Raw genomic sequence first — 43,426 nt, 5'->3', positions numbered from 1 at the left:
GTTCCGGCGGCAGCGCCGGGACGTTCGGCCACGCCGGCGCCGGCGGGGACGGCGGCGCCGGCGGCATGGGCGGCAGCGGTGGTGACGGTGTGCCGGCCGGCTTCAACAACCCCGCCGGCAAAGGCGGCGCCGGCGGCGTCGGCGGCGATGCCGGAGCCGGCGGGAACGCTGGCGCCCACGGCTACAACGGCAGCGGCGGACAGGGCGGCGACGGCGGACAGGGTGGCACGGGCGGGGCCGGCGCGCCCAGCGACGGAACCGGCCCCGGCAAGGGCGCCGGCATGGGTGGCCACGGCGGTAACGGCGGGGGCGGCGGGTGCGGGCGGAGCTGCCGGCACCGGCGGGTCCGGTGGCGCCGCCGGCGTCTATGGCGACGGCGGCACCGGCGGAACCGGTGGCAACGGCGGCAATGGACTCAGCGCCGCGGCCGGCACCGGCGGCAACGGGACGGGCGCCGGCTCCGGCGGCGAAGGGGGCACCGGCGGCAACACCGGTGCCGGCGGCCGCAACGGCAACGGCGGCAACGGCGGGGTCGGTGGCACCGGTGGCGACGGGGGCAGCGGCACGCCCGACACGGGAGCAGGCGGTGGTAGCGGCGGTGCCGGTGGCAAGGGCGGTCTCGGTGGCTTCAGCGGTGCGGCCGGTACTGGGGGCACCGGCGGCACCCCGGGCACGGGTGGGGCCGGCGGCGCCGGCGGCGTCGGCGGCGCCGGCGCGGACGGCGCCGCCGAGACCGGGCGCACGGGCGGTAACGGCGGCCAGGGTGGCGGCGGCGGCATCGGCGGCAGGGGTGCTTCCGGCGGCAGCAACGGCAACGGCGGTGTGGGTGGCGCCGGCGGCGCAGGAGGCAACGGCGGCAGCGGGACACCAGACACCGGCAGCGGCGGCGGCGCAGGGGGCATGGGCGGCACCGGGGGGACCGGCGGCATCGGCGGCTGGCCGGGCGAATTCGGTGACGCCGCGATGGGCGTCGCCGGCACCGGTGGCGCCGGGGGCGCCGGCGGTAACGGCGGCGTTGGCGCTAATGCCATCGCCGGGTCCGGCAACAGTGGCGGCTACGGCGGCTACGGCGGTTATGGCGGTTACGGCGGTTACGGCGGCAACGGCTTCTATAGCCCTGGCGGCACTGGCGGCGAGGGCGGTGCGGGAGGTGCGGCCGGCCTCGGCGGGCTCGCCGGCAACGGCGTCGACCGGAACTACTCCGGAGATGGCGGCACTGGCGGCACTGGCGGTAGCGGCGGGTACGGCGGCGCCGGGCGCGTCAACCAGGAAGGCTATGCAGGCGGGGCTGGCGGCAAGGGAGGCACCGGCGGCGACTCGGTGGGCGGAGCCGCCGGCAACGGTGGCACCGGTGGCGACGGCGGCGGTGGCGGTTATGCCGGCTACGGCGCCGGTCAAGCGGGTGCTGTCGGCGGGATGGGCGGCACTGGCGGTACCGGTGGCACCCCGGGTTCCGGCGCAACCACCGGAGTGGGCGGTAACGGCGGCAACGGAGGCATGGGCGGACCGGGTGGCCAAGGGGACTACGGCACGAATGCTGTCGGCTACGCCGGCGGGATGGGCGGCACAGGTGGCACCGGCGGGGACCCGGGTACCGGGGGCGTCGGCGGCAACGGCGGCACCGGTGGATACGGCGGCCCCGGCGGCTACGGTGACGACGGTGACACCGCCGAGGGGTACGCCGGCGGCGTCGGCGGCAGCGGCGGTAACGGAGGCGCGCCCGGGCCCGGCGGCAACGGCGGTGCCGGCGGCGGTGGCGGCTACGGCGGCACGGGCGGTGACGGCTACTCGGGGGCAGAAGACCAGACGGGATACGCCGGCGGCGCCGGCGGCACCGGCGGCGCTGGTGGCGTAGGAGCCTCGGTCGGCGCCGGGGCAGCCAACGGCGACGGCGGGCTCGGCGGCCCGGGTGGCCAGGGCGGCGAGGGCGGCTATGGCGGCTATGACGGCACCACCTACGCCGGTGAGGCCGGCGGACAGGGCGGCACCGGCGGCACCGGCGGCACCGGCGGTCTCGCCGGCTCCGGCACCGGCACCGCGGGCACCGTCGGCGGGGGCGGCGTCGGCGGGATCGGCGGCAAGGGCGGCACCGGCGGGGCCGGTTACTACAACGCCGACGCCGGCCCGGGCGGCCAGGGCGGTACCGGCGGCACCGGCGGCGCCGGCGCCAGCGGCGTCACACCCGGCCAGGCCGGCGCCAACGGCGGGGTCGGCGGCACCGGTGGAACCGGCGGCAGCGGCGGGACGCCCCCGGGCTCCGGCGCGGCCGGTGACGGCGGCGACGGCGGTGACGGCGGCCAGGGCGGCGCCGGCGGTGACGGCAACGGCGCCCCCGGCGGCCAAGGCGGCGCCGGCGGCAGCGGCGGTCAGGGCACCGCACCGGGCGGCGTCGACGGCGGACCCGGCGGCCCGGGTGCCGACGGCCTAAACCTTTGACGCAGCCCGCCGCAGGGCGGCCTCGGCCGCAGGGCCGGGGATCCACAACACCGGTAGCAGACCGCCGGCGCACACCAGGATCAGCACCCCGACACTCGGGGTGAGACCGAAGTCGTCGTTGACCGCCAGCGTCGTCGAAACCCCAAGCGCGCCGCCGAAATTGCGCATCAAAACCAGTAGCGAGGTGGTGGCGCCCAGGTTGGGGGGGCCGGCACTGACCTGCGACAACAGCAGCGCCGGCAGCACGCCGAGGGAGGCCGCCGCACCGACCAGCGCCGCGGCCCCGAACAGCGACGGCAGCGATACCGAGGTCAGCAACAGCATTCCCGCTGCGGCCCCGGCCACCAGCGCCGCCACGACCACCGCGCGGGTACCTACCCGCAAGGCCAGCACGGCACTGACCGAGCCGACCGTCATCCACATGACCGTCAGCGGCACGGCCACCAGTCCTGAGTTCATGCCGTGCGCCGCCGCGTGGGCCAGCTCCGGCAGATAGGTCAGGTACGAATACTGCACGAACCCGATGGCCAGTGCGGCCAGGGTGCAGCCCAACACCACACGGTTGACCAACACCGCAGCCGGGATCAAGGTGTGCGTGCGGGTCCTCGTCCGGCGCAAAAAAAGTCCGACCAACACCACACCCGTCAGCATCACCCAACACGAAAACCGCTCCACCGCAAGCAATACGGAAAACAGACCGACCGTCAGCACTGCACTGCCCCGGTAGTCGAACGGCGGCAAATCGATCACCGGCGCGGGTCTTGAGAGCAACTGTCCCCGCAATGCCCAGGCCGCCGCCGCGCAGAATGGCAGCACGAGTGCAAACGCCCATCGCCAGGACACGCCCATCACGGCCCCGCCGATGACTGGACCGCACGCGGCCGCCATGCCGTAGGCGACGTTGTATTGCCCCTGCAGGCGTGCGCGCTCGGAAGGCGTGCAACGGCCCGCGATGATCGCCTCACCCAACGGGACCAGTCCCCCGGCGCCCATTCCCTGCACCACTCGTCCAGCCACCAAACCGGCGAAACCCGTTGCGAGGCAGGACAACAAAGTACCAAGCGTGAAGAGTCCCAGTGCCGCCCACATGGGGTCCCGCTCGCCTCTCAGATCCAGCCATCGACCCCAGATCGGAATGGTGAGCGTCGAGGCGAGCAAGTAGCCCGACACCAGCCAAGCCACCTGCGGGCCGCCGCCGAACTCATCGCCGATTGACTTCAACAGCGGCACTACGACTGTCGAATCCAGAACGGACACCACCCCGGTCATGATCATCCCCGCGAGCAGGCCGCGGCTGACGGGAAGGCCGGCTCGGGTCATTTCGGCAGTATGGTGCGCAGAGGGTCTTCCGCAGAACCCCATCCGGTGAAAATCATGCGATTCAACGCAATCGGGTCCCACTAACGGTGGACAACGCCATCCACCGCCCTTGTGGCCGTTCCGCCGACATACATAGACCCGCGGTGCTGGCACTGTTCCTACTACCTAATCGACGACGAGGGATGTCAAGACATGCCAGAAATCGCAATCGCGGCCCCAAGACGCATCGGCACTGGGCCAGAGTCGCTCGCTGGGCGCATCGTGACGCTTCTGGACGGCGCCCGGAAAAACCCCGATGGTCTGCGCTTCGACGAATCCTATTTGCACGCAACGATTTGTGAGATCATCTCGGCGCGCGCACCGCTGCGGCTGGTCTTGCCCACCTTCCATGGCAAGTGTCCGAGCCGCCGCCTGACGATCGGCGACCTGCCCGACCAGGGCGAGTATCTGGCCATCCAAACCCTGGCCGAATTGCACTTGAGAATCGCCGACATCTATCCCGCTACCGAGTTGCACCTGCTCAGCGAGGGCCATTTCCACAGTGACGTGCAGCTGCTGGGCAGCGATCAAGCCGTCGACAATTACGTCGCGCGGATCTGCGACATGATCCGACCCCACTCCGGGCTGGTACTGCAGGACTCCGACGATCTGATGCCCGGGCGTTCCCATGACGAGCAGCGCCGGATCCTGCTCGCCGAACACAGCCCGGACGAGAACGAAATGCGTTGTCTGATGCGCGCCGACGAACAGCTGCTGGGCCTGTACACGGCATATACCAAGCTGCATCTGAAGCTGCTCAGCGAGTGCCGCGACGAAACGGTCTCCGGTCGCCAACAGCGGGCGCAAGCCAAGCACCGAGCGCTGCTGCAGTTGCGCAAGTACCTCGGATTCGGCCGCCTGCTTGCCAAAACATACGGCCCGGTGCCCTACGTCAAGATGTCGGCACTGTACAAGTCACCGGACCAGATCGATCAGCTCGGTGTCAACGTGATCAAAGGCAACCATCAGCGCGGCACCACATCGTTCTTCGCTGTCATGCTGCAGCGCAACGGGTTTCCCCGGATGATGCCCGCCGCGGAGGCAGCGCGCGCGGGCTGCCGGCTCGTCGACACTCACGCGTTCCCCTACTTTCAGGAAGTGCAGGCCCCATGCGTTGGGACAGCATCATTTTCGACTTCGACGGAGTAGTCGCGGTCAACAGTCAGGCGGTCGCTTTCGATGTGCTTGCCGACGCAATCGCGAACTTCGGCGTAACTCTCTCCCGCCATGACATGTTCGAGCGGTATCTGGGTTGGCGGGGCGAACAGATCCTCGACCACGTCGAAAGGGCATACGGCATCCACATCGAGCGGTCCGTGCTCGATCCGGTGCGCGCCAAGATTCACCGCCGGTTGCTTCGTGACGTGCGCAAGGATCCCACCCTTACCGCGCTACTGCGGCTGCGGGTGCAAAGGTTCATCTGTTCGGTGAACAAGACCCACTTCATCGAGAACCTGCTAGGCGCCCTGGAGATTGCAGAATACTTTCCGCGCACAACGATTTTCGGAGAACAGACAGACTGCCGCTTCAAACCGCACCCCGACATCTACCTGGCCTGTCTGCGCGAGCACGGCCTCGACCCGCTGCGGACCTGCGCGGTTGAAGACAGCGTCGCCGGCGTGCGAGCCGCTCGGGCCGCCGGTCTGCACGTGTACGGATTGGTCAACGGACTTCCGGCACACCTACGATCCGACTACGCCGTCCAGCTCGTCAGGGCCGGGGCTGACCGGGTGATCGACGACTTCCAGGAGGTCGCGCAATGAACACTCCTGTTCCGGCCCTTGACCTGTCCGGCACTCGAGCAGTGGTCGTCGGCGGCAACAGCGGGATCGGACTGGCCACCGCGGGGGCGCTGCTGAGTCAGGGCTGCCTGGTCCGCATCACCGGCCGCGACCCCGCCACGATGGACAACGCGCTGGCGTCATTGACCCCCTGGTCGGACGCGGTGACCGGGCAATGCTTTGACATCAACGATCGGGTGCGGTCCCAGGAGTTCCTGGATGCGATCCGAAATGAATGGGGCACCATGGATCTCCTGGTGAACTGCGCCGGTATCAGCCGGCGCGCGGCGCCGCAGGAGCTCATCGACGACCATTGGGACGAGGTGGTCGCGACCAACCTGTCGAGCCAGTTCAAGTTCGTCCGCGATGCCTATCCACTGCTGCGCGGCCATCAGCGCGCCGCCCGAGTGGTGCTGATCGGCAGTATGACCTCGATTTTCGGCACTGCGATCGGTGCCGCCTACGCGGCCAGCAAGGGCGGTGTGGTGCAACTGGCGCGCAGCCTGGCAGCGGCGTGGGCGGGCGACAACATCCTGGTCAACGCGGTGCTGCCCGGATGGGTCCGCACCCCACTGACCGACGCCGGGCGGCTCAGCCACCCTGACTACTACAGCCGGATCGACGAGCGGATCCCGCTGGGACGCTGGGCCGAACCCGGTGATATCGCCGATGTGATCTTGTTTCTGTGCAGCGATCTGAGCCGCTACATCACCGGTTCGGCCCTGACCGTAGACGGAGGTCTCAGTGGCGTTTTCTGAGCCGGCCAACCGGACCATCGCCTTCACCTCGCTGCTGTCGTCCGCCGACTATGTCCGCGAGAGGTTCGCCCGCCGCGGAGTCACCCTGCTGGATGTCGTCGACCAGCAATTAAATTGTCCGGCAGATGATGTCGACCCCCGGGGAATTCTGCGCCGCACCGTCGAAACGCGAGATGGCGCGATCGGCTACGACGCCGGAGACTTGATCCCGGCCGCGCAGGCCCTGGCCGCCGCGCAGCCGGCCTTCGTGTTTTACGGATTCGAGTACGACCTGGCCTCGGCCGATCGACTGGCCGCGCTGGTGTGCCCTGATTTCGCCAACGATCCGGCGACCTCCCTGGCCCGCGAACGCAAAGACGAGACCGACCGCCTGCTGCGCAGGCATGGATATCCCGTGCCCCGGGAAATGTCGTTCCGGTTGCACGAGCCGTTGCCGGAGCGGGCGCTGGAGGCGATCGGTGACTCGATGATCATGAAACCGGTGCGGTATGCGGGAAGACACGCCATCGTGTCGCGGGAGGACGTGGACGCCTGGCTGCACCAGGCCCGAGTGGCCGATCCCGACCCGGACGCTGTTTACACGGCGCAGGAGTTGCTGATCGATTGGGACGCCGCGGGTATGCAGCAGACCTACAGCATCGACGGCTTCGCGATCGTGGGCGAGTACTACTTCGTCAGCCTGCAGCGCTGGCACAAGGTGGTTCGAAGCGACGGCATGCGCTACTGCTGGGCCGACCAACTCGACGTCGGAGCTCCCGAGCATGCGTCGTTGCTGGCGCACACCCGTGAGGTGCTGAGGGTTCTCGGCCACCAGAACGGGTTCTTCCATCCGGAGTTCACCGAATCGCCCAGCGGGCTGGTGCTGATCGACCTCAATCCCCGGTTGGCGGGGGCCGGCGGAATGGTCGACCGGATGGTCGGCATCGCGCAGGGAGTCGGCGTGATCGACACGTTCATCGATGTCGCATTCGGCAAGCCGATGATGGTGCCCGAGCCCCGCCGGCAGGTGCGTCTCCTGGCCATCTACGGGCTCGACTCCGGTGATGTACCCACCGTCGCGAGCCTGTCCAGCGTCCGCGAGATCTTCGGTTCGAAGATGATGGGCTGTCACTTCATCCTCTTCGCCCACGACGACCTCGCGCAGGTCAGGGCTGACAGCGACTTGTGCTATCAAAGGTTCGTGGCTCCGCGATACGGGACGAAAACCGGCGGCCCTAGCGCACCACGGCCATAGCGAACCCGTCCCACCCCTTGCCGCCGACCGTCTGCAGCACCGCGGTGTCCAGACGCGGGTGCTCACCCATCAGCTGCAGCGTTCCGCGGGTTGCGGCGACCCTCACATCGTCGGCCTCGGTCAGCACCTTGCCGCCGCGGATGACGTTGTCGACCACGATGGTGGTGCCGGGACGGCCCAGCCGGACCGCCCACTCCAGGTAAGCGGCGTTGTTCTCCTTGTCGGCATCGATGAACACCAGGTCGAACGGGCCGCCGGTCACCGTCGGCAACGTGTCCAGCGCGGCCCCGACCACCACCTCGACCCGGTCGCCCAATCCGGCCCGGTCCAGGTTGGCGCGAGCGAGTTCGGCACGTCGCGGGTCGAACTCCAGCGTCACCACCCGCCCCTGCGGACCGGCCCCGCGCGCCAGCCAGATGGTGCTGTAGCCGCCCAGCGTGCCGAGCTCGAGGATGCGACGCGCCTGCATGGCCGACGCCAGCAGGCACAGGAACTTGCCCTGCTGCGCCGACACCGCGATTCGTGGCAAGCCGGCCTTGTCACTAGCCGCGACGGCCGCGGACAATGCCGGATCAGGGCCGATGAGCGTGCTGTCCAAGAAGGCGTCGACGGCCTGCGGGTTCGCTTCTGCGGGCATAAACCACGCTAACTCCTGACCCGGCCGGCACCCCGGAACACCCGGCCGGGTTGTTTACCCGTACCCCCGAGGGGTATAGAATGTAGGGTGAACACCGCCCCCCTACTCAGATGAAGGTGATACCAAATGGCAACTCACGAGGCTGGAACTCTGCTGACCTGCGGCCACGAAGGCTGCGGCTGTCGCGTCCGCATCGAGGTCCCCTGCCACTGCGAGGGCGGCGAACCGTACCGCTGCACCTGTGGGGACGACCTCGTCCCCGTTCAATAAGTCGATAGAGCCAGCAGGCCGGTCGTGCGGCCGGACGCGCCGCTCAGCGCCCGAACGTACGGCCGGCCAGCTCCACTTCAGCCGCCAGCGCCAGGGTGACCGCCGAAGCGCCGACGGCCACCGTGTGCCTGCCCTGCGCGATGTGCCAGGTCCCGTCGGCGTAGCGCGCCAGCAAGCGCGGATCCGCCTCGACACGCACGCGGTGCGACTGCCCGGGTTCGAGGTCGACCCGCTGGAATCCGAGTAAGCGCAAGCGCGCCTCACCCGGCACCCCGGCGAGATAGACCTGGGGGACGTCGCTCCCGGCGCGCTCACCGGTGTTGACGACGGTCACCGCGGCGCGCACGGTGTCCCCACCGGTCACCTCGAGGTCGCGGTACTCGAAGCTGGTGTAGGACAGGCCGTGTCCGAACGCGAACAACGGGGCCTGCCCGGTTCGGGCGAACCAGCGGTACCCGACGTCGGCGCCTTCCGAATAGTCGATGGTTGTCGGCGATCCCAGCTGCGGGCGCGGCGTCTGGCCGAGATCGGCCGGAAAGCTGATCGGCAGCCGGCCCGATGGATTCGCCTGCCCGGTAAGGATTTCTGCGATCGCCCGGCCACCCTGCTGCCCGGGATACCACGCCTGCACGATCGCGGCCACCGCGTCACGCCACGGCATGGCCACCGGGTTTCCGGTCTGCAACACCACCACTGTGTTCGGGTTGGCCGCGGCGACCGCGGCGATCAACCCGTCCTGACCCCACGGCAGCGACAGATCGGCCGCGTCGAATCCTTCGCCTTCGGCCCGGGTGGCGTACACGATCGCGATGTCGGCCCGCCGTGCCACCGGCACCGCCTCGGCCGGGCTGATACCGGGGTCGAATTCGATGTGCGCCCCCGGCAACAACTTCCGCAGTTCCTCCAGCGGGCTCGACGGCTGCAGGTACAGATTGCGCATGCCCGCTTCCAGACCCGAGCCGCCGATCGGGATCACGTCGGCATAACCGCCCGGCGGAAGCACGGTGCTGGAACCGAATCCGGCCGGCACGCCGCGGTGCGCGTAGCCACCGATGACGGCGATACGCACGCCCCGCCCGGCCGGCAGCGGCAGCGCCCCGCGGTTCTGCAGCAGGACGATTCCCTGCCGTGCAATCTCGAGGGCAATGTCGTTGTGCGCGTTGAGGTCCGGCTCTGGCACCGGTCCCCACTGGTCGACGCCCACGGCGAACATCGACCGCAGAATCCGCCGCACCATGTCCGACAACCGCTGCTTGGGAAGCCGGCCGTCGGCATAGGCGGCCCGCAGTGGGGCGCCGAACGTTTCGTCCTGCCACAGCAGGGCGTCGATCTGGGCGCCGCACTCCTGATCGAGACCGGCCAGGGCGCACTCCCAGCTCGGCGTGCCACCCCAGTCCGACATCACCCAGCCGGGGAATTCCCAGGCACCCTTGAGCACGTCGTTGAGCAGGACGGTGTTCGCGGCGGCGTAGTCGCCGTTGACTTTGTTGTAGGCGGCCATCACCGCGCCGGGCCGGCCACGTTCTATCGCGAGCTCGAAGGCCAGCAAGTCGGATTCGCGGTGCGCGTCGGGGTCGATCAGGGCGTCCAGCCAGTGCCGATTGGTCTCGTTGCAGTTCAGCGAGAAGTGCTTGGTCGTGCAGATGACACCGTGCTGCTGGATTCCGGTGACCTGTTCGGCGGCCATGGTGGCGCTGAGCAGGGGATCCTCGGAGAAGTACTCGAAATTGCGGCCGTTACGCGGATCACGGGCCAGGTTCATCGCGCCCGCCAGCTGCACATTGAATCCGCGGCTACGTGCCTCGACCCCGATCACCGAGCCCGCGGCGCGGGCCAGCTCCGGATTGAAAGTGGCCGCCAGTGCGAGCCCGGCCGGCAGCGCGGTGGCAGTGTCGCCCGGCCGGAAACCGGGATTGGTCACGCCGAGTCCGGCGTCACTCATCCGCAGCGCCGGGACACCCAGTCGCGCGATCCCCGGCACGTACCCGGCGCTCATCGGGACCTCCGGCGGGATCCGCTCATCGCGCAGCCCCCACATGTCCCCGGCGCCCATCACGCCCACCAGCAGGGAGAAGCGCTCGTCGTCGGTCAGCTGTTCCTCGACCTCGCGCGCGCGGGCGTCCGGGTCTTTCAACGCACACCCTCTTTCGCGTACACGACACGCAGCACATGGCCGAGCTCGGGACCCATCACCAGCTCTGTCAGCGTGCACATCGTCGCCGCGAAGTCCGGCCCGTGCGGCGGCGGCACCCGGCACAGGTGATGCGCCATCTCATGCAGTATGACGAGTTCGCGCATCGCCCAGTCCGCGGTGCCAAGATCGGGCACGGCGATGGTGCCGGCCCCGTCGTGGTTCTCATAGTGCGCAGAGCCGGCTCCGCGCCGGGCCCGCACCCGCAGCTCCGGCACGTCCGGCCATTCGCGACGCACCGCCGGCAGCGCCAGCACATCGTCGACATAGCGCTGCACCGACGCCACCGACGCGAACCGTCCTTCCGGCGGCAGCGTCAGCTGGGCGCCGAAGAAGTCGATACCGCGCGAACCGTGCTCGGCGGCACGGTCGAACATGACCCGCACGAATTCCTCAGCCGCATAGACTTTGGCGCGTTGCGAATCGCGGGTCAACGGCCCAGCGCGGTTCGCGCCCCGGGCAGCTCCTGGCTGCTGCCCAGCCGCGCCCGCCGCCCCGCCCGATCACCCGCGCGTCGCGCCGCCGACGAGTACCCGGCGGAAGCCCGGTTGGCCCGCCAGGTGCCACGCGCCCGGGAAGCCTCGCGATAGTGGTCGCGCAACTCGACTTCCTTGTCCCGCAATGCGATAGCGGTGCCGGGAGCACGGCGACGGTCCTTGGACGCTTCCTGCTTGGCCTGCTCTCGGGCCTCCGCGAGGCGCTGACCGACGCGCGCCCCGAAAGCGAGCTGAAAGTTCAGGCGGGCGGTGATGGTGGGCGTCGGCCGGTGCTCGCCCGTGGCGAGATAGGCGTCGGAGGCCCGGACCATCTGCACCACCAGGCTGGCGTACAGGGCGTGCGTCGCGTCGATGTCTTCGGCGAACCCGTAGGCGTAGACAAAAGTCGAGTTCGAGGCGATGTCGCAGCGCACGTCGTTGGCCGCCGCGATCAGCACGAAGAGCTGCACATAGGTGCGCAGCCCGCGGGTACCCGCCTCGCCGATGGTGATGGTGCGCTGCGTAGGGGCCTGGGCCGCCGATCGGTTGGCGGAGTGCGAGCGCGCCACCGCAAGATCGATGGACGACGCCGTCGCCAACCGCTGCGCGGCGGTCATGAACGCCTCGGCCTCGTGCGGATTGTCGGTGCCTTCGGCCTGACGCAGCAGTGCCGCGATGCGAGACAGCATCTTGTCGTCGGTCATGCCGCCAAACTAGCGCAGCGCCATGACAATCCCGCTCCGCGATTCACAAGCGCAAATTGAGCCACGAGACCACGTCGTCGAGGACCTGATCCTGCTCGGGCTCGTTGAAGACCTCGTGGAACAGCCCGGCGTATTCCTTCAATTCGACGTCGGCGGAACCCACGCAGTCCACCAGACGGCGGCTGCCCTCGATCGGCACCAGCGAGTCACCGGTGCCGTGCACCACCAGCAACGGCGTCGTCAACGCCGGCGCCCGCTGCGGCATCGTCTCGCCCACCTGCAGCAGGGCCCGGCCCAGCCCGGCCGGCACCTTGCCGTGGTACACCAACGGGTCGGTGTTGTATGCGTCGACCACCTCCGGGTCGCGGGAGATCGCGTTGAAGTCGAGCGCCTCCACCGGCAGGCCCGGCGTCAGGACGCCCAGCACCTTGGCGGCCAGCGCCACCACCCGCGGCACCATGTCCTGCGCGGCGACAGCCGGCGCGGACAGCACCATCAGGTCGTAGTTGTCCGGGCGTTCCACACCGTAGGCGAACACGATGGCACCGCCCATACTGTGCCCGAGCACGATGCGCGTCAGGCCCGGGTTTTCCCGGGTAGCAACGCCCACCAGCGTGTCGAAGTCGGCGGTGAACTCCGAGACGTCGCGCACCATTACCCGCTTGCCGCCCGAGCGGCCGTGGCCACGGTGATCGAGTGCGTAGGTGATGAGTCCGGCCCGCCCCAGCCGCTGCGTCACGTGGTCGTAGCGGCGGGCGTGCTCGCCGAAACCGTGGGCGAGGATGACCACCGCGCGGGGCGGGACGTCCGGGGTCCACACGTCGTAGACGATGGGGACGCCACCAACGCCATCGAAGTTTCTTTCAGTGCGGGTGGTAGTCATCACCGGCAGCTTACGGCCTGTACGGCCACTCCTCGCGGCGTGTTGTCACACGCTCTGCGTAGTCTCGAACAGGTGAGTGTGCTCACCGAAAATTCCCCCTCGAATGCCGGCGGAGATTTCTCCGCCCACGCCGAGCCGTACCGGCGTGAACTGCTCGCCCACTGTTACCGGATGACCGGGTCGCTGCACGATGCCGAGGACCTGGTGCAGGAGACGCTGTTGCGGGCGTGGAAGTCCTATGACCGGTTTGAGGGCAAGTCCTCGGTCCGCACCTGGTTGCACCGGATCGCCACCAACACCTGCCTCACCGCCCTGGAAGGCCGGGGGCGACGGCCGTTGCCGACCGGCCTGGGCAACGCCCGTTCGGATCCGACGGCCGAACTCATCGAGCGCGCGGAGGTCCCCTGGCTGGAGCCGCTGCCCGACGCGCAGGATCCCGCCGACCCCGCGGTGATCGCGGAGTCGCGGGAGTCCGTGCGGTTGGCGTTCATCGCCGCGCTCCAGCACCTGTCGCCGCGCCAACGGGCGGTGTTGCTGCTGCGCGATGTGTTGCAGTGGAAGGCGGCCGAGGTTGCCGAGGCGATCGGGACCACCACCGTGGCCGTCAACAGCCTGCTGCAGCGCGCCCGTACCCAACTGGAGGCCGTCTCGCCCAGCGCCGATGACCGGCTCGCCGCGCCCGATTCGTCCGAGACGCAGGACCTGCTGGCCCGCTACGTCGCCGCGTTCGAGAGCTATGACATCGACCGGTTGGTGGATCTGTTCACCGCTGAAGCGATTTGGGAGATGCCGCCCTACACCGGCTGGTACCAGGGGGCGAAGGACATCATCACGCTCATCCACACGCAGTGCCCGGCCGAGCATCCCGGTGACATGCGGATGATCCCGATCATGGCCAACGGCCAACCCGGTGCGGCCATGTATATGCGCGCGGGTGACCGCCATGTCCCCTTCCAGCTGCACGTCCTGGACGTCCGGCCGGACGGGGTGTCCCGGGTGGTCGCATTCCTCGACGGATCGCTGTTCGCCAGATTCGGTCTGCCGGACGCGCTGTGAGCGTCGCACCCACCGTCACGCCGGTGCCCGGCCGGCCGTCGATCCTGTTGGGCGCGTTCGACATCGCCGGCGTGGGTTACGGCGCGAAGGAATTCTTCGTCTCCGGCAGCGCCTCGTCCTACACCGCGGAGCAGCCGCTGGATCCCGACGGCCGGTGGCGCGTAAGGGCTTCGCGCACAGCCGATTACACGACGCGGGTGGTGGTACTCACCCCCAGCGACCCAGCCGATTTCAACGGCACGGTGCTCGTCGAGTGGCTCAACGTCAGCGGCGGAATCGACGCTCCGGCGGTGTGGCTGATGGCGCACCGCGAGGTGATCCGGGCGGGTTATGCCTATGTCATGGTGTCCGCCCAGAAGGTGGGTGTCGACGGCGGCGTCAGCATGCTCCGGCTCGACATGTCGCTGAAGAGCCAGCACCCCAAACGCTATGCCGGCCTGAGCCATCCGGGTGACACGTTCGCCTATGACATGTTCTCGCAGGTGGGCGGGCTGGTCCGCGAGACGGGTGACCTCCTGGGCGAGCTGCGCCCCGAGCACGTTATCGCGGTGGGCGAGTCGCAGTCGGCGATGTTTCTCACCAGCTACGTCAACGCGGTGGACCCGCTGGCGCGGACCTACGACGGGTTCCTCGTGCACTCCCGGTTCGGGCCCGCCGCGCCACTGGACGACGGCTCGATCTTCGACGATCTGCAGTCCAGCACTGCCCAAGCCGTGAAGTTCCGCCCGGACCTGCGTGTCCCGCTGATGACGATCATCACCGAGACCGACCTCTACGGCACGGGACGGCAGGGGTACTACGCCGCCCGGCAACCCGACCACGACCTGCTGCGGGTGTGGGAGATCGCCGGCGCCGCGCACGCCGACAACTACACGATCCAGGTGGCCCCCATCGATTCCGGGTCGGCGTCGATCGAAGACCTGGCCGCGGCCTACCAGCCCACCGACAACCTGATGGGCCGGCAACTCGACCACTTCATCAACTTCGGGCCACAGCACCATTACGTGGTGCAGGCGTCGCTGGCGGCGCTGACCGCCTGGGTCCGCACCGGAACGCCGCCACCGAGCGGCCCGCCGCTGCAGGTCGCAGAATCCCCGCACCCGCAGCCGGTCGTGGACGGCAACGGCATAGCAGCGGGCGGGATACGTTCCCCGTGGGTGGATGTCCCGATCGCCCGCACCTCCGGCATCGCCGCTGGCGACAGCGTTATGTCGTCGATCTTCGGCTCCGGTGAGCCTTTCGACGATGCCACTTTGCGGCGCCTGTACCCGGGCGGGGCAGAGGACTACCTGAGCAGATTCACCGCGGCACTGGACAGCGCGATCGCTTCCGGGTTCATTCTGGCGGCCGACCGCGACGAGATTGTGCGGCTGGCCGGCGCCATCTATCCGGGGGCTTGAAGCCGTGCCTGCCACCGCGGATGTCCGGCGAGCGGCCGATCGTGGCGTCACGACCACACCCTGGTTACAGTCCCGGCACTCCTTCTCCTTCGGAGACCATTACCAGCCGGACAACACGCATTTCGGGTTGTTGCTGGTGAACAACGACGACATCGTCGCGCCGCGAACGGGTTTCGACACCCACCCGCACCGGGACGTGGAGATCGTCACCTGGGTGCTGGAAGGTGAACTGACACATCAGGATTCCGCCGGCAACCACGGCACCATCTACCCCGGGCTGGCCCAGCGCATGTCGGCTGGGAGCGGGATCCTGCATTCGGAGAAGAACGACTCGCTCACGCAGCCAGTGCATTTCGTGCAGATGTGGGTGATACCGGACGAGACGGCCATCACACCGAGTTACCAACAGGTCGAGATCGGCAATCAGCTCGACAACGTCGGCTTGATCACTGTCGCGTCGGGAATTCCGGGACGCGACGCCGCCCTGGTCCTGCACAACCGCGCCGCGGCGCTGCATGTCGCACGACTGCCCGCCGGCGGCTCCGTCGACCTGCCTTCCGCGCCCTACCTGCACGTATTCGTGGCACGCGGCGACGTCACCGTAGCGGAACACGGCGATCTGACCCAAGGAGATGCGGTCCGGCTCACGGACGCAGACGGCAGCCGGCTCACCGCGCAGCAGCCTTCCGAAGTGCTGGTCTGGGAGATGCACGCGAAGCTGGGCGGCTGACCGACACATTAGAGTGGGCTCGACAGACAGGAGCCCCCATGTCTCAGAAACATGCCAAGCACGCGGCGCCCAAACCGAACCGGAACACCAGGCAGCTTCGCAAGGTGCGGTTCTGGGCGGCGCCGATCCTGATCACCCTGGCCCTGATGTCGGCATTGTCCGCGCTGTACCTGGGCGGCATCCTGAACCCCACCACGAATCTGCGGCATTTCCCGATCGCGGTGGTCAACCAGGATGCCGGGCCCTACGGCAAGCAGATCAGCGACGGCGTGGTGGCCGGCCTGGACAAAGAGAAGTTCGACGTCCGGGTCGTGTCGGCGGCCGAGGCCAAGCAACTGCTGGACCGGGCCCAGGTGTACGGCGAAATGGTGATCCCGCCCGGCTTCTCGTCGAAACTGCGCGACCTCGGGGAAAGCGCGCTGACCGCCAACCGCGCCGAACGGCCCACGATCACCATCTCCACCAACCCGCGGGCGGGCACGCTGGGCTCAAGTATCGCCGGCCAGACCCTGAACCAGGCCGCATCGGTTGCGAACAACAAAGTGGGCGAACGACTTTCGGCCGACGTGGCGGCCCAGACCGGCGGCGCCCCGCTGGCCGGCGCGTCGGTGCTGGCGCTGACCAGCCCGATCGACATCAGATCGACCGTGTACAACCCGCTGCCCAACGGCACCGGAAATGGGTTGTCGGCCTTCTACTATGCGCTGCTGCTGCTGCTGGCCGGCTTCACCGGCAGCATCGTGGTGAGCACCCTGGTCGACTCGATGCTGGGTTACGTGCCAGCCGAATTCGGGCCGGTCTACCGTTTCGCCGAGCAGGTCAACATCTCCCGCTTCCGCACGTTATTGGTCAAGTGGGGTCTGATGGTGATCCTGGCGCTGGCGACGTCGGGCGTCTACATGGCGATAGCCCACGGGCTCGGGATGCCCATCACGCTGGGTTGGCAACTGTGGCTGTTCGGTGTGTTCGCGATCAGCGCGGTGGGGATCACCTCGAGTTCACTGATCGCGGTGCTGGGGTCGATGGGCCTGCTGTTCAGCATGCTGGTCTTCGTCATCCTGGGCTTGCCGTCCGCCGGTGCGACGGTGCCGCTGGAGGCGGTGCCGCCCTTCTTCCGCTGGCTTGCCGAATTCGAGCCGATGCACCAGGTATTCCTCGGAGTCCGGTCCCTGCTCTATCTCAACGGCCACGCGGACGCCGGACTGCGCCAGGCGCTCACGATGACCGCCATCGGCCTGGTGATCGGAGTGTTGGTGGGCGGCATCATCACCCGTGTGTACGACCGTAAGGGCTTCCACCGGGTCCCTGGTGCGATCGAGCATGCGATCGCGGCCGAACACCAGGCACATCACCAGCGCGAGATGGCCCGTGAGGCCGCCATCGAGCAGGCGACGGTGACCGAACCCGAGACCGAACCCGAGACCGAACCCGACGCCGACGCCGACGCCGCACCCGAACCGCAACCCGCCCCTGAAAGCGCAAGCGGCAAAACGTAATTCGAACGCGGCCGGCCCGTCATCGGCCTGTTACTTAAGTTGACAGTGTGACGGATGTGGCTAATCCTGGGAGAGTTGCTTCCCCGGAATTGGCCGAAAGGGCTTGCCGTGCCGACGCCAGCTGCCGTCTTGCGCAGACTCCTGGCAAGCTGTGCCGCCCTGGTCCTGTGTCTGACGTTGGCGAGCACCACCGGAGCCCCCGTCGCTCGCGCCGCCGACGCGCGGGAGCTGCTGGAGCAGGCCATCGCCGGCACCAAAGGCTCCTACCTGGTCTACAACTTCGGCGGCGGACACTCGATGCCGCTGCTCGACGGCGCCGGGCACTGGTATGAGATGAACAACGGCGGCCACCTGATGATCATCAAGCAGGCCGCCACCCGGCTGCAGCCGCACCTGTTGGTGGACACCCACCAGGGCGACCAGGCCCGGTGCGAAAACAACGCCGGCGCCCGCACCGGTGAAGGGTTGTGGCAGGCATCCGAGATCTACCCGCCGCTGCAGGCGTGGCAGCGCATGGGCCAGCCGACGATCGCGATCAACGCGAACTTCTTCGACGTCCGCGGCCAGAAGGGCGGCTCCTGGCGTGACACCGGGTGCAGCTCGCCGCTGGGCGCTTTCGTCGACAACACCCATGGCCAGGGCCGCGCCAACCAGGCGGTCACCGGAACCGTCGCCTACCCGGGTAAACAGGGGCTGTCCGGCGGCAACGAGTCCTGGACCTCGCTGACGACGATGATCCTGCCGGCCGGCGGTGCTCCATATGTGTTGCGGCCCAAGGGCCGGGAGGACTACGACCTGGCCACACCGGTAATCGCCGACCTGCTGAACAAGAATGCGAAGTTCGTCGCGGTGGCCGGCATCGGGTTGCTGTCGCCGGGCAACACCGGCCAGCTGCACGACGGTGGTCCGAGCGCGGCACGCACCGCCCTGGCCTACTCCAAGCAGAAGGACGAGATGTACATCTTCGAGGGTGGCAGCTACACCCCGGATAACATTCAGGACCTCTTCCGCGGCTTGGGCAGCGACACGGCCATCCTGCTCGACGGCGGCGGCTCGTCGGCTATCGTGCTGCGCCGCGACACCGGCGGCATGTGGGCCGGAGCCGGCGCTCCGAAGGGGTCCTGCGACACCAGACAGGTGCTGTGCGACTCCCACGAACGGGCGCTGCCCAGTTGGCTCGCCTTCAACTAGCCGGCCTACAGCTGCGGCGTCACATCCAGCGAGGTGATCGTGGTCATCCTCGTCACCAACCAGCGGTCACCCTCCCGCTTCATCGACATGCGGTACGACAGGTACTGCAGCGACGGGATGTTCTTCTTCAGTGGGGTGGTGGCCGTGGTGTTCGTGTAGACGATCACGGTGGCGTTGGGCCCGTCGAGCGATTCGACCGCGACGCCGGTGACCTCGGTGGAGTTGGTGATCTTCAGCTGCTTGTTGGGCCCGACGACCTTCTCCTCGACGAACTTGCGGTACTGCGCCCCGAAGTCGCCGGTGAGGTATCGGCCCGCGCGGTCGGCCAGGGTGTCCATGTTCTCGGGCGTGTAGCTCCACAACGTGGTGATCGCATTGGCCGCCGCACGCGCCACCTTCAGCTTGATCTCGACGGTGGCCCGCTCGGCCAGGTAGGGCTGCACCATCGCGGCCGCGAACGCCGAGGAGCCGATGAACAACGCCGCCACCAGTGCGACCACCACGGCCGCCAGCCGGCCGGGCCTGCGCTTCCTCTTCGGCTTGGGGGGCTTGGCGGGCTTGGTCTGCTTGACCGGCTCGGCCGCCTCTGCCTCGGCCGCCTCAGCCTCGGCCGCTTCACCCTCTTCCGGTGAATCACCCTCTGCCGCTTCGGTTTCCGCCACCGGCTCGGCGGTCTCGCCGGTCTCGGCGGTCGCGTCGGTTTCTGGGGTTACCGCGGTTTCGGCGGTTTCGGTCAGATCACCTGCTGCAGGTTGCTGATCTTCCACTGATTCCCTTCCTGCGTAGCGGTCGCCGACCAACGGTTGGTGTTCTCGAAGACCTGTTTTCCGTCCGGCGTCTTGGAGGTGACGTCGGTCGCGACCAGCACGGTCACGCTGCCGTCGTCGTTCCAGCGTTCCACGCCCGCTTCCAGCACCGTCCCGGTCGAACGCTCCGCGCGGGCGACCTGCAACAGGATCTCGTTGGCCTTGTCGGTGTACTGCTTGGCGAAGTCACCCGTCGCCTGCGCCAGCACCCGATCGATGTATTCGTTGGCGTGGAACGGGTCGATCGAGGTGAACCCCGTCATGAACCACTTGACGTAGTTGACCGCCTGCGCTTCGCGCTCCGCGGTCCGGTCCCGGGACTGATGGTCGACCAGCATGAAGGTGGACAACGCGATCGCCGCCACCATCACCACCGATGCGATCGAGGAAACCAGCGGCAGTGTCCACCTTCTCGGCGGAATGGACTGCGGGACCAGGAGCGAGTCCTCGCCGGGTTCGAACTTGCGGCGGGGGCTCATTTGCCTTCTCCCGCGGGTTTGGGCTTGGCCAGCACCGTCAGGTCGTCCACCAGCCAGCGACCGTCGCCGCTCCTGATGAACTTCACCCGGACGCTGGCAGTGATGTAGCGGACGTCCGGCCCCTCGCCGCGTCGCCCCTGCAGGAACAGCAGCATCGTCGCGCTGTTCGGGGTGGCGGCCAGGACAGAGTTGGTGGAGCCCCAGTACTCGTTGATGACGGGGTGGCCCTTCTGGACCACCTCCTGCTGAGCCGCCAGATCGTGGCGATATCTGTCGGTGGTCAGGTTCAGGGCGCGGGCGAAATCGTCGTGCAGATTCTTCGGGTCGTAGGTCAGCATCTGGGCGACGATCTTGGGTCCCTGCGTCGAAATCTCGGCACGGGTCCGGTCGGTGGCCTGGGCGCGGGCGTAGACGACGCCGTAGCCGATGCCGGCACCGGCCAGGCACAGGACCGCCGCGGCGACCAGCGCCGCCGCGGTCCACTTGCGCACCTGCTCGGCCCACTCGTGGGGTACGACACGCAGCACCTCGGTGCCCAGCAGCATATCGGCGAAGGTGCGGCGCTGGGCATCCCACAGCGGCCAGAACCACCCCACCAGCAGCGCCGCGGTGTCGAGCAGGTGCGCCAGGTCGCGCAGCAGCAGCCACCACGGGCTGACTTCTTTCCCGTCCCGTCGCGCCACGGCAATCCCGAACAGTGCGCGCCCCAGACTCCAGCCCGTGATCGTCGGCAACAACAGCCGGTTCACCAGCACCGCCAGCACCGCCAGGCCGCAGACGACCATGCACACCCACCACCACGCGCCGTACGGCGGCAGCGTGAAGGACACCAGCGCCATCGTGATCGCCACCGCCAGACCGGCGAGCACATCGACCGAAAACGCCCCCACCCGCACGCGCCAAGGCGCCAAGGCCTTTTCGGGCAGGTCCTGGGCGGCGGTCCGGGTCTTTTCGACCACCACCGTCACTTCGTCACCTGGTCGAGTTTGGAGATCTTGTAGGTGCCTTCCGTCGGCGCCATTCGAACCCGCAGGCGATACCCCGTCTCCTGGTTCTGCTGCTGGTCGTTGGAGACGCTGATGCGCAGGGCGATCAGTACGTCGACCGAGCCATCGGGATTGTTGCGTTCCACTGCCGCACGCATGTCGGAAACCTTGAGGTGCACATTCGCGGCCTGGTAGGCCTGCACCAACATGCTGCTGTAGAGCAGCGCCTGGGTGCGGTACTGGTCGGTGCCGCAGTCGACGATCTTCTGCTCACTGGCCGCCATGCTGCTGATGTCCGGTGCCTGCGTCGCGGCGACGCAATCTTTGGCGATGTTCAGTGCCGCGGCATCGTTGCGCTGCAACGCCGCGATGTCCTGGTGGGAACGCAGCGCGTAGTAGCCCCCGCCGGCGATGGCCCCGGACAGGATCAGCAGGACCGCCGCAGTTCCGGCCAGCCACCCGCGACCCACCCGGGACTTACCCCGGACGACGGCAGCTTCCTCGGCGTCTGCCGGGTCGGGAGCAGCAGTCGGCTCAGCTGCGGCCTCGGATTCTTGCGAATCCTCGTCCGTCGCCTCGGTGCTAGTCGGCTCAGCTGCGGCCTCGGATTCTTGCGAATCCTCGTCCTTCGCCTCGGTGCTAGTCGGGTCGGCTGCGGCCTCGGATTCTTGCGAATCCTCGTCCTTCGCCTCGGTACCCGCCGAATCGTGCTCGTTGATGGGGTTCAGCCGGCTGGAGCCAGCATCTCCTTCCATCCGTCGTCTCCTGTTTTCATCGAGTTTGCGACGGAGTATTTGACCCCGTCGGGCCCCACCAGCTCACCACTCTGCGGACTGTAGACCGCAGAGGGGGGCCCGCCCGGAGTGTAGACGCAGGGGTTGGGCTGTTGTCCGTTGCACTGCACCGCGCCGGTGCCGGGACGCGTCAGCGGGTCGCTGATCGGCGGTGGCGTGCCGCCCGGCGGGAGCCGGTCGGCCGGCGCCGGGTTCAGCCCGTTGTTGACCGACGGAGCCGGCACCACCAGTCCCGGCTTCACCGGCTGGTCACACCGCGCGGCCGGCGCCGGGCAGGTCAGCAGCTGGTTCGGGTCGCCATACCAGGGGTTGGTGCCCGCCGGCTCGTACGGCTTGGTGCTGCGGCATTCGCGCGGCGTGGCGGCCCGCTTGCCCGGCACGTCGACACAAGGGATGTTGCGCGACCCACGAACACTGTTCGACGGGGTGTCCATCGGGATCTTGCAGTAGGTCCCCACCGGCAACGGCTGCATGCTGGTGTCGGCGAACGACCGCCACTGCTCGGCCGGAATGAAGCCGGTGAGGCAGGGCGGCGGCTGGTTGATCGCCAGGGCCAGGTCCAGGGCGGCCATGTTCGGGAACGGCGCGGCCACGGTCTGTGCGATCGAGGCACCCTGGGGCAGGAACACCAGCACCTGCTCGAGACCCTTGTGGTAGCGCTTGAGCAGGTCGAACACGACCTCGAGGTTGGCCAGCGTCTGCGGCAACGAGTCCCGCACGTCGGTGAACACCTCGTTGACCTGGTCGGCCGTCGGAGCGGCCTGGGTGAGCACGCTGCGTAGGTGCTGGTCTTCCTGGGCGCTTTGGGCGGCCAACGTGTTCAGGTTGCGCGCCCAGCGCTCGATCGCGCTGCCCGAGTCGACCTGGCTCTGCAGGATCGGCCCCGAGTTCTGGATGATGTCGTTCACGTCGTTGATCTGGGTGTGGAAATCACCCACGATCGCCTGCGTGGCGTCCACCAGCCGTTGCAGGGCCGGTCCGAGGCCGCCGACCGCCAGCGCCGTCTCATCGAGCAGCTTGGGAATCTTCTCCTTGGGCAGCACCGCGAGGCCTCGGTTGGCGGTGTCCAGTGCCGGCCCGATTTCGCTGGGCACGGTGCCCTTGGTGATGGTCTGACCCGAGGCGAAGAACTTGCCCGGATTCCCGTTGGACACCAGGTCCAGATACTGCTCACCAACGGCCGACACGGAGTGCACGTTGGCGGTGGCGTCGACCGGGATCTTGTAGCGGCTGTCGATGCTCAACGTCGCCTTCGCGCCGAACGGGGTCGGTTCCACCTCGGTGACCTTGCCGATGGTGATCCCTCGGTAGGTGACGTTGGCCGTCGGGTACAGACCGCCGGAGGCGGGCAGGTTGGCGGTCAGCTCATAGCGCCCGATGCCGACCAGGGTCGGGATCTGCAGGTAGTAGATGCCCAGCACGGACAGCGCTACCACTGTCAGTGTCAGGAACATCCACAGCTGGCGCTTGATGAAGGGTGTCAGCATTGGCCTCGCTCCGCCCTTTCCACCAACGGCCCGCCCGGTGCGTCGTTCGGGTTCGACGTGTAGCGAACGTCGGGGATCATCGTCTCCGGGTCACGCCCGAACGACTGCTCCAGGGCCCGCAGGGCGCCGGAGAAACCGGTACCGGTCAGCACCGCGTTGTCCACCGCGCTGTAGGTCACATCGAGCGTGGCCGACACGTTCTGGTAGTCGCCGCGGAAGATCTTCGGCACCGCGTCGATGTCGAACGGCTGCGTCAGGATCAGCTTCAGCGCGCCGATCAGGTACGGCGAGCCGCGGCCGAGCTCCCGCAGCGGGCACTGCAGCGACTGCAGGTCGGTGTGCAGGTTGGCGCGGGCTTCCGACAGGTACTGGTCAGCGGCACCGCTGAGCCGGCCGACCGAGTCGACGGCGTTGATCAGCAGGTTCTTGGTGTCCGCGAAATGCTTGATCAGCGGCGGGAAGTCGGTGAGCACCCGCTCCAGCACGTCGTTGCGGTTGCCGACATAACTCAGCAGGCGGTTCGTGGAGTCGATGGCATGGGTGATGTCATCGCGCTGCTCGTTGAGCTGCCGGGTGAACGTGTCCAGCCGGTTCAGGAAGCCGCGAATCTGATCGCCGCGCCCGTGGAAGATCGCGTAGATCTCGTTCTGCAGCACTTCCAGGTTCGGGATGCCGCCGCCGCGCAGGATCAGCGAGACGACCGCCAGGGTTTGCTCGATATTCGGGTAGGCCGACGAGTTCTTCAGCGGGATGGTGTCGCCGTTGCGCAGCGGTTCCTTCGACGGGTTCTCCGGCGACAGCAGCTCCACGTGCTGCGACCCCAGCAAGCTGGTCTGGCCGATCTTCAGGATGGCGTTCTTGGGGAGCTTGGTGTCCTTCTTCAGCCCCAGCGTCAGGGTGGCGATCCAGTTTCGCAGCTCGATCTTGCGGATCGAACCCACCTCGACGTCGGCGACCATCACCTTGCTGTTGCCGTTGATCGCCAGCGTGTCCGGCACCTGCGCGTAGACGGTGTAGGCGTCGCTGCCGCTGCCCGGCGCTCCGGGAATCGCGACCTGCGAGATGCCTTTCCAGCCACAGGAACTCAGCATCAGGGTGGCCATCGACAGCACCAGCACATGCCAGGTGCCGCGGCGAACCCTGCGAAGCAGCCCTATCACTGACCCCCTCCTACCTCAGCTGGTAGCGGTGCGCCGACCGCTGCGGCCGGTCCGGGTGCCGCCGGTGTCGGGGCGACCGGTCCGGGGATCACGTTCGGACCCGGCGCCGGAGGCGGCACCGGTACCTGCGCCTGCAGGCCGATGGGCGGCAGCACCGGGTACTCGTCGTACGCGTTGGGCGGCCCGGGCGGTGTCTGCAGGGTGGACTGGACCGGCTGAATGTCGGGTCCACCCATCAGTTCGGCCAGCGACTCGGGGGTCATCAGGCCCGCCGTGATGGGACCGACCTGCTGGCCCTGCATGCCCGGTGCCACGATCCAGCCCGGCTGGGTGTTCTTGTGCGACGTCGGGGTGTCCGGCACCCAGATGCCGGGGACGGTGGTGTCCTTGTACCCAGGCGGAGGCTGCAACCGCGGTTCGGAGTACGCGACGTGCTTGGGCAGGATCTCGGCGGTGTTGAACGCGTTCAACCCGAACGGGAAGTAGTTGAACTTGATCGCGTCCAGCACCGGCGCCAGGTATTGCGCGCAGAGTTCGGCGGACTCCTGGTAACCCAGCCGGCTACCGGCCTGCACCGAGCTGCAGATGAACTGCATCGGGTTGGCGAAGCTGGTGATCTCCGGGACGGCGACCACCGAACCGTGGGCGGGGTGGTAGATCTGGTTCACGTTGGCGGCGGCCGTCGGTAGCACGTGCAGTGCGGTCTCCAAGCCGTTCAACGGCTCGGGCTGCAACAACGTGTTGGTCACCGTGGCCAGGTTGTTGACGTCGTGGGTCAGCACCTCACGGTTCTTGTCCAGGAACGGGCGAACCGTGGTGAGCAGGCTGTCGAGCTGTCGCAGCGCGCTGGCCAGCGCCTGGTCGGAGCTGGCGAGCCGGCCCGTGACGTCGGCGAGGTTCTGGTTGAGCGCGACGAACTGCTTGTCGTCCTGGTGCAGCGCGTTGACGAACAACGCCAGGCTCTTGACCACCGCGAAGAAGTCACCGCGGCCTTCGTTGAGCGCTGTGAGCGCCCGCGACAGGCTGTCGAGGGTGGTGTTGAGCTGCTTGCCCTTGCCCTCCAGGCCGTTGGCGAACGAGTTGATCACCTCACCGAACGGCCCGGTCGGCTGCGCCTCGGTCGGACCGAGCTTCGAGATGATGTTGGTGATGCTGTTACGCAGCTCGTCCCACTCGACCGGCACCTGAGTGCGCTCCATCGGGATGACCGCATTGTTGGCCAGCACCGGGCCGCCCTTGTAGGGCGGCTCGAGCTGAATGGCGCGCGATGCCACCAGGGTCGGGTTGAGGATCACCGCGGAGGCGTTGGCCGGAACCTTGTACTGGTTCTCGTAGTGGAAGGTGACCTTCATCTTGTCGCCGGCCGGCTCGATCTTGTCGATCAAGCCCACCTTCATGCCCATGATCTGGACCTTGTCCCCGGCGTAGAGCGCGTTGGCCGCCGAGAAGTACGCGGTGACGTAGTTGTTTGTCAGCTTCTTGTAGAGCTGCCAGCCGACCACGGCGGCGGCGAGAGCCACCACCACGATGACCACCCCGACGATGACGGTGGCCCGGGACATCCTCGGCAGCCGGATGTTGCGGACGTCAAAGATGGTGCTCAATTCTGGCTACCTCCCGCTGCGCCGCTACCGCCCGAACCGCCGGGGTTGATGAACGGTGCCGGTAACTGGTTCCCCGGCCCCGGCGGGGCCGGCGGACCCGGGGGGAGCCCCGGTGCGAATGTCGACGGCGGTGCCACCGGTCCCGCCGGTCCCAGGGGCTCGGTGCGAGCGCCCGGAGGAGCGTTGGGCGGCAACGGAACCGGCGTGCCCGGCGCGTTGGGCGCGGGCTCACCCGGCCGCCCGGCGATCGGGATGCCCGGCACGTCCTGCACCCCGTTCGGGTTGGGCGGTGACATCTGGACGTCCAGGGGTGCCGGGAAGCCCGGACCGCCGAACGGACCGATGTTGGTGCCGGCACACGGCAGCGGGTTGGCCGGACTCGGGATGCCGTCGGCCGCCGGGGTGTACGAGCACGGCGAGCCAGGGGGCACGGCCGGGCCCGGGTGCTCCGGGGTGCCTTCCAGGACCAGCGGTCCCGGCGGCGGTGCGCCGTTGGGGAACCGGGTGCCGTTCGGGTCCGGGAACCGGTAGGACGGCAGCCCGGCGCTACGCCAGAAGTCCTCAGGGCTCAGACCGCGCTTCTTGAACGCGGCGTCGATGAACGGCTGGATGATCTGACCGGGGACCAGGTTGTGGATGACCACCTTGAAGAACGGTCCGGAGGCGATCGACTCGTTCAGCGACGGCAGGAACCCACCGACCATCAGCAGGCCGTTGGCCAGGTCGTCCTTGCGTTCGACCAGCAGGTCACTGACGGTGCGCAACTGCTCAAGCACATGGTTGAGGTTCGGGTTGTCGTTGATGAAGCCCTGGACCTGCGTGGAGAAGGCGGCGACGTTGCTCAGCAGGGCGTCGATGGCGCGGCCGCGCTCGTTGAAGGCGGCCAGCAGCGTCTTGGCGTTGACCAGCAACCGGTCCACCTGCTGGCTGCGGTCACCGAGGACGCTCGCCACCTGGTTGGCCTGGGCCAGCAGGTGCTTGATCTCCTCGTCGCGCTTGCCGATCGTGTCGGAGAACTTGGCCACCCCGTCCAGTGCGGGACTGAGCTGCGGGTAGGTCTGGTCGATGGTCTCCGAGAGGACGTGCAGCGACTTCTTGACCGTGTCGATGTCCCAGCCGGTGGCCGCCTTGGTGACGTCGAGGAACGCGTCATAGATCTGGTACGGGGTGGTGCTCTGCCCCAGCGGCAGGGTGCCGTTCGGGCGCAGCGGCTGGTTGCCGCGGGCCTCGATCTCGAGGACCTTCTTACCCAGCAGGGTGTCGGTCCGGATGTTGAGCCGGCTTTCGGTGCCGATGCTCTGGGTGCCGATGGAGAACTTCATCAGGATGTGGTCGCCGTCGATGCTGATGGCCTCGACCTTGCCGACGTCCATGCCGGCGATACGGACCTTGTCCCCCTTGTTGATGCCACCGGTGTCGGTGAACTGCCCGTAGTAGCTGGGCTTGGCCATCAACATCGGCACACTGGTGAAGCTCTGGCCCACCCCGATGACCAGGAGCGTCACCAGGATGCCCATGAGCCCGATCTTGAGGCGGTTGGGCGGTTCCAGCGTTCTCATTGCGGCGCGCACCTTCCGGTCGGCTGGTGGAAGAGGCGAACGGTTCGGACCGGGCCACCGGCCTGCAGACCGTTGATCTTCAGGCTGATGTCGCAGGAGTAGAAGTTCACGAAGTCGCCGTAGGAGCCGATGGCGCGCCCGATCGAGTTCAGCGCGGTCGGCACCTTGTGCAGGAAGTCGTTGAGCTGCTCACGCTGGTCGATCAGCGGCTGCTGCACCGCATCGAGGTAGTTGATCGCCTTGTGCAGCAGCGCGCGGTCCTCGCTCAGCAGGTCGGCGACCGTGCCCGCGGCGTTGCTGATGTTCGCCGTGCCACCGGCCAACGAGTCCCCGTGGTCCTTCAACCCGGTGATCAGCACTTCGAGGTTGTTGACGGTCTGGTCGAAGTCCTTGCGGTGACGAACCGTGGTGTCCAGCACCTTGTTGAGGTTCGTGACGACCTCGCCGATCGCCCGATCCCGTTCGCCCAGCTGCGAGGTGACCTGCGCCGTCTGCTGCAGGATGTCGTTGATCGTGCCGCCCTGGCCCTGGAACACCGTGATCAGTGCCGAGGCGATGGTGTTGACCTTGTCCGGGTTCAACGCGCGGAAGATCGGCTTGAAGCCACCGATCAGCGCGTCGAGGTCCAGCGCCGGCGTGGTCCGCGCCAACGGGATGAACCCGCCCGGCTGCATGACCTTGTCCTGACCGTCGCCCTCACCGCGCTTGAGTTCCAGGTAGCGGTTGCCGATGAGGTCGAGGTAGCGGATCGACGCGGTGGTGGACTGATACAGCGGAATGTTGCGATCCACGTCGAAGTTCACGCGGACCCGCTTGCCGCCATCGATCAGTTCGAGGTCCTTCACCTTCCCGATCTCGACGCCAGAGGCGCGCACGAACTGCCCGGCCCGCAAGCCACTGACATTGGTGAACTCGGCGGAGTAGGAGTTGGTCCGGTCGAAGCGGATCTGACCGAACACGATGATGATCATGATGCTGAACATCAGCAGCACCACAGCGAAGGCGCTGAGCTTGACGAGAGTACCGGTGATTTTCATGGGTTGATCGTGTTATCCCCTACCTGACGGCCCCAGACGTACTCGAGCACGTAGGGCGACCCGACCTCCAAGTGGTTATAGGGCGCAAGGCTGTTCCCGGTATCCATCACCAGTTCCGGTGCGGGCCACAGCTGCCGGGTGATCTGCTGCCAGCAACCCGGGGCGCCACCCGGCCCACCGTGCGCGTTCACCCGTGGCAAATTCTCCGGGTAGGTGTACGGGTTCGGCGCGCCACCGACAATCTGGGCGCCGATCAATCCGACCTGAGAGAGCAGCAGCGGAACCAGTGCCACCGGGTTCAGCAACGCCCCAATTCCGGAGAGGATCTGGGAGTGGCTGTTCAGGGAGTAGCCGTTGCCGCCCAGGAACTGATAGGCCTTGGGCTCGATGTCGTGGTAGTTGTGCAGCGTGCAGTACAGCTCCGGGCTGTAGGTGTCGAGTAGCTGGGCGGTGGGCACCAGGTCGGCGGCACCACGGGCCAGGTACGGGCCGCCGCGCTCGAAGATGTCCGCCCCGGTGTTGCCGAATCCGGCGGCCGCCAGCAGCGCCTGGTCCAGGTCCTTCTGCTGGGCGTTGATCGACCGAGCCGTCGGCACCGAATTGTTCAGGAAGTCAATGAGATCCGGCGCCGCGTCGGCGTAGACGTCGCCGAGTGCGGCCAGCGCTTGGATGTCGCGGCGGGCCTGCGGCATCCGCGGGTTGACGTCGTCGAGGATCGCGTTGCCGTTGACGATCGCCTGTCCGAACCGGTCACCCAGCCCGGTCAGCGACTGCGCGGCGGCGCTCAGAGTCAGGTTCAGCTTGACCGGGTCGACCTTCTCCGAGATCGACGTCAGCGTCTGGAACAGCGTGTTGATCTCGGTCGTCACACCGGAGGCGTTGATCACGCTCTTGGGGCCGAGATGTCCGCGGGAGGTGATGTTCCCCTGGTCGTCCTTGGGCGTGGTCAGTGACACGTACTTGCCACCGAACACCGTCGTCGCCTTGATCTGGGCGTCGACGTTCTCCGGAACCACTCCGTTGGCCCCGAGGTACTGCGGATAGATCTCCAGGGTGAACTTCGCGGCCGGCCTGCCGTCGCGGCTGATCTCCTGGATCTTGCCGACCCGGCCGATCTGGACGCCGTTATAGGTGACCTTCGAGCCCGGGTCCATGACGAGCCCGGCCCGGTCGCTGTACATGGTCAGTTCTGTCTTCGGCGTGAAGTCTCCGCGGAACTGCAGGTAAACCACCGAAAACACCAGCAACAGGACAACGAAGGACGAGATGCCGATCAGCTTGTACGGCGGGTGCTTGACCTTGTTGACCTTCCCCGGACTCGTCATGGCGCTACACCGTCAATGCGAAGTTGGGGTTGACGCCGTAGAGCGCCAACGCGGCGGACAGGACGACGACCTGGACCGAGACCAGCGAGAACCGCATGGACCGGCCGACGGCCTCACCGACGCCGACGGGTCCGCCGCCGGCGTTGTAGCCGTAGTAGCAGTGGGTCACCATCACGATCGCGGCGATGATGATGGCCTCCAAGAACGACCAGAACACGTCGTCAGGGCGTAGGAACGTCCGGAAGTAGTGCTCGTAGGTACCGGTGGACTGCCCGTAAAGCGCCGTGGTGACGATCTGCGGCGACAGGAACGACATGATCATCGCCAGCGCGTAGAGCGGGATGATCACCACCAGCCCGGCCACGATTCGCGTCGAGGTCAGATACGACACCGACTTGATGCCCATCACCTCCAGGGCGTCGATCTCCTCGCTGATGCGCATGGCGCCCAGCTCCGCGGTCGCACCGGCGCCCACCGTCGCCGCCAGCGCGATGCCGGTGACCACCGGCCCGGCGATGCGCACGTTGATCAGCGCGGAGAAGAACCCGGTGAAGGCCTCGACCCCGATATTGCCCAGCGAGGCGAAACCCTGGATGGCCACCAGCGAGCTACCGGAGAGGGTCACGAAGCCGACGATCGCGGCGGTGCCGCCGACCACGGCCATGGCCCCGGTGCCCATCCCGATCTGCGCGATCAGTCGCAAGGTTTCCTTGCGGTAGTAGTGCAGGGCATGCGGGATCTGACCCAGGCTGGTCAGGAAGAACCACGCGAGCTGGCCGGTTTCGTCCAGTCCCCGGGTGACCGAGCCCGCGTACCTGTTGACGTTGGCCGTCGCCCGCGGGAACCGCGACCGAACTACCGCTGCTGTCGACATGTCAGTGCCCCGTCCCGAATCGAACGCCGATCGTGGTCAAGATGACGTTCACCGCATAGAGGGCGACCACGCACAACACCACCGTTTCGTTGACCGCCGTGCCCAGACCCTTGGATCCGCCGCGCACCGTCAGTCCGCGGTAGCAGCCCACCAGGCCGGCGATCAGCCCGAAGGTGGCCGCCTTGATCATGGCGATGATCACCTCGGGCAGCCCGGTGATGGTGGTCAGCGTCGCCAGGTACGCCCCACCGGAGACGTTCTGCAGGTACACCCCGAACAGGTAACCGCCGACCAGTCCCACCGTGATCACCAGGGCGTTGAGCAGTGTGGCCACCACCGTCGCGGCGATCACCCGGGGCACCACCAGGCGGTGGATGGGGTCGATACCCAAGACCTCCATCGCGTCGATCTCTTCGCGGATGGTCCGGGCGCCCAGGTCAGCGCAGATTGCGGTGGAGCCGGCGCCGGCCACGACCAGCACCGTGGTCAACGGCCCGAGTTGGGTGACCGCCCCGATCGCCGCACCCGCACCCGAGAGGTCGGCGGCACCGAACTGGGCCAGCAGCACGTTGAGCGTGAAGATCAGCAGCACCGTCAGCGGGATCGAGACCATGATCGTGGGTAGCAACGCCACCCGCATGATGAACCAGCACTGCAGGATCAGCTCGCGCCACTGGAACGGCCGCCGGAACAAAGCCCTGCCGGTCAGCACACACATCCGGAAGAACCCGCCGATCATCGTCAGCGGCGTCTCGAGTTGATCGCGCAGGTATCCGACCAGGTGTGGTCGGGTGGATGTCGTCACGATTGCCCCTTCACAATGGGGCCGCTCGCGTCGTGGCGCCGCGGCGAATGGTGTCGCACGCCTCCTCCTTGCCCCGACCCTACGTGTGTGACCAACGGCTCCCTACCCGCAGGTAGTAACGGAGACCACAGGAATGTACCCGATGGTCGCCCAGGTGTGTATAGCAACTCGACAATTGACATTCCGTCAGCACCCAGCAAACATGTCGACCCCGTCAGCTTTCCTCTCCGATGGCAGATCTTGTTGTCGCAGAACGATTTTCGGAGCCGGTGCCGACCCCGTAGCGCAAACGCAGTTCGGTCTTGAGCACCTTCCCGGCGGGGTTGCGCGGCAGGGCGTCCACGATCTCGAGCGCCTTGGGGTGCTTGTACCGCGCGAGCCGCTCGGTCAGGTACTCATCTAGCTCTTCGATCCGGAGGTGGCCTTCCGTTACAGCGGCCACCGCGATCGGCACCTCACCCCAGCGCTCGTCGGCCCGGCCGATCACCGCGACCTCGACGATGCGCTCGTGGCCGGCCAGGACGTTCTCGACCTCGGCGCAGTAGATGTTCTCCCCGCCGGAGATGATCATGTCCTTTTTGCGGTCGACGACCCAGACGTAGCCGTCGCCGTCCATCCGGACCAGATCGCCGGAATGGAACCAGCCGCCGGCGAAGGCCTCGGCGGTGGCGTCCGGATTGTTCCAGTAGCCGCTCATCAATGTGGGTGCGCGGTAGACGATTTCGCCCACCTCGCCGACGGGCACGTCGTTCATGTCGTCGTCGACGACGCGGGCGGCCACGGTCGGGATCACCCGGCCGACCGATCCCCGCTTGCGGATGGCGTCGTCGCCGAGCAGCATGCAGGTCACCGGCGACATCTCGGTCTGGCCGAAAGCGGCCAGAATCTGGGTGCCCGGGAAGATCTCAGACATCTGGCGCAGCAACACATCTGGCGCCGGGGCGGCGCCCCACGACATCACCCGCAACCGCAGATCGCGTGGCCGTGCCTGCTGCTCGGCGCAGACCGCCTGCCACTGGGCGGGCACCAGGAAGATGCCGGTGACCTTCTCGGCCTCCAGCACGTCGAGCAGCTGCCCGGGGTCGAACGCGCCGAGCGGGTAGATCACTGTCGGCACGCCGAGCAGCATCCCGGACAGCATGTTGCCGATCCCCGCGATGTGGAACAACGGGACACCGATGAAGCCGACGTCGTTGTTCAGATCGACGCCGCTGGTGTAGAGCATGGTCATGGTCTGACCGGTCAGGTTGGCGTGCGTCAGCACCGCACCCTTGGGCCGCCCGGTGGTTCCCGACGTGTACATGATCAGCGCCGGGGAGTCGTTCGGGATGTCGACCGCAGCGGGCCCGTCGCCGGCCTCAGTCACAAGGTCTTCATAGAAGAGGACGTCGTCGTCGGCGGTGCTTCCCGCCACCACGACGGTGTCCAGCAACGGCGCGATAGAGCGGACGCCCGCGGCCACGGGCGCCAGCACCGCCTCGGTGACGATCACCCGGGCCCCACTGTCCTCGACCAGGAAGCCGATTTCGGAGGGCGTGAGCCGGAAGTTCAGCGGGACGGCGATCGCACCCAACATATTGGCTGCCAGCACCGACTCGACGAACTCGGGGCGGTTGAGCATCAACACCATCACCCGATCGCCGGGGCCCACCCCGCGGCGGCTCAGCGCGCCGGCCAGCGCCCTGACGCGGCGCCGCAGGTCCGCCCACGTCAGCGTGCGGCCCAGAAACCTCAACGCCGGGGCGTCCGGCTGCATCATCGCGTGCCGCTCGAGCTGGTTCACCCAGTTCTGCCGGCGAGCAAGATACGGCTGCTCGTGCGCTTCGGTTTGGGCCTGCATCCGGTCGCTGGCCAGGTGGGCGGTCAACTATGCCTTCCCTTCACTCGCGCACCGCTTGCGTCAGGCTGATATTTGATAAAACATGTGTTGTCTGGGTCACATTAACGGCCGCCGAGGTCGCTAACAAGCCCTCAGTCACGACTTGAGCCAATACCGCAATGCCGCTGAAAGGCCTGGCAGGCCACGTGAATGCACCGTTATCGGCAACACCCCGACGGCGCCGTCCGCTGCGCCGGTCCCAGCTGTCCGATGAGGTGGCCGGCCATCTGCGGACGGCGATCATGGCTGGGTCGCTGCGGCCGGGTACCTTCATCCGGCTCGACGAGACGGCCGCCCAGCTCGGAGTGAGCATCACGCCGGTGCGCGAGGCGCTGCTGAAGCTGCGTGGCGAGGGCATGGTGCAGCTGGAGCCGCACCGCGGCCATGTGGTGCTGCCGCTGACCCGCCAGGACATCGACGACATCTTCTGGTTGCAGGCCACCATCGCCCGCGAGTTGGCGGTCACCGCCACCGAACGGATCAACGAGCGCGAGATCGCCGAGCTGGAGCGCATCAACGACCTACTGGAGTCGGCCGTCGGGGGCGGCGACGCCGAAGTGATCGCCTCGCTCGAGTTCTCTTTCCACCGGGTGTTCAACCAGGCGAGCGGACGGATCAAACTGTCCTGGTTCCTGCTCAACGCCGCGCGTTACATGCCGGCGCAGCTGTACGCCGCTGACCCGGTGTGGGGTGAGTCCACGGTCGACAACCACCGTCGGTTGATCGGTGCGCTGCGCAACCGCGACCCGGCCGCCGTGGTCGAGCACACGGTCTGGCAGTTCACCGACGCCGCCCGCCGCCTCACCGACACGCTGGACCGGACGGGAATCTTCAACTCTTAGCTGGCCAGTTGCTCGGCGCGCTGCTTGACGTTGGCGGCGAGTTGGTCGAGGACGTTGCCCAGCAACATCTTCACCATGGGTGCCGGTACCGGCATGCTGGGCTCCACGTCGATGTCGACGGTCAGCAGGCTGTTGACGCCGGTGGCCACCACGCTGAAAAGCTGCTCCTGCTTGGCGAACAGGTCACCCTGCTGCATCACGGTCTGAATCTGATTCTCACCCGGGTAGTACACGGCGTGGATGTACACGCCCTCGAAGCCGTTGACATTGGTGTCCAGGCGCACCTGGCTGGGGCGGCCGTCGTCGTATCGAGCGAGGATCCAGGCGCCTTTGACGCCCTCGTTCCATTCCGGGTACCGCTCGATGTCGGAGACGATGCCCATGATCGAACCGGCCTCGGCATCGACCTCGACTGTCTTGCTCATAACTGCCATTGGCGAAGCATACGTGCGCCGGGCCAAGCTCAATTCACCAAGGCGGTGGCCAACAGTGAGCGGATCGCGCCGGGAATCGGCACCGGCCGGCGGGTGCCGCGATCGACGTAAACATGCACCCAGTGCCCCAGTGCGGCGACGGGTTGCGGCTGCAGGTCGACCTCTTTGAAGACGCCGAGTCGGTAGGTGACGCTGCTGCGGCCGAGCCGGGTCACCGCCAAACCCACGGCGAGACTCTCCGGGAAGGCGAGCTCGGCGAAGTAGCGACAGCCCGATTCCGCGACGATGCCCAATTCGGGGATGGTGAGCGGGTCGACGCCGGCGCCGGTGGCGATCCACGCGTTGATCGCGGTGTCGAACAGTTGGTAGTAGACGGCGTTGTTGAGGTGGCCGAACATGTCGTTGTCGGCCCAGCGGGTGAGCACCGGCCACCGCACCGGGAAGTCAGCGCTGGTAAGGCCGTCCGGGCCGGGCGGTACGGAGCTCATGGTTGTATTCCAACATGATTCACATCCGCGGCGCGGTGCTGGAGCGCATCGGTGCGCCCCGCCCCTACACGCAGTCGCGACCGATCAGCATCGCCGAGCTCGACCTGCAGGGCCCAGGCCCGGGGGAAGTGCTGGTGCGGGTCGAGGCGGCCGGGGTGTGCCACTCCGATCTGTCGGTGGTCGACGGCAATCGGGTGCGGCCGGTGCCGATGCTGCTGGGCCACGAGGCTGCGGGCATCGTCGAAGCGCGCGGTGACGGCGTGGACGATCTGGCCCTGGGCCAGCGGGTGGTGTTGGTGTTTCTGCCGCGCTGCGGCCACTGCCCCGCGTGCGCGACCGAGGGGCTGACGCCGTGCCAGCCGGGCAGCGCAGCCAACAATGCGGGAACGCTGCTCGGTGGCGGCATCCGCCTGATCCGCAATGGCGGCGCGGTGTATCACCACCTCGGCGTCTCGGGTTTTGCGACGCACGCGGTGGTCAATCGCGCCAGTGCGGTCCCGGTGCCGGACGAGGTGCCGCCGGAGGTGGCCGCCCTGCTCGGGTGTGCGGTGCTGACCGGCGGTGGTGCGGTGCTCAACGTCGGTGACCCACGGCCGGGCCAGTCGGTCGCGGTGGTCGGTCTGGGCGGTGTCGGCATGGCTGCCGTGCTCACCGCGTTGACCTATGACGGCGTTCGCGTCATCGGAATCGACCGGCTACCCGAAAAACTGGCTGCCGCGCAAGCTTTGGGCGCACATGAAACCTACACACCGGAACAGGCCGCGGGAGTCAAGGCCGACGTGGTGGTGGAGGCTGTGGGTCATCCTCGCGCGCTGGAGACCTCGGTCGGGCTGACCGCCCCGGGCGGGCGCACGGTCACCGTCGGACTGCCGCGCCCTGATGCGCGAATCAGCTTGTCTCCGTTGGGTTTTGTTGCCGAGGGCCGTGCGCTGATCGGCAGCTACCTCGGATCGGCCGTGCCCAGCCGCGACATCCCCCGGTTCGTCGCGCTGTGGCAGTCCGGCCGGCTGCCGGTGCAGTCGCTGGTGTCGTCGACCATCGCACTGGACGACATCAACGAAGCGATGGACCATTTGGCCGACGGCGTCGCGGTACGCCAGTTGATCCGGTTCTAGAACGCCGCCGACAACGCCGCGCCCTGCAGGGCGAACAGCCGCTGGGATGCCTCCCATTCGGGCAGCAGCGAGTCGAATCCGTGGCAGGCCCCGGCGAACACGTGCAGCTCGGTGGGCACCCCGGCTTGGGACAGCCGCTGCGCGTATTCCACCGCTTCGTCGCGGAACGGGTCGATCTCCGCGCAGGTGATCAGGGCCGGCGGCAGACCCGCCAGATTCTCCCGCCGGGCGGGCGCGGCCGACGCGGACGGTTCCCGTCCGGCGAGGTAATGCCGCCACATGAGGTCGGCCGCTTCGCCGTCGAACGCGGGGGTGGTGCGGAATTCCCTCCTGGATGCGGTGGGCCGGTCGTCGAGTACCGGCTGGTGCAAGAGCTGAAACAGCAGCGGGGGCAATGCCCCGTCAGTCGCCGCGTGTGCCAGGCAGGCGGCCAGAGCGGCACCGGCGCTGCTGCCCGCCACGGCAACCCGGTGTGGGTCGATGCCCAGCTGAGTTGCGTTGCTCACCAACCAGTTCAGCGCCGCGGCCGCGTCCTCGAGCGCCCCCGGGTAGGGATGTTCCGGCGCCAGGCGATAGTCGACGGACACCACGCAGCACCGGGCGCGCCGGGCGAGTTCCAGACACTGCCGGTGGTCGGTGTCCAGGTTGCCCAGCGCGAAACCTCCTGCGTGGCAATACAAGACCACAGGTGCCGGTGTTGTCGCGGCCCAATAGAAGCGCACCGGCACCGTCCCGGCGACCACGTCGTCGACGATCACACCTGCGTTGTCCGTTCGGGCCTGGCTACGACGCTGATTCATCGACTCCCGGATCAGCGGAATGGCTTCGGCGGTGAACACCGTCCGGTTGACCGCGACGTTATGCAGCGCGGGGTCCAGGCGGTGGCTCATCGGATCTGCAGACATTGCCCGCCGTCTACCACGAGTTCCGATCCGGTGATGAACGAAGCCTCCTGCGATACCAGAAACGCGACCGCGTCCGCGATTTCGGCGGGCCGGCCCAACCGGCCGAACATCGCGACCGCAGCCAGTCGCTGCTGAATGCCGTCATCGAGCATCGGGGTGGCCACCGGCCCGGGGAACACGGCGTTCACGCGGATACCGGCGGGAGCGAGTTCGGCCGCGGCGGTTTGCGTCAGGCCCCGCAGCGCCCACTTCGCGGAGCCGTAGGCACAATGTTGCGGGAAGGGCCGAATGGCTCCGGTGCTGCAGATGTTCACGATCGCGGCGCCGTCGGCCGCCACTAGGTGGTCCAGGGCCGCGCGCATGCCCAGGAAGGCGCCCAGACAATTGACCCGCCAAGATGTTTCGAAAGCTTCGGCGGTCTCCTCGGCCAGCGGTGCCCGGTGCAGCACTCCGGCATTATTCACCAAAACGCTCAGGCCGCCGAAGCGCTCCACGGTTGCGGCCACGGCAGCCTGCCACTGCGGGGGGTCGGTGACGTCCATAGTGATCGCCAGCAGCTCCGTTGACGCAGAATCGATCTCGTCGGCCCGCAGGTCGCACGCGGCCACCTGGTAGCCCTTACCGAGCAGTCGCTGTACGATCGCCCCGCCCTGCCCGCCGGCGGCTCCGGTGACTAATGCGATCCGGGCGCCGTTCACTCGGCCGTCGCCTCACGCAGGTGTTCGGCGGCGCCGCGACGCAGCGCGTGCGATTCGGATGCCAACGTGATCATCTGAAAGCCCAACTGCGCCATCCTCTTCCCCGTCACCCCGTCACTGGCATGGATTCCGGTGACCAGCCCGGCGTTGGAAGCGACGCGATGGATCCGGCCGATCGACTCGAGAACCTGGTCGTTGCGCGTCGCACCTGCCACATCCGCGCCCATCGAGATCGCCAGATCGGCCGGGCCGACGTAGATTCCGGTCAGACCGGCCACCCCGCAGATGTCCTCGATGCCGGAAACCGCGGCGGCCGTTTCGATCATGGCGAAGACCGCGGACCGCGACTCCAGCGCGGCGGGGTCGTGCCCGAGGCCGGCCCGCAGCGGGCCGAAGCTGCGGACTCCCGCGGGCGGGTAGCGGGTGGCGGCCACCGCCGCGGCGGCCTGGTCGGCCGACTCGATCATGGCGATGATGACGGCGTCCGCGCCGGCGTCGAGCACCCGACCGATGGGCGCCGGATCGCAGTTGGGCAACCGGACGGCGGTGGCGATCGGGACATGGTCGAGGTACCTGAGCATGCCGGCGATATCGGCGTCGTCCAGATAGCCGTGCTGGGCGTCGAATCCGACGTAGTCGTAGCCGGCCCGGGCGAACTCCCCGGGTCCGATCAGCGTCGGACCGGTGATCCAGCCGCCCCACAGGGGTGCTTGCTGCTCACCCTGAAACACGCTCATCCGGCGATCGCGATCTTCACCCGTTCGGGGTCCGGCCGGCAGGCCAGCTCGAAGGCCGCCTGGGTGTCGTCCACGTCGAAGGTGTGGGTGAGATAGGTCGCGAGGAGGTCGGGATGTTCGGCGGCAAACGCGCCGGCCCGCTTGAGCATGCGCCGACGGTCCAGTGTCACACCCGACTTCAGTGTCAGGTTCTTGCGCAGCATGGCGCGCATGTCGATGGGATACGCGTCGTCGTCGGCAACGCCGAAGTAGAACACGGTGCCGCCGGGAGCGGCCGCGTCGATGGCATGGGCCAGGGTCGCCACCTGATGACCGACCGCCTCGATCACCACCTCGGGCCGGTCGCCGGGAGTCAGCAGGCTCACCCATCGGTCGCTGGTGGCACGCACGGAATCGTCGACACCGTAAGCGCGCGCGATCTTTTCGCGGTCGAGGGGATCAATGCCGGTGACCCGGCGCGCTCCGGCGGCTTTCGCGACGTAGGAGAACAACAGGCCGATGGACCCCTGGCCGATGATCGCCACGTGTCGGCCGGCCAGGTCCGGCAGCTGCTCGCACGCGTACAGCACACACGCCAACGGCTGCAGGCCGACCGCCTGCGCCGGACGCAGGGCCGGATCGTAGGGCGCCAGGCCGTCACCGTCGCTGACCACGCGCTCCATCATGCCGTCGAACCCGGAGGCCCAGCCCACCACCCGATCGCCGGGCCGGTGTTCGGGGTGCCTGCTGGCGAGAACCTCGCCGGCGACCTCGTGGATCGGGAAGCCGTCCTTTTCCGCGGCGCTGCGGCCGTCGTCCCCCGGTAGGCGTCCCTTGCAGCCGCGGAAGCCGGGCAGATCACTGCCGCACACCCCGGCGGCCTCAAACCGGAGCAGCACTTGGCCGTTCGTCAGGCACTCGGGGGTCTTCTCCGGGATCGAGGTGCGCTCGAACTGGTAGGGGGCGACGATCCGGTAGGACCACACCTCAGACCTCCACCGGAATCTTGTTCCAGCCCCACTGGAAGCTGGACGGCAACCGGGTGGCCCGCTCATCGTCCACCGCGAACTCCGGCACCCTGCGCAACCATTCTTCAATCAGCACAGCCACTTCCAGCCTTGCCAGATGGTAGCCGAGGCAGAAGTGCTGACCGCGACCGAACGCCAGGGAACGTTTGATCGGCCGGTCCCAGATGAACGCGTCGGGTTCGGGATACTCCCGTTCGTCGCGGTTCGCCGAGGCCAGCAGCGTGATCACGCGTTGCCCCGGCCTGATCGTCTGGCCGTGAATGGTGAAGGGTTTGCGCGCCGTTCGAGCGAACCATTGCGCCGGCGCACAGTAGCGGATCATCTCTTCGCGCACGATCGGCACATTGGTGGCGGGGTCGGCCCGCACGGCGACCAGTTGGCTGGGACGCCGGCTGAGCTCCCAGAGCCCGTGCGCCACGATCTTGGGCACGGTTTCGGTGCCGCCGATGAAGATGCACAGCATCTGGGTGGCCACCTCGACATCGCTCAGCGTGCTGCCGTCGGGCAGGTGATAGCCGAGCAGTCCGTCGACCACCGGCAGGTCCCCCAATTCGCCGCCGCGGCGGCGTGCCACCACCGGCATCAGAAACTGCAGGTAATTCGGCCGGGCCTCGGCCGTGTCGACGCCCTCGCCCGGCTGGGCCAGGCTGCCGGCGTTGACCGCCGCCAGCACCTGAGGTGCGAGATCGGTTGATATGCCCAGCAGTTCGCAGACCATCGCCGCGGCGACGATGCCGCCGTAGTCCTGGGTGAGGTCGAAAGAGCCTTGCGGCAAGAGCAGGTCGAGCCGTTCGTTCGCCAGCTCGCGGATCCTGGCTCGCAGAGCGGTAACCGACCTGGGCCGCAGCGGCTGGGAGTGGGCGCGGCGGATCTCGCCGTAGAGATCGGTGTCGAACACCGCGTGGAACGGCAACGGGTGCAGCGGCGGGTCGGCGACCGGGCCGCTATTGTGCTGCGCCAGAACCGATGCCGACGGCAAGGTCCCCTCGGATGCGACGAAGGTGCCGTCGTTGACCTCCAGCACTGTCCAGATGTCGTCGAATCGCGAGACTGCGAAGGTGTCCCACCGCGGCAGGTAGTACACCGGATACTCGTCGCGCAGGACACGATAGTAGGGGAGGGGATTCGCCATTACCTTCGCGTCGAAGGGATCGTAAGAGAAACCTTGCGTCACTGCAGTGGCGACGGCGGTAGAGCCTGCAGAATGGAGTCTTCCCAGCCGTCGCGCAAGGCGGGGGCCACGCTCATCCAGGTGACGATTTCGGCGGGCGGGCTGTCCTTCCAGGACGGGTAGTGGTTGGCGAAGCACTCCCAGCCGCCCTCCAGCGCCCAGTAGTGGATCACTTCGTTGAAGCGGAAGGTGGTGGTGAAGGATCCGAGCCAGTGTTTGCCGGTGCTTTCCGACCACGGCACATAGAGCCGCTCCAGCTCCCGGATGTAGTCGTCCTGGCGGCCGGGCTTGGTCTGCATGATCTCCTGAATCACCAGTGACGCATCGAAATTCGCCGCACGCAGCGCGGCCAGGTTCTGGTTACTCGGCCCGGCGTACATGATGCGACCCTCCCCTGAGGCGCCCATGTCGGTCAGATAGGCCGACCACTTGCCGGCCGCCGCCTCGTGGCTGCCGCCTCGGGCCTGTGCGGCGCCGATTCTGGCGTAGTCCGCGAACGCGTCGATCTCCCAGATGATCGTCACCTGGGGCCAGTGACCGTTGTAGGGAGTGGTTTCCCAGATGGAATACAGCCGGGCGCCGAGCTCTTCCATCATCGGCTGATAGGTGTCGACGAATACTTCGGTGAAGTCTTCGCTGCGCCCCGAACCCAGATCGATCGTCTCGTGCAGGTACAGCAGTGTGTGGCGATGGAACTTCTTCATGTTGTCCGGCTAGCCCAGCCAGGAGGTCATCAGAGTTTCCGTGGAACCTATTGCCTCATAAGGCATTCCAGCAGCTCGAAGCGCTTCCGCCTTGAACGCGCGGGCCGCCGCGCTCAGTGTGTAGCAGTTCTTGGTCAGGCCACGGTCGGCCCCGAGCGGCCAACCTTCCCCCCACAGCGCGACTTCTGTCATCCGGCTGGCCACGGCCCTGCGCACCAGGGTTTTGACCCGGTCGTCGGCGGCGAAAGCCTCGGCACTGACGGCCAGGCCCTGGCTCCGCGGCCCGGACACGTCCAGATTGACCGCATCCAAGACCTGCGCTCCTAACACCCGCAACGGGCGGGTGTCGCAGTCACGCGGCAACAGCACGTTCACCTGCCACCCGGCCATCACCCGGTCAAACAGCCAACCGCCGGCCGTACGTACGACATCGCCGGTTCCGACGGCGATCACGTCGAGACGGTGACGCAGTACCTGGGGACTAGCCCGCTGGGCGGCGCCCACAATGTCGAACGTTGGAGTCACCATCGATCCGTTTCCTCATGCCACAGCTCCTTGGACAGCGTGACACTTTCACTCGCTTTTGTAAAGCTTCGCCAAGTATTCAGAGCTGCCGGCGGGCGTCGAGTTCAGCGAGGATCTCATCGGTGTGCTGGCCGAGTCGCGGTGCGACAGAGCGCGCTGACCAGGGCGTACCGTGAAAGTCGGCGGGGGTGGCCACCATCGGCACGATCGCTTCGCCGTCCGGCACGTCGACGATCCCACCCGCGGCGTAGAACTGCTCGTCGGCCACGATGTCCTCGAGCGAGTTGACCGGCGACCAGAAGAAATCCGGTTCGGCGGCGAACAAGTCCGCCCATTCGTCGAGCGGCCTGGCCGCGAAGATCTCGTCGAGCGCGGCGATCAGTTCGACGGCGTTGGCCGCCCGGCCGCGGGCGTCGGCGTAGCGCGGGTGGGTCAGCCAGTCGGTGCGGCCCACCACCCGGCACAGGGCCGGCCAGTGCCGGTCGACTTCCAGTCCGACGATCCAGAACCGCCTCCCGTCGCCGGCGGCGTAGTTGTTCATACACGGGTTGCCCATGGTGGCGCGCTGGCCGATCGCGATCGGTTGGCCCGTGAGCAGGTAGGTGTTCAGGTCAAAGCTCACGGTGTAAGCGCCCTGGCGGTACAGGGAGGTCGACACCAATTGGCCAGTGCCGGTGCGCTCGCGGGCCAGCAATGCCGCACAGACGGCACCCGCCAAGGTCATGCCGGCCGAGTGATCGCCCATGCCGCCGCGCTGGAACGGCGGTGTGTCGCCGGGCCGGGTGAGCAGGTGCGCGATGCCGCCCCGGGACCAGAAGGCCGCGACGTCGTAGGCGGCGCGGTCGGCATCCGGCCCGGATTCGCCGTAGCCGGTGATCAGGCCGTAGACCAGCCGGGGGTGGTCCGCGGCCAGCGCCTGGTAGTCCAGCCCGAGCCGCCGCAACGCACCGGGCCGCAGATTGGTGATGAAAACATCGGCGTCCGAGAGCAATTCGAGCGCTCGTTGCCGTCCACTGTCGGTGGTGAGGTCAAGTACGACACTGCGCTTGGACCGGTTATCCATCTCGAACGGCGGGTTCACACCGAGGTCGCAGCCCAGCATCCGGCCGAACATCCGCCCAGGATCACCGGTGGGCGGTTCGATCTTGACGACGTCGGCGCCCCAGTCAGCGAGGACCGCAGCCGCCGCCGGACCGGCCACCCACACCCCGAGTTCGACGACCTTGATGCCCTGCACTGGTCCCGCCATCGCGGTCAGCCTAGCCGGTCGTGCCACGTCACGCGGCGTGATAGTCGACGAGCCGGATGCCGATGGCGTCTTCGACTTCGCTGATGTCGATGCGCGGGTAGATCGGTGGTGCGGCGGATCGGTATCGGGCGTCGGTGGGGGTGATGAATTCGGT

41 protein-coding genes and 2 pseudogenes are annotated in these 43,426 nt (G+C 67.7%); 13 read left to right on the top strand and 30 right to left on the bottom strand.

Going from position 1 to position 43,426, the window contains the following annotated elements:
- A pseudogene (locus AWC08_RS00250) lies at positions 1-293 on the bottom strand (hypothetical protein); the annotation flags it as partial.
- On the opposite strand from AWC08_RS00250, the gene AWC08_RS36180 reads away from it, so the two are divergent.
- Entirely contained in the window at positions 286-2,436 is a 2,151-nt protein-coding gene (locus AWC08_RS36180; RefSeq protein WP_159459942.1) for a hypothetical protein, read from the top strand. The pseudogene AWC08_RS00250 and the gene AWC08_RS36180 sit on opposite strands and share 8 nt — an antisense overlap.
- On the opposite strand, the gene AWC08_RS00235 is transcribed toward AWC08_RS36180, so the two are convergent.
- Positions 2,425-3,756 carry an MFS transporter gene (locus tag AWC08_RS00235; RefSeq protein ID WP_065135087.1) on the bottom strand — a complete coding sequence of 444 codons (1,332 nt, stop codon included), beginning with the start codon at positions 3,754-3,756 and terminating at the stop codon, positions 2,425-2,427. The two genes, AWC08_RS36180 and AWC08_RS00235, sit on opposite strands and share 12 nt — an antisense overlap.
- 192 nt (positions 3,757-3,948) lie before the next feature.
- Between AWC08_RS00235 and AWC08_RS00230 the strand changes: the two genes are divergently transcribed.
- From AWC08_RS00230 to AWC08_RS00215, 4 genes are read left to right on the top strand one after another with little or no spacing between them, the layout of a single operon-like run.
- Positions 3,949-4,944, top strand: coding sequence for an L-tyrosine/L-tryptophan isonitrile synthase family protein (locus AWC08_RS00230; protein ID WP_083271130.1), 996 nt, complete (start codon positions 3,949-3,951; stop codon positions 4,942-4,944).
- Entirely contained in the window at positions 4,905-5,558 is a 654-nt protein-coding gene (locus tag AWC08_RS00225) for an HAD family hydrolase (protein ID WP_065135085.1), read from the top strand. The genes AWC08_RS00230 and AWC08_RS00225 overlap by 40 nt, the downstream gene beginning before the upstream one ends.
- Entirely contained in the window at positions 5,555-6,334 is a 780-nt protein-coding gene (locus AWC08_RS00220) for an SDR family NAD(P)-dependent oxidoreductase (protein WP_069433618.1), read from the top strand. Before AWC08_RS00225 ends, AWC08_RS00220 begins: the two co-directional genes overlap by 4 nt.
- Positions 6,321-7,568, top strand: coding sequence for an ATP-grasp domain-containing protein (locus AWC08_RS00215; RefSeq protein WP_069433617.1), 1,248 nt, complete (start codon positions 6,321-6,323; stop codon positions 7,566-7,568). The genes AWC08_RS00220 and AWC08_RS00215 overlap by 14 nt, the downstream gene beginning before the upstream one ends.
- Here AWC08_RS00215 and AWC08_RS00210 read toward each other — a convergent pair.
- Positions 7,549-8,205, bottom strand: a complete 657-nt coding sequence (locus AWC08_RS00210; RefSeq protein ID WP_069433616.1) for an O-methyltransferase — start codon at positions 8,203-8,205, stop codon at positions 7,549-7,551. The genes AWC08_RS00215 and AWC08_RS00210 overlap by 20 nt on opposite strands.
- Positions 8,206-8,331: 126 nt before the next feature.
- Between AWC08_RS00210 and mymT the strand changes: the two genes are divergently transcribed.
- Entirely contained in the window at positions 8,332-8,475 is a 144-nt protein-coding gene (gene mymT, locus AWC08_RS00205) for a copper-binding metallothionein MymT (protein WP_082986517.1), read from the top strand.
- A gap of 43 nt (positions 8,476-8,518) precedes the next feature.
- Here mymT and AWC08_RS00200 read toward each other — a convergent pair whose 3' ends face one another.
- The 4 genes from AWC08_RS00200 to AWC08_RS00185 are packed head-to-tail and all read right to left on the bottom strand — an operon-like array spanning position 8,519 to position 12,729.
- Positions 8,519-10,609, bottom strand: coding sequence for a glycoside hydrolase family 3 protein (locus AWC08_RS00200; RefSeq protein WP_174900746.1), 2,091 nt, complete (start codon positions 10,607-10,609; stop codon positions 8,519-8,521).
- Entirely contained in the window at positions 10,606-11,100 is a 495-nt protein-coding gene (locus tag AWC08_RS00195; protein ID WP_069433615.1) for a TIGR04338 family metallohydrolase, read from the bottom strand. Before AWC08_RS00195 ends, AWC08_RS00200 begins: the two co-directional genes overlap by 4 nt.
- Complete coding sequence (locus AWC08_RS00190; RefSeq protein ID WP_065135471.1) at positions 11,097-11,846, bottom strand: DUF2786 domain-containing protein; 750 nt, start codon at positions 11,844-11,846, stop codon at positions 11,097-11,099. Before AWC08_RS00190 ends, AWC08_RS00195 begins: the two co-directional genes overlap by 4 nt.
- A 43-nt stretch (positions 11,847-11,889) precedes the next feature.
- Positions 11,890-12,729 (bottom strand): alpha/beta hydrolase, encoded by an 840-nt coding sequence (locus AWC08_RS00185; protein WP_065135470.1) that lies wholly within the window; start codon positions 12,727-12,729, stop codon positions 11,890-11,892.
- Between AWC08_RS00185 and AWC08_RS00180 the strand changes: the two are divergent.
- The 5 genes and pseudogenes from AWC08_RS00180 (at position 12,677) to AWC08_RS00160 (ending at position 18,602) form a co-directional block, all read left to right on the top strand.
- Positions 12,677-13,785: pseudogene (locus AWC08_RS00180) on the top strand (sigma-70 family RNA polymerase sigma factor). The gene AWC08_RS00185 and the pseudogene AWC08_RS00180 overlap by 53 nt on opposite strands.
- Positions 13,782-15,185: an alpha/beta hydrolase domain-containing protein gene (locus tag AWC08_RS00175; RefSeq protein WP_069433614.1), complete on the top strand. Its 1,404-nt coding sequence runs from the start codon at positions 13,782-13,784 to the stop codon at positions 15,183-15,185. The pseudogene AWC08_RS00180 and the gene AWC08_RS00175 overlap by 4 nt, the downstream one beginning before the upstream one ends.
- A gap of 4 nt (positions 15,186-15,189) precedes the next feature.
- Positions 15,190-15,915 (top strand): pirin family protein, encoded by a 726-nt coding sequence (locus AWC08_RS00170; protein WP_069433613.1) that lies wholly within the window; start codon positions 15,190-15,192, stop codon positions 15,913-15,915.
- A gap of 38 nt (positions 15,916-15,953) precedes the next feature.
- Positions 15,954-17,411, top strand: coding sequence for a YhgE/Pip domain-containing protein (locus AWC08_RS00165; protein ID WP_083271129.1), 1,458 nt, complete (start codon positions 15,954-15,956; stop codon positions 17,409-17,411).
- A gap of 54 nt (positions 17,412-17,465) precedes the next feature.
- Complete coding sequence (locus AWC08_RS00160) at positions 17,466-18,602, top strand: phosphodiester glycosidase family protein (RefSeq protein ID WP_083271128.1); 1,137 nt, start codon at positions 17,466-17,468, stop codon at positions 18,600-18,602.
- Between the two features lie 5 nt (positions 18,603-18,607).
- Here AWC08_RS00160 and AWC08_RS00155 read toward each other — a convergent pair whose 3' ends face one another.
- From AWC08_RS00155 to fadD5, 13 genes are all read right to left on the bottom strand, one after another.
- Positions 18,608-19,369, bottom strand: coding sequence for a mammalian cell entry protein (locus AWC08_RS00155; protein ID WP_069433611.1), 762 nt, complete (start codon positions 19,367-19,369; stop codon positions 18,608-18,610).
- On the bottom strand, positions 19,336-19,887 hold the full coding sequence (locus AWC08_RS00150; protein ID WP_065135463.1) for a mammalian cell entry protein: 552 nt from the start codon (positions 19,885-19,887) through the stop codon (positions 19,336-19,338). Before AWC08_RS00150 ends, AWC08_RS00155 begins: the two co-directional genes overlap by 34 nt.
- Complete coding sequence (locus AWC08_RS00145; RefSeq protein WP_069433610.1) at positions 19,884-20,855, bottom strand: RDD family protein; 972 nt, start codon at positions 20,853-20,855, stop codon at positions 19,884-19,886. The genes AWC08_RS00150 and AWC08_RS00145 overlap by 4 nt, the downstream gene beginning before the upstream one ends.
- On the bottom strand, positions 20,852-21,628 hold the full coding sequence (locus tag AWC08_RS00140; RefSeq protein ID WP_069433609.1) for an Mce protein: 777 nt from the start codon (positions 21,626-21,628) through the stop codon (positions 20,852-20,854). Before AWC08_RS00140 ends, AWC08_RS00145 begins: the two co-directional genes overlap by 4 nt.
- Entirely contained in the window at positions 21,598-23,154 is a 1,557-nt protein-coding gene (locus AWC08_RS00135) for a virulence factor Mce family protein (protein WP_065135460.1), read from the bottom strand. The genes AWC08_RS00140 and AWC08_RS00135 overlap by 31 nt, the downstream gene beginning before the upstream one ends.
- A complete protein-coding gene (locus AWC08_RS00130; RefSeq protein ID WP_069433623.1) occupies positions 23,148-24,311 on the bottom strand; it encodes a virulence factor Mce family protein in 1,164 nt (387 codons plus the stop codon). Before AWC08_RS00130 ends, AWC08_RS00135 begins: the two co-directional genes overlap by 7 nt.
- Positions 24,311-25,918, bottom strand: coding sequence for a virulence factor Mce family protein (locus AWC08_RS00125; RefSeq protein ID WP_069433608.1), 1,608 nt, complete (start codon positions 25,916-25,918; stop codon positions 24,311-24,313). The genes AWC08_RS00130 and AWC08_RS00125 overlap by 1 nt, the downstream gene beginning before the upstream one ends.
- A complete protein-coding gene (locus AWC08_RS00120) occupies positions 25,915-27,477 on the bottom strand; it encodes a virulence factor Mce family protein (RefSeq protein ID WP_065135458.1) in 1,563 nt (520 codons plus the stop codon). Before AWC08_RS00120 ends, AWC08_RS00125 begins: the two co-directional genes overlap by 4 nt.
- The gene (locus tag AWC08_RS00115) at positions 27,474-28,514 is read right to left on the bottom strand and encodes a virulence factor Mce family protein (protein ID WP_069433607.1); all 1,041 of its coding nucleotides are present in this window, start codon (positions 28,512-28,514) and stop codon (positions 27,474-27,476) included. Before AWC08_RS00115 ends, AWC08_RS00120 begins: the two co-directional genes overlap by 4 nt.
- Complete coding sequence (locus AWC08_RS00110; protein ID WP_069433606.1) at positions 28,511-29,839, bottom strand: MCE family protein; 1,329 nt, start codon at positions 29,837-29,839, stop codon at positions 28,511-28,513. The genes AWC08_RS00115 and AWC08_RS00110 overlap by 4 nt, the downstream gene beginning before the upstream one ends.
- A 4-nt stretch (positions 29,840-29,843) precedes the next feature.
- The gene (locus AWC08_RS00105; RefSeq protein ID WP_069433605.1) at positions 29,844-30,713 is read right to left on the bottom strand and encodes an MlaE family ABC transporter permease; all 870 of its coding nucleotides are present in this window, start codon (positions 30,711-30,713) and stop codon (positions 29,844-29,846) included.
- 1 nt (position 30,714) lies between these two features.
- Positions 30,715-31,518, bottom strand: a complete 804-nt coding sequence (locus tag AWC08_RS00100; protein WP_069433604.1) for an MlaE family ABC transporter permease — start codon at positions 31,516-31,518, stop codon at positions 30,715-30,717.
- 214 nt (positions 31,519-31,732) lie between these two features.
- Positions 31,733-33,385 carry a fatty-acid--CoA ligase FadD5 gene (gene fadD5, locus AWC08_RS00095; protein ID WP_142283330.1) on the bottom strand — a complete coding sequence of 551 codons (1,653 nt, stop codon included), beginning with the start codon at positions 33,383-33,385 and terminating at the stop codon, positions 31,733-31,735.
- A gap of 158 nt (positions 33,386-33,543) precedes the next feature.
- Here fadD5 and AWC08_RS00090 point away from each other — a divergent pair, with 158 nt between their 5' ends.
- Complete coding sequence (locus tag AWC08_RS00090) at positions 33,544-34,239, top strand: GntR family transcriptional regulator (RefSeq protein ID WP_069433622.1); 696 nt, start codon at positions 33,544-33,546, stop codon at positions 34,237-34,239.
- On the opposite strand, the gene AWC08_RS00085 is transcribed toward AWC08_RS00090, so the two are convergent.
- Complete coding sequence (locus AWC08_RS00085; RefSeq protein WP_065135452.1) at positions 34,236-34,673, bottom strand: SRPBCC family protein; 438 nt, start codon at positions 34,671-34,673, stop codon at positions 34,236-34,238. The two genes, AWC08_RS00090 and AWC08_RS00085, sit on opposite strands and share 4 nt — an antisense overlap.
- Before the next feature lie 29 nt (positions 34,674-34,702).
- On the bottom strand, positions 34,703-35,161 hold the full coding sequence (locus AWC08_RS00080; RefSeq protein WP_069433602.1) for an acyl-CoA thioesterase: 459 nt from the start codon (positions 35,159-35,161) through the stop codon (positions 34,703-34,705).
- Between the two features lie 14 nt (positions 35,162-35,175).
- Here AWC08_RS00080 and AWC08_RS00075 point away from each other — a divergent pair, with 14 nt between their 5' ends.
- On the top strand, positions 35,176-36,276 hold the full coding sequence (locus AWC08_RS00075) for an alcohol dehydrogenase catalytic domain-containing protein (protein ID WP_065135475.1): 1,101 nt from the start codon (positions 35,176-35,178) through the stop codon (positions 36,274-36,276).
- On the opposite strand, the gene AWC08_RS00070 is transcribed toward AWC08_RS00075, so the two are convergent.
- From AWC08_RS00070 to AWC08_RS00035, 8 genes are all read right to left on the bottom strand, one after another.
- A complete protein-coding gene (locus AWC08_RS00070) occupies positions 36,273-37,181 on the bottom strand; it encodes an alpha/beta hydrolase (RefSeq protein ID WP_069433601.1) in 909 nt (302 codons plus the stop codon). The two genes, AWC08_RS00075 and AWC08_RS00070, sit on opposite strands and share 4 nt — an antisense overlap.
- Positions 37,163-37,879 (bottom strand): SDR family NAD(P)-dependent oxidoreductase, encoded by a 717-nt coding sequence (locus AWC08_RS00065; RefSeq protein ID WP_069433600.1) that lies wholly within the window; start codon positions 37,877-37,879, stop codon positions 37,163-37,165. The genes AWC08_RS00070 and AWC08_RS00065 overlap by 19 nt, the downstream gene beginning before the upstream one ends.
- On the bottom strand, positions 37,876-38,616 hold the full coding sequence (locus AWC08_RS00060) for an HpcH/HpaI aldolase family protein (protein ID WP_069433599.1): 741 nt from the start codon (positions 38,614-38,616) through the stop codon (positions 37,876-37,878). The genes AWC08_RS00065 and AWC08_RS00060 overlap by 4 nt, the downstream gene beginning before the upstream one ends.
- Positions 38,613-39,581: a zinc-binding dehydrogenase gene (locus AWC08_RS00055; protein ID WP_069433598.1), complete on the bottom strand. Its 969-nt coding sequence runs from the start codon at positions 39,579-39,581 to the stop codon at positions 38,613-38,615. The genes AWC08_RS00060 and AWC08_RS00055 overlap by 4 nt, the downstream gene beginning before the upstream one ends.
- A gap of 1 nt (position 39,582) precedes the next feature.
- Positions 39,583-40,755, bottom strand: coding sequence for a cytochrome P450 (locus AWC08_RS00050; RefSeq protein WP_069433597.1), 1,173 nt, complete (start codon positions 40,753-40,755; stop codon positions 39,583-39,585).
- 38 nt (positions 40,756-40,793) lie between these two features.
- Complete coding sequence (locus AWC08_RS00045) at positions 40,794-41,498, bottom strand: NIPSNAP family protein (protein ID WP_065132006.1); 705 nt, start codon at positions 41,496-41,498, stop codon at positions 40,794-40,796.
- Between the two features lie 9 nt (positions 41,499-41,507).
- Positions 41,508-42,026 (bottom strand): hypothetical protein, encoded by a 519-nt coding sequence (locus AWC08_RS00040; RefSeq protein WP_065132007.1) that lies wholly within the window; start codon positions 42,024-42,026, stop codon positions 41,508-41,510.
- Positions 42,027-42,102: 76 nt separating this feature from the next.
- Positions 42,103-43,272, bottom strand: coding sequence for a CaiB/BaiF CoA transferase family protein (locus AWC08_RS00035; protein ID WP_069433621.1), 1,170 nt, complete (start codon positions 43,270-43,272; stop codon positions 42,103-42,105).
- Positions 43,273-43,426: the final 154 nt, after the last annotated feature.

The organism is Mycobacterium gordonae, from assembly GCF_002101675.1.
Taxonomy (GTDB): Bacteria; Actinomycetota; Actinomycetes; order Mycobacteriales; family Mycobacteriaceae; genus Mycobacterium; species Mycobacterium gordonae.
The sequence above is the reverse complement of the archived record's forward strand: the minus strand, read 5'-3'. Positions and strand labels throughout refer to the sequence as shown.

Excerpts from the sequence above, each read along its gene's own strand:
- AWC08_RS00235 (WP_065135087.1), bottom strand. The coding sequence starts at position 3,756 with ATGACCCGAGCCGGCCTTCCCGTCAGCCGCGGCCTGCTCGCGGGGATG.
- AWC08_RS00230 (WP_083271130.1), top strand. The coding sequence starts at position 3,949 with ATGCCAGAAATCGCAATCGCGGCCCCAAGACGCATCGGCACTGGGCCA.
- AWC08_RS00225 (WP_065135085.1), top strand. The coding sequence starts at position 4,905 with ATGCGTTGGGACAGCATCATTTTCGACTTCGACGGAGTAGTCGCGGTC.
- AWC08_RS00220 (WP_069433618.1), top strand. The coding sequence starts at position 5,555 with ATGAACACTCCTGTTCCGGCCCTTGACCTGTCCGGCACTCGAGCAGTG.
- AWC08_RS00210 (WP_069433616.1), bottom strand. The coding sequence starts at position 8,205 with ATGCCCGCAGAAGCGAACCCGCAGGCCGTCGACGCCTTCTTGGACAGC.
- mymT (WP_082986517.1), top strand. The coding sequence starts at position 8,332 with ATGGCAACTCACGAGGCTGGAACTCTGCTGACCTGCGGCCACGAAGGC.
- AWC08_RS00190 (WP_065135471.1), bottom strand. The coding sequence starts at position 11,846 with ATGACCGACGACAAGATGCTGTCTCGCATCGCGGCACTGCTGCGTCAG.
- AWC08_RS00185 (WP_065135470.1), bottom strand. The coding sequence starts at position 12,729 with ATGACTACCACCCGCACTGAAAGAAACTTCGATGGCGTTGGTGGCGTC.
- AWC08_RS00165 (WP_083271129.1), top strand. The coding sequence starts at position 15,954 with ATGTCTCAGAAACATGCCAAGCACGCGGCGCCCAAACCGAACCGGAAC.
- AWC08_RS00160 (WP_083271128.1), top strand. The coding sequence starts at position 17,466 with ATGTGGCTAATCCTGGGAGAGTTGCTTCCCCGGAATTGGCCGAAAGGG.
- AWC08_RS00150 (WP_065135463.1), bottom strand. The coding sequence starts at position 19,887 with ATGAGCCCCCGCCGCAAGTTCGAACCCGGCGAGGACTCGCTCCTGGTC.
- AWC08_RS00140 (WP_069433609.1), bottom strand. The coding sequence starts at position 21,628 with ATGGAAGGAGATGCTGGCTCCAGCCGGCTGAACCCCATCAACGAGCAC.
- AWC08_RS00135 (WP_065135460.1), bottom strand. The coding sequence starts at position 23,154 with ATGCTGACACCCTTCATCAAGCGCCAGCTGTGGATGTTCCTGACACTG.
- AWC08_RS00120 (WP_065135458.1), bottom strand. The coding sequence starts at position 27,477 with ATGAGAACGCTGGAACCGCCCAACCGCCTCAAGATCGGGCTCATGGGC.
- AWC08_RS00115 (WP_069433607.1), bottom strand. The coding sequence starts at position 28,514 with ATGAAAATCACCGGTACTCTCGTCAAGCTCAGCGCCTTCGCTGTGGTG.
- AWC08_RS00110 (WP_069433606.1), bottom strand. The coding sequence starts at position 29,839 with ATGACGAGTCCGGGGAAGGTCAACAAGGTCAAGCACCCGCCGTACAAG.
- AWC08_RS00105 (WP_069433605.1), bottom strand. The coding sequence starts at position 30,713 with ATGTCGACAGCAGCGGTAGTTCGGTCGCGGTTCCCGCGGGCGACGGCC.
- AWC08_RS00085 (WP_065135452.1), bottom strand. The coding sequence starts at position 34,673 with ATGGCAGTTATGAGCAAGACAGTCGAGGTCGATGCCGAGGCCGGTTCG.
- AWC08_RS00080 (WP_069433602.1), bottom strand. The coding sequence starts at position 35,161 with ATGAGCTCCGTACCGCCCGGCCCGGACGGCCTTACCAGCGCTGACTTC.
- AWC08_RS00075 (WP_065135475.1), top strand. The coding sequence starts at position 35,176 with ATGATTCACATCCGCGGCGCGGTGCTGGAGCGCATCGGTGCGCCCCGC.
- AWC08_RS00070 (WP_069433601.1), bottom strand. The coding sequence starts at position 37,181 with ATGTCTGCAGATCCGATGAGCCACCGCCTGGACCCCGCGCTGCATAAC.
- AWC08_RS00060 (WP_069433599.1), bottom strand. The coding sequence starts at position 38,616 with ATGAGCGTGTTTCAGGGTGAGCAGCAAGCACCCCTGTGGGGCGGCTGG.
- AWC08_RS00050 (WP_069433597.1), bottom strand. The coding sequence starts at position 40,755 with ATGGCGAATCCCCTCCCCTACTATCGTGTCCTGCGCGACGAGTATCCG.
- AWC08_RS00045 (WP_065132006.1), bottom strand. The coding sequence starts at position 41,498 with ATGAAGAAGTTCCATCGCCACACACTGCTGTACCTGCACGAGACGATC.
- AWC08_RS00040 (WP_065132007.1), bottom strand. The coding sequence starts at position 42,026 with ATGGTGACTCCAACGTTCGACATTGTGGGCGCCGCCCAGCGGGCTAGT.
- AWC08_RS00035 (WP_069433621.1), bottom strand. The coding sequence starts at position 43,272 with ATGGCGGGACCAGTGCAGGGCATCAAGGTCGTCGAACTCGGGGTGTGG.